Consider the following 57,671-nt stretch of genomic DNA (forward strand, 5'->3'; position numbering starts at 1 on the left):
GGGGTATGTAGTCAAGGGACAAACCCGCTTCAGCGGCCTCGAGGAGCACGCCGTGGACCGGCTCGGCCTCGAAATCTGCCTGAGCATGCTCCACGCAGCAAGGGACCTCGACCTGGACCTGGGCCGGGACCAGTCGTCATGACCTACGGGGAGAAGTCCCACGAGATGCGGGAGTCGATGGCCTCGCTGCTGCGCTGGCACCGGATCCAACAACGCCTCGGCGGACCCGGCAGCCACACCGTCCCAGTCACCACCACGCCCGCGGAGCGCGAACGGATGGGACAGATCATCCAGCGCTACCGACTCGCGGCACTGACCTGGTGCAGCCAAGCGGTCACCGCGGTCACCCCCCGGGCCGAGTGGTCACGCACCACCGGCCCCGCCCGGACGCCGGCCGAGGAGCTCCGCACTCACCTCGACACCGCCATCACGGCGCTCGGGCACGGTGAACGTCTCAGCGACCTGCTCGCGGTCCATCACGACAACCACCTGCTCGACTCCTGGCAATGGGTTGCCCGAGCCGCGGCCCTCGGGGAACACGACTTCGCCTCCGGAGTGAACCGGGACTCGCTGACCCCCGAACAGGCCCGCACGGTCCTCAAGGACGCCGCCGACCTCACCCAGGGTCTGGTGATCCTCGACAGCCGCTACAAGAACGTCCCGGCCTGGCAGCATCTCAACCAGCCCGTGCGCCTGGGCCGCGCCGCCGAAGCCGTCTCCCTCACGGCCGACCAGAACGGCTACGACACCACCGTCGACACCCGAGGCTGGCGACCTCCCGCCGGCCTGATCAACGGCCCCGCCCTGCCCGGACTCGCCGGCGCCGTACAGGCCCAGCACAACACCCTCGTCCACCTCAGCGCACTCCCCAACGCGCTCAACCTCCGCCGCATCCTGCACTCCCAGGCCCGCGTCACCCAGGAAGCGGCGAAGCACGCGGCGACCGCGACCCCCGACCTGTTCCAAGAGTTCTCACACCGAGCGGTGCTCTACCGCAACATGGTGACCGCCAGCCGCGACCTCCGCGGTCTCATCGGAGCCGGAGGCCACGCCGTGGTCGAAAGCCAGAACGCCGCCACACGACTTCAACGAGTACACCCGATGCTTGGAGCTGGTCGGAAACCGCTGGAGGACCTTCACCGGCTCTTCAAACGGACCGACGCACGGATCGCTGCCACGGTCGAGCGCGGCATCCACGAGAAGCTCTACCTGGCCTCAGCCAGTCACGATCAGCTGGCGGAGGATCCCATCAGGGGGATCCACCCCGCGCGGCGTGAGTGGAAGCCAGTCACCTCACCAGTACAGACGCCTCTGCTCCGACTGGTCCGCGAGCGGCTCCGACCCATCGCCGTCCCCCAGAGCGAGCCTGATACCTCGGACGCGGGGCGGATGGACTTTGCGTCCGCTCTGGCGCACCACCCCCAGCCTGGTAGAGGACGGGCACCGTAGCCCAGAATGGACGCTCAGTTCCGTCTGGTGCGGTTCGAAACGGCTCCGGGAAGGGCGGGCGCCATGCGAGATGTGCTCTGGCCCCTCGCCCGGTTGACGTGACGCTCGTCGGGTGCGCGGGCTCGTCGTCGTAGTTGGTGTCGATGTAGTCGGCCAGTGATGGCTGGGCTCATAACGCAGAGGTCGCAGGTTCAAATCCTGCCCCCGCTACAACACATAAGCGCAGGTCAGAGGCCGTTTCCGGTAGGGGCTCGGAGGCCGTCTCGTCCTGCTCCCGAGGGTGCTTGTAGGCAAATGTGGGCAGGCGAGCTTCCGTGACGGCAGCGCTGCGCTCGACGTCAGTGGATACGCAGGGATCGCAATATGGCCACTGATGGACTCGCCGGACTGAGCACCGGTCCTTTGCCGGCTGCGCGTCTGCGTTGACCCAGAGGTCACGTCCATGACCGCCGGGCCACTCAACTTCGAGTACCCCCCACCCCCAGCTCCCTGCAGTGGGCCGTCTTCGCCATCACCGTCATCGGCTGCGCACTGATCTTCTGGCGCGGCTGGTCGATTCTACGGACCCTGGGAGTCTGCGAAATCGCAGGCATCGTCGTCGGGCTCACGGCCGCCGCGATGTGACCGCGGAGAGCGATGAGGGGTGCCTGAGCAAGCGCGCCCGCTCCACCCACCGACGGGTGCGGTGGTGTAGGGAATGCACTCTTCATCGAGGCCCTGGGCGCTGTGGGCAGGTCCAATTGCGATGCGCCACGGTCCGTTAAGGCTTCCGCGCAGGTGACGAACGAACTGCCACGACAACTCGCTGACGATCGAGTGTTTGCATGAGGCCGGCTAAGCGTGCCGCCACACCTTGAACGCGGAGACGAGCAGTAGCGCTACCAACAGCGGTACCAACACCAGCTCCGGGACGACCCCGAGGAGCAGCCCGCCGGCAACGGACCCTGTGACGGAGCCGGCGGCCATGGCGGTGACGAATCGCCGGTTCGACGACAGGACTGCGAATGCCTGGTCGCGGCTGTAGCGGAAGAATGCGACCAGCATGGTGGGGAGCGAGACCAGCAGGGATAGCGACCCGGCCAGCTTGACGTCTACGGCGAACAGCAACACCAGGGTCGGGATGAGGAGCTCCCCGCCGGCTACGCCCATCAGGGCCGCGACGACACCGATTCCGAACCCGGCAGCCACTCCGGCGACCAATTGAACTGGTTGGGCTAGATCGGGGGAGGGCAGGGTGCCGATGTGTTCGGCGGTGAAGACGATGGCAATGAACACCAGCAGCACTGCGAGCACGCGGTACAACGTTGCGGTCGCCACCCGGGTGGCCCATGACGCGCCGAGCCATGCCCCGACCAGGCTCCCGGCCAACAGGTTGAGCACCGCGGGCCACTGGCCGACTACATCTGTCAGTGGCACCGCCGCAAGCCGGGCCGGAATCGCCGCGAGAACGACGACCAGGCTCATCGCCTTGTTCACGATGACCGCTGCCAGAGCCGCAAACCCGAATACGCCCAGCAGCAGCGGGAGGCGGAACTCGGCGCCCCCGAGCCCAACCAGCCCCCCGAGCAGACCGACCGCAGCGCCACCGGCGAATCCCGCCGGTGCGGTGAGCCAGCGCCCGGCTCCCACATCTCGGCCGGCGGGAGAGTTGCCGGTCGCGGTCACAAGGGCCACGGTATCCGCGGCCAGCGCGCCTGCGGTTTCAGGAGCGGACAGATCGAGAGGCAACGCGTCCGTGGGCTGATTGTGTGAGACAACGGGACTCCGGGGTGGTCATCAGAATCAGTCACCCTCGAATGGTTGGTCGCCCGCCTCGCCGCGCTGGTCGAGTAGTGGGGCGGCTCGCATGTTGTCCCAGGGCTTGACCCACGACCGCATCGGTTGTGCCCGACGTCTGTCGACGTCAGGTCTCCTCGGGATCGCCTTTGGTCGAGGCCAGACCTGCAGCGGCTGCGGCGATTAGGAGTGCTCCGCCGAGGTAGTAGACGGCCTCGATGCCGTAGCGGTCCGCGAGGATGCCTCCGACCGCGAGGGAGAGGAGCCGGCCGGTTTGCCAGAGCACATCCATCAATGCGAACACGCGACCGCGCACATGTTCGGGTGTCTCGCCTTGCAGCATGGAGTTGAACGTGACGGCACCCGTGGAGGTGCCGATCCCGTATAGGGCGAGCGCGCCCGCTGCGAACGGGACGGATGCGACTGAGGCGATGGCGAGGTCGACGACGCCTCGGAGTCCGTAAGGGCCGAACACGAACAAGGGACGAGCCGGGTTGCGGATGAGCCGGAGCAGCACGAGCGGACCGAGCGCGGCCCCCACCCCGATCGCTCCGATCAGGAGCCCGTACCCACGGCCGGTGACACCGAGGTGTTCTGTGGCCAGGATTACCAGCAGGGCACTAGTGGCGCCCGCCGAGAGCGCGGCGAGAAACTGCCCGATCGCCAGGGCCCGAAGCAGTCGACGGTGAAGGAGAACCGCGACCCCTTCACGGGCTTCGGCAAGTAGATGGCGTCGCTGGACCCTCTCCGGACTCCCGGGCACCCGCAGCCCGCGTAACAGCATGGCGCTGATCGCATACGAGACAGCATTGAGCGCGAAGGCCGGACCGTATCCGAGCGTGACGACCAGGAGCCCCGCGAGTGGAGCCAACGCGATCTGAGAGAGGACGGCGGCAGTCCAGATGCCGCTGTTCGCGGCGACCAACGCGTCCTTCTTCACCAGTGCCGGGAGGATGGAGGAGGCGGCGGGGTTGAAAAAGACCGCGCCGACCGACATGCCGAACGCCACCGCATAGACCCCGACCGGTGCGTTGTGCCACACCGCCAGGACGACCGCGAGGACCATGCGGAACAGGTCCGAGCCGACCATCACCCGTACCCGGGGCCACCGGTCCACCAACGGCCCAGCGAACGGCGCGAGCAGGAGCACCGGCAGGATCTCGGCGACCACGACGCCGCTGACCCCGAGTCCGGAACCGGTCAGGTCATAGATCAGCAGTGCGAGCGCCACGAAGTTGAACGTGTCGCCCCACTGCGACAAGGTCCGAGCCGACCACAACCGCCGGTACCCGGGATCCGCGAACACGTCGCCAAGCCCTGGTCGCAGCGTGGTCTGGTTGGCGCTCAAGTCAGCGTCTCCGTTTTCTTGATGGGGCGCCCGTCTTAGGTATAACCATGGCACTGCGTTCGATGCCCACCAACGCGCATCGGCCAGTCCCGCAGCGCGGTGGTTCGTGTGGCGGGCTCAGGCGGAGCCGAGCGACTCCGGCTCCACCAAGTGACGACGGCGCGGCACGCCGGCGCGAGGATGGCGGGGCCCGCCGGCCGGGCGCGGGGCGATCGGTCCTCGACCATGAGGCGGCGCTGACGAAGCCGAGTGGTCAAGCCTCTGACCAGAGCGGACCCGGAGCATCGCGAAGCCGGGTTGATTGCCAGACGGCAAGCAAAGCTCATTGAGGCCCGCCGCCGTCGGACATGGCGCGAGGTCGCGGCGTACGGGGAGTCCGGGTGCGCGACGCAAGAAACGTGGTGGCGGCGGTGCCGGCGAGGATGACGCCGGCTGCGAGAACAACGGCGAGCTGGTGGTCGCTCATCCACGAGGAGACGTGCGCGGATAGCGCGGAGACGCCCCTGTCGGGGGGTCGTGCGGCGCCGAGCAGCTGCGGGAGCCAGTAGTAGAGGAGGTAGAGGCCGCTGGATGCGAGCAGCGCACCTGCGATGCGGGAGGCGTAGGGGGCGATGGCGCGCAGGCTGCGTGCCAATGCGCTTGCGGTCCCGGCGGCGAGTAGGGCGAGGCTGACCAGCAGCAGGGCGGATCCGGCGGCGTAGGCGGTGAACACGGCGATGACGCCGATCCAGGTGGTCGCCGCTGCCTGGGTGACCACGGCGAGCAGGACCGCCAGGGTGCAGGAGGCCGACGCGACGGCGTATCCGGAGCCGAAGGTCACCAGCCCCCGGGTGCCGGTGACCTTGATGGGGTCGGGGTGGCGCCCGGGGAGCAGGAATGTCGGGTGCCAGCCGGCGAGCATCGCGAGGCCGATGAGGGCGAGGACGGCGCCGAGGGCGGCGGCGACCCACGGGGCGAGGGTGATCACCGCGCGGACACCGATCGTGAGGAGCAGCCCGATGCCGGTGAAGGTCGCGGTGAACCCCACTGCCTGGGCGAGCCCGGCGCGCAGCCCGGCCGCGAGGCGAGCCACGAGGCCTGCGGTCTCACCGCTGTCGCCGCGTGCGACTGTTCTGGTGGTCCCGGAGGTCGCGGTCAGGACGGCTGGGAGCAGTCCGAAGCCGCAGGGGTTGACGGGGGCGAGCAGGCCGGCGCCAAACGCGAGCGCGAGAAGGCCGCTCACTCGACGCCGGCCTTGGTCAGCGCGGTGCGGATCTGGGTGGGGGTGGGGTCCACGCCGCGGTAGACCTCGGTGCCGGATGCGTCGAGCACGACCGCGGTGGAGAGCTGGTGAATGCGGTCGGCGCCGTGCTGGAGCCAGCGGCCGAGGACACCGCACCGGGAGCGGGGCTCGGCTGGCTGAGCGCGGTGTAGGTGACCGCCAGCACCAGCAGGGTGACGACTGCGGCACCCACGATGGCCAGCCAGCGCCGCCGGAACCCGCCGGCGGGCCCCGGACCGGAGGCCGATGGGGGCGTGGACGTTGAAGTGGTGGTCATGTTGCTTCTCCTGCATCAAGGTCGAGTGAGGTTTCACAAGTGGTTGGTGCGCTCAACAGCACCGGTCGCGCGACGGTGGAGCGGTCGTCGAGCTATCGGCGGTGCGGGTGCGGGAGCGGCGCCGCATCCCCCAGATGCCGAGGACGGCGGCACCGGTCAGCAGCAGGACACCCCCAGTCACGCCACCGAGTACGGCGCCGCTGCCGGCGGCCACGCCGCCGACGACGAGCAGGGGCAGAGCGCAGCAGGCGATGGGCAGCAGGGCCAGCAGCCCGAACCACCAGCCGGAGAAGCCCCGTGACGCGTTTGGTTCCACCGGAGTGTTGGTGACATGGCTCGGGTGCTCCGTGGGGTGCTGTTGGTCGGTGGGCGACGAGCTGTGCTGTGTCATGGCAGTTCCTCCAAGTGGGACGTTCGCTGGGTTGGGTGGCGGCGTCATGTCAGCGCCAAGACGGTCCCGCTGGTGGCCGTGACCGCGGGGCCGAACACGAGGCGCGCGAGGAGCGGGTGTGCTGCGATGACGAGGGCCGCTGTGGCATCGGTCACGGGCGTCTCCGGGGGTCTTCACCCTCGGGCGTCAGGTCGGGCCGACTGGCTCCTCAGGAGATCGCCAAAGACGAGTGCTCCGGCTTCCACCGCATCCGACAGCGCGAGCACGACACCGTCTAGGGCGTGCGCGCTCTGGTAGGCGAGGGCATGGTCACTGCTGGTGAAGAAGTTGATCACCGGACAGCACGTTTCAGTGAGCCGTCCCGGACCCGCGGAACCGACGAACACGACTGCCTCCAGCGGTTGCCAGGCCCAGCGCCCGGCGCGGCTGCTCGCGGTGATCTGCTCACCGGTCAGCGGGTCAAGGGACTCCACATCGATATCTCGGTCGAGCATGGCCGCGATACCCAGGGCGTCGACCGCACAGTTCGCGGACACCGTCGGGCCGTCGACGACGCGGACCTGGTGCGCTGTTGGTCCGGGCGCAAACGGGACGCCTCCGGTGATCTCGCGCCCGGCGGGGTCCAGGAACACCAGTTCCGACTCAGCCATGTCACGCAGAGCTGCGTCGAGGTCGAGATAGAGTTCGGTTGCCCAGGTCTCGAGCTGATCGCGTGTCGGTGGCTTCCCGCTCTGACCCAGGGCGAGCAGCGTGCGTCGGTGCAGAAGTTGAAGCGGCTCGGGAAGCGAGTTGCGCCGGGTCAACAGCTTGTTCGCCGGCAGCCCCGTGGCTTCCAGGAGGGCACTCACTGCAGAACTCATGCTGTCGCTCCAATCGTCGTGTCGCGGCCGGTCTGTCGACCGAGCCCTGTTGCGCGGCTAGGAAGGGGTCAGAGCATGGAGCCGAGGTCTGAACCGACCGTGGGGTAGGCGGCGGTCATGGACTTCAGTTGACGGGTGGTCAGGTCGAGCTTCATCGCGAGGGCGAGGAAGTTGATCAGTTCCCCGTACTCGGGGCCCAGCAGGTGCGCGCCGACGATCCGGTCGCTGGCTCGGTCGATGAGGATCTTGGCGGCCGCGGTCGTCTCGCCGATGCGGTAGTTGGAGTACCAGCCACTGGTGTCGCTGTAGCGGACATCGACTTCGATGCCCTGGTCCTTGGCTTCTTGTTCGAGCATCCCGACCCGAGCGAGCTCGGGGATTGTGAACACCGCGGTCGGGACACCGGCGTAGGCAGGGACGGTCGTGGTGGCTTTGAGCATGTTGGACGCGGCGACCTTGCCCTCGAAAACCGCCACAGGGGTCAGCGGCATCCCGGGGCTGTTGGCTGAGTCCCCGGCGGCGTAGACCGCCGGGTTCGTGGTGCTCTGCAGGTGAGGGGCGACGTGCACGCCGCGCTCGTCCCACTCGACCCCGGCAGCGTCGAGGCCGAGGCCGGCGAGCTCGGGTGTCCGGCCGGCGCCGTGGACGACGAGGTCGAACTCCAGAGTCTCGATCTGGCCCGATCGTTCGACGCTGACCTGGTAGCCGCTCTCGGACTTCTCGATCCCGGTGATTGTGGTCGAGCGCTGCAGCTCGATCCCAGCCTCGGTGCCGCGCGTAATGAGGAGCTCGACGAGGTCGGGGTCGAACCCCTTGAGGGGACGCGCCCCGCGGTCGAGAATGGTCGGGGCACTGCCGGCACGGGCCGAGATGTGCGCGAACTCAAAGGAGATGAACCCACCACCGACGAACAGGATCCGCGACGGGAGCACCTCCAGGTCCAGGAAGTCGGTGCTGTCGACCAGGTGCTGGTGACCGGGGAAGTCCAGCGGGCGTGGGCGTGCACCTGTGGCGATCATGAAATGCGTCGCCTCATAGCGGGTGCCGCTGATCTCGATGCTGTTCTTGTCTGTGAATCGGGCGACGCCGTGGAGGGTGTCGATGCCGTTGCCGGTGAGGCTGTCCTCCGTGTTCTGGGGGACCGGGTCGGTGAAGCCGTGCTTGTGTTTCATCAGGTCGGCCCAGTTGATCGACAGGCCGCCCTCATCGACGCCCTTGCCGCGCATCAGCCGGGCGCTGTCGATGATCTCCGCACCGCGGCGCAGGATCTTCTTGGGGTCGCACCCGCGCAGCGCACAGGTGCCGCCGTAGGGCAGCGCGTCGACGATGGCGACGTTCCAGCCCTTGGAGGCGCACTTGTTGGCAGCTGAGACACCGGCCATGCCGGCGCCGATGACGATCAAGTCGTAGCTTTCTGTCATCGCATGGCCCGGTCGCTCACCGCGAGCGCTGCTCGCAGCTGTTCCTCCGTGGGCGCGCCTGCTGGGCCGTCGGGGGTGCGGTAGACCCGGCACGACAAGCCGACCCCGTCATCCGGTTCGGCGAAGACGTCGATGCCATCTACCAGGATGCTCGGCGAGCCGTAGAAGCCGACCCGCTCCGCTTCCTCGATCGTGTCGACGAGGTGACGCGAGACCGTCAGGTCAGGGCGTTCTGCGGCGATGGCGGCAAGACGCTCGTCGGCGATCTTCCAGTTCGGGCAGTCGTCGAAGTACAGCAAGGCGATGTCCATGCCAACGACCGTAAACCTTGATCCATGGTGCAAGGTCAAGCGCTAGGATGGATCCATGCTGATCGGAGAGCTCGCCAACGCCGTCGGGCTACCCAGCCAGACCATCAGGTTCTACGAACGCAAGGGCCTGCTACCCGCACCCGAACGCGGCGCCAACGGCTACCGGACCTATGACGAATCCACGCTCGCCCGATTGCGTTTCGTCCAGACCGCCCAGGCAGCGGGCCTCACGCTCGCCGAGATCGGCACCATCCTCGACCTCCGCGACGACGGCAACGTCCCCTGCGCTCATGTGGCGACCCTGATCAACAGCAAGCTCCACGCCGTGCGTGCCCGCATCCGGGACCTCGCCCTGCTCGAGATAGAACTCGACGCCCTCATCGAACGCAGCCACCGCCTCGATCCCGACGACTGCATCGACGCCGATATCTGCCACATCATCGCCGCACCGCAGTAGTAGGCGTCGCTGCCGGAACTGGCTCGGGCGATCACCTGAGGCGTTGGCCCAGCCGCCCATCGGCACGATCCGACACCAGGGGAGTGGGTCGCCTGCCGGATGGGCTGCGCCTCGTGGACCTCGAGTACGACGCTCCAGGGACTGTCCAGGCGCGTGGCTATTCGCGAACTCCGCCGCAACGAGGCGGTTGGCCACGATGATGCCCTGGCCGGGCCAAGGCGTTCGCGCGCCCATGACCGCTTCCCTGCTCGAGACGGGGGTCTGAGGAGTACCTTCTGCAAGATGCGACGGAACATTCTCATTGCGGTCACGCTCTACCTCAGCGCGGCTCTGGGGACTCGCGCCGCGGAGGCCGCTGGTCTGCAACGTTGCGGCTGCTCCTTCTCATGCTGGTGTCGCAGACCGATCCTCAGAGCCTTCCGCTGGGTGGCGCCGTTGGGCCACCGATAGACGGATATCGGGCCGCGACACTGCATCTTGGAGCGAGCGACTTGTTTCACCGACGCGAGAGGGCGTCCAGGTACGTGAAGTGGGTGCACCTGGAACTGACAGGTGGCTCGAGGACTTCTCCTTGCCAGCGAAAGGACGAAGGGTGGGTAGGCACGTGTTGAGTCGATTGATGACAACCGAGGAGGCCGCGGATCTGTTGAATGTCTCCTACTCGTGGTTGAAGAAGGCTGCGCAGCGCGGTGAGGTTCCGTGCACTCACATCGGGCGAGCGGTTCGATTTTCGCAGGTGCATGTGCAAGCGATCGTTGAGTCGGGTGAACAGGGCCGCCGCTCGGGGGTTCGGCAGCGCGGTTCAGCGCGCAGCCTCCTTTAGGTCAACTGTTTCGGCGCCGGGTGCCGTCTGGCGCCGCGGGCCTGATCGGGCGGTTGTCGACGTCGTGCGGCGTCGGGCGAGGAACAACGGCCGACGCGATGGTGAGCATTTCGCGTGACATCGCCTCGGCCATCACCGGGTCGTGAAGGTTGATGAGACCGCCGTAGACGTCGTAGGTGATTTGCAGGCTGGCGTGACCGAGCTGTTCAGAGACGACTTCGATCCGGACCCCGGCGGCCAGTGACCACACGACGGTTGTGTGACGGAGCATGTGGGGTGTGGCGTGTTTGGTCATTCCGCGTCGGACGGCTTCGTTGCGCGCGGGCACCCACCGGTCGGAGTGGAAGTCTGGGTACCGCCAGGGGTTGCCTTGCGCTGTTCTGAAGACGTAGGTGTCGGGGTCGTGCGATGACACGGCGCGGCGCAGGCGTGCGGCGTCTTGACCGCGAACTACGACGTACCGTGAGCGCCGCGATTTCGGGGGGCCGAGCTTCCAGGTGCGGTTCTGGCCGGCCGTGAGGTCGATCGGGTCTTCGTCGGGGGCCCGTTTCGACCACGCCCGGACTACATGGATCCGGGCGGTCTGGTTGTCTGGGAACGAGAGGTCGCCGCGCCGTAGGGCGGCGAGCTCACCCCAGCGCATGCCGGTGGCGAGGGCGACGTCGACGAGCAGGTGCACGTCGCTGCGCAGACACGAGCGCAGCAGTGCCCACTCCTCGCGCTGGAAGAACCGGACCTGACGGCCGAGCTCACTGTCCTTGCTCGGCAGCCTTGTCAGCTCTGCTGGGTTGTCAGGTCGCAGCCCAAGCCTCTTCTGGCCGTGCATGAGGATGGAGAACAGCAGTCCATGCCGGTTGCGGATGCTCTTGCCGGTCGACGGTAGGTCTCGTTGCTCGACCATCCAGTCTTCGATGTCGAGTGGCTGGATCTCGGTGAGCACCATGGGCCCGAAGGTGGTCAACAGGTGGAGCTCGTAGGCGCGCCGGTAGCGATGCAGCGTGTAGGGCTTGAGATGACCGAGCTTCATCATGCGCGCCTGGTATCGGAAGTAGCTGATCGCTACGTCGTGGAAGGTCTCGGGAAGGCTCTCCGTCTCTTCGACGGGTAAGACGTAGCCGTGGCCTTTGCTCCAGCGGATGCCATCAGGGTTGGTGGGCCACTGCTGCCCTGCCTCCTCCACCTCCGCGGCGAAGGCGAGGGCCCGCGACCGACTCACGAAGGTCTCCGCTACTTCAGTCCGCCCTGGGCCGGCAGCTCCGCCGCCCAGGACCCATCGGACCTGGTAACTCATGCCGCCGTCGGCCCGTCGACGCCTTCTCATTCGTGCCATGTGTTGTGCTCCCGAACTGAGATGCCCTCTCCTGGTCAGGCCATGAGTGGGACATGACGCGGACAGCCTCGCTTTAGCGAGTGGGCCACCAGTGGGACATGAGTGGGACATGTGCGCCGCCAGCGCCAGAAACGTGTCCGTTAAATGACGATAGGCCCCGGTTTCCGGGGCCCATCAACTGTGTCCGAGGGGGGACTTGAACCCCCACGCCCTTTTGGGGCACTAGCACCTCAAGCTAGCGCGTCTGCCTATTCCGCCACCCGGACGAGGTGTCGTCGAGGCCCTCGTGGAGAGGGTCGATCGCGGCCGTAACTGTAGCAAAGGAGAGGCCTGTCCCCTGCATCGGGGATCCGCCCCGGGCGCCCGCGCGCGTGCCACCATGGGCCGGGTGAGCGCACCGGAGAGCGAGACCCCCCAGGATCGGTCCTACGACCCCGCCGCGGAGGTCGTGGACATCTGTCGCGACCTGATCCGCATCGACACCACCAACACCGGCGACGGTGACGGACCGGGGGAGCGCAAGGCCGCCGAGCACGTCGCGTCGCTGCTGTCCGACGTCGGTATCGAGGTCACGCTCAGCGAGTCCCGGCCCGGCCGCACCAGCCTGCTCGCCCGCTGGGGCGGGTCGCCCGGCTCGGACAAGCCGCCGCTGCTGGTCCACGGCCACCTCGACGTCGTCCCCGCCGACGCCGACGACTGGCAGCTGCACCCGCTGTCCGGCGAGATCAAGGACGGCGCGATCTGGGGCCGCGGCGCGGTCGACATGAAGGACTTCGATGCGATCATCCTCAGCGTCGTCCGGGCCCGTCAGCGCGCCGGGAAGGCGCCCGACCGCGAGATCGTTCTCGCCTTCACCGCCGACGAGGAGGCAGGCGGGCACCAGGGCGCCGAGCACCTCATCACCGAGCACCGCGACCTGCTCGCCGACTGCTCCGAGGCCGTGGGCGAGGTCGGCGGCTTCAGCGCCACCGTCCGCGGGCAGCGCATCTACCTCATCGAGGCCGCCGAGAAGGGCATGGCCTGGATGCGCCTCACCGCGCGCGGCACCGCCGGCCACGGCTCGATGCGCAACCCCGACAACCCCGTCTCCCGTCTGACGGCCGCGGTCGCGCGCATCGGCGCCCACGAGTGGCCGGTGCAGCTCACCCCGCAGATGGAGGTGCTGCTCGCGGCGGTCGCCGACCTCGCCGGCACCGAGGCCACCCCCGAGAACGCCCCGGCGCTCATCGAGGAGTTCGGCTCCGCCGCTCGGCTGCTGAGCAACACCATCCGCCACAGCGTCAACCCCACCCGCCTCGACGCCGGCTACAAGGTCAACGTCGTGCCCGCCACCGCCACCGCCGAGCTGGACGGCCGCTTCCTGCCCGGGTTCGAGGACGACTTCTTCGGCACCCTCAAGGAGCTCATCGGCGAGGGCATCGACCTCGACTTCATCAGCAACCAGCACGCCCTCGAGACCGCCTACGAGGGCGACATCGTCACCGCCATGAACAGGTCCCTGCTGGCCGAGGACCCCGGCGCGCTCGTGGCGCCGTACCTCATGCCCGCCGGCACCGACGGCAAGCACTGGGCCAAGCTGGGCATCCGCTGCTTCGGGTTCTCCCCGCTCAAGCTGCCCGCCGACCTCGACTTCACCGCGCTCTTCCACGGCGTCGACGAGCGCGTGCCGGTCGACGCCCTCGAGTTCGGCGCCCGCGTCTTCGACCGCTTCCTCGACGACGCCTGACCCGCGGGGCGACGAAATGGCCGACGACCTGACGGTGACCCGCGCGCTGGTGATCCCCGGCGGCGAGCTGCGGGAGCGCTTCTCCCGGTCGTCGGGCCCCGGGGGACAGGGGGTCAACACCACCGACAGCCGGGTCGAGCTGTCCTTCGACGTCGCCGGCTCGCCGTCGGTGCCCGAGCCGCTGCGCGAGCGCATGCTCGACCGTCTGGCCGGGCGCCTCGTCGACGGCGTCGTCACGATCGCCGCCAGCGAGCACCGCGCGCAGCTGGCCAACCGTCAAGCCGCCCGCGAGCGGCTGGCCCAGCTGCTGCGCGAGGCCGCGGCGCCGCCTCCCCGCAAGCGTCGGGCCACCCGGCCCACGCGCGGGTCCAAGGAGCGCCGGCTCACGGCGAAGAAGCGGCGCGGCGAGACCAAGAGGCTCCGGCGGGGCGGGTTCGAGTGAGCGCCCCGGTGACGATCCCTCACACCGCGCTCCGACGACGCGCCCTGCTCACCGGCACCCTCGGGCTCGCCGCGGGCGTGGCCCTGACCGCATGCACAGGAGGAGACGTGGTCTCGACAGGCTCGACCACCGGGGACGGCTCGACCACCGGGGACGGCTCGACCACCGGGGACGGCTCGACCACCGGGGACGGCTCGACCGACGAGGACGACTCGCCGGAGCGGTTCACCTACGGCGAGGACCCCTCGCAGTGGGCCGACCTCTACCGCCCGCAGGACCCCGACGCGTCACCGGGCGTCGTGGTGGTCGTCCACGGCGGGTTCTGGAAGTCGGCGTACGGCGCCTCGCTCGGCGCCCCGCTGGCGGCCGACCTGGCGGCGCGGGGCTGGACCGCCTGGAACCTGGAGTACCGCCGGGTGGGCAACGGCGGCGGCGCCCCGGAGACCTTCGACGACGTCGCGGCGGGCATCGACCTCCTCGCCGAGGTGCCGGACCTCGACCTCGGCACCGTCCTCACCCTGGGTCACTCCGCCGGTGGGCACCTCGCCGCCTGGGCCGCAGCCCGCGGTCGCACGCAGCGGTGGGCCGACCCGCGGGTCGGGGTCACCGGCGTGGTGTCCCAGGCCGGTGTCCTCGACCTCACCGAGGCGGCCGCCGACGGTCTCGGCGCCGGCGCCGTCGAGGCCTTCATCGGTCGGGCGCCGGGCCCGTCGTACGACGACCTCGACCCGCAGCGGCAGATCCCCCTCGACGTGCCGGTGCGGTGCGTTCACGGACGCAGCGACAGCAACGTGCCGCTGTCGCAGTCCGCCGACTACGTGCGCGCCGCGCAGGAGGCCGGTGCCGACGCGGACCTGCTCGAGGTCGACGGCGACCACTTCGTGCTCATCGACCCCGGCTCGGACGTGTGGCGCTCCACCGTCGACCTGCTGACGGAGCTCGCCGGGCCGGCCGGACCCGCCTGAGCGTCCGCGACACCGCCACCCCGCGGAAGGTGCCGGGAGCGCCTGGCGCGCCGTGGCAGCATGTCGCCATGCCGTCCGGGTCCGCGCTGCCGCTGCACACCTCGTCGCGCCGGGACACCGCGTTCGGCCGCCCGCGCCGCACCGCGGAGCTCGAGTTCGAGCGGCTCACGATCCCGCGTGACTTCTCCCGCTCCTTCGTGACCCGCATGCTCGTCGACCGGGCCGAGCACGGCGGCTGGGAGCTCGACCGGGTGCGCATCCTCGCCGACGGCACGCGCAAGGTCGTGCTGCGTCGCAAGATCATCCGCCAGCGCAGCCTCGAGCAGACCGCCTGAGCCCCCCGGGAGCCTGGCGGGTCAGGGGCCGTCGGTCGTGCCCGCCCGGCCCGACACGTCGTCGAGGGCGGTGCGGATCTCGTCCGGCAGCACGCACTGCTCGGCGGTGAGCGAGCCGCGCAGCTGGGCCGCCGTGCGGGCGCCGACCAGCGCGGAGGCGACGCCGGGCCGGTCGCGCACCCAGGCCAGGGCGACCTCGAGCGGCGACCACTGGAGGCCGTCCGCGGCGCGGGCCACCGCCTCGACCACGGTGCGGCTCTGCGGGTCGAGGTAGGCGCCGACGTAGTTGCCGAAGTGCGGGGAGGCCGCGCGCGAGTCGGCCGGGGTGCCGGTGCGGTACTTGCCGGTCAGCACGCCGCGCCCGAGCGGCGCCCAGGCCAGCAGGCCGACGTCCAGCGAGAGCCCGGCCGGCACCAGCTCGTGCTCGCAGGCGCGGTTGAGCAGGGAGTACTCCACCTGGTTCGAGGCCAGCGGCACCCGCCCGGGGACCGCCCGCTGCCAGGTCGCCGCCTGCGCCATCTGCCAGCCCGCGTAGTTCGAGACCCCGACGTACGACGCCCGCCCCGTCGACACGGCGTGGTCGAGGGCGCTCAGCGTCTCCTCGAGCGGCGCGTCGTCGGACCACACGTGCACCTGCCACAGGTCGACGTGGTCCACCCCGAGGCGCTTGAGCGAGCCGTCGAGGGTGCGCAGCAGCGAGCCGCGCGAGACGTTGACCTCACGGGCGCCGCGGGACCGGGAGACCCCCGCCTTGGTCGCGAGCACGACGTCGTCGCGGGCTACCACGTCGCCCAGCAGGGCGCCGATCAGCTCCTCCGACGCGCCGTCGCCGTAGCCCGCCGCGGTGTCGAGCAGCGTGCCGCCGGCCTCCACGAACCCCTTGAGCTGGTCGCGGGCCTCGTGCTCGTCGGTGTCGCGGCCCCAGGTGAGCGTGCCGAGACCCAGGCGCGAGACCTTCAGTCCCGTCCCACCGAGCCGCCGCTGCTCCATGCGGTCCAAAGTAGACCAGCACCGCCCCACCCCGCCCGTCGGCTCGCCGAGGGTCCTGCGCCGGGGCGAGCCCGGGACGCCGTACGCTGGCGGCCGTCCCGGCGGGCGAGGCGGCCCGACCCTTCGAGCAAGAGGCACCGCGTTGGTCGACTTCATCCGAGCCGTCGTCCTCGGCGTGCTGCAGGGGCTCACCGAGTTCCTGCCCATCTCCAGCAGCGCCCACCTGCGGATCTTCCCCGAGCTGCTCGGCTGGGGCGACCCGGGCGCGGCGTTCACCGCCGTGGTCCAGATCGGCACCGAGCTGGCGGTGCTGCTCTACTTCCGCCACGACATCTGGCGCATCGCCAACGCCTGGCTGCGCTCGCTGTTCCAGCCGGCGTGGCGCGGCCACCAGGACTCCCGCATGGGCTGGTACATCATCGTCGGCTCGCTGCCGATCGTGGTCCTGGGCATCGCGCTGAAGGACGTCATCGAGCGCGACTTCCGCAGCCTGTGGATCATCGGCACCACGCTCATCGTCCTCGGCGTCGTGCTCGGCGTGGCCGACCGCATCGGCGCGATGCGGCGCTCCATCTCCGACATGACCCTCCAGCACGCCCTGATGCTGGGCGGCGCCCAGGCGCTCGCGCTGGTCCCCGGCGTCTCCCGCTCCGGCGCGACGATCAGTGCCGCCCGCCTGCTCGGCTACGACCGCGAGGCCGCGACCCGCTTCGCCTTCCTGCTCGCGATCCCGGCCGTCATCGGCGCCGGGGTCTTCCAGCTGCCGGAGATCCCCGGCGGCGAGAACGCCTACGGCACCGTGCCGACGCTGGTCGCCACGGTCGTGTCGTTCCTCGTCGGGTACGCCGCCATCGCGTGGCTGCTGCGCTACGTCACGACCCGGTCCTACCTGCCGTTCGTGATCTACCGCATCGCGCTCGGCACGCTCACGCTCGGCCTGGTCGGCACCGGGGTGCTGGCCGCCGGAGGCTGAGCTTCCCAGCCTCCGACGGCCCACCCGTGCGGGCTGCTAGCAGGGCTCGACGGCGTCCACCGTCAGGCCCTGGTCGACCACGGCCGCGTCCGTGACCAGCTGCACCGACCCCACCGAGGTGAGGATGCAGGGCGTGGTCACGCCCCCGGGCAGCGGGTGGGTGCCGTCGTAGGTGGCGATGACGTTGCCGTCGGCGTCCTTGACGTAGACGTAGTCGTAGCCGGCCTCGGTCTCCAGGAGGCTGAAGTGGAAGGCGAAGCCCGGCGAGCCGTTGTCGTAGGTCCAGGTGCAGTCACCGTTGTTGCCGTAGGGGTGCGGCGACTCGAACGGCAGCTGGGCGGTGCTGTCACCCACGCACGGCGGCGGCGGCGGGACGGCGGGCGTGCAGCCCTTGTGCACGCCGACCGCGTCCCAGGCCAGGCCGACGCTGCGACGGTCGGCACCCTTGGCCACGGCCACGGTGGCGCTGCGGGCGTCGCACATGTTGGCGTACTCCGTCAGGCTCGTGAAGGCCCGGTAGAAGATCGTCTTGGTGCGGTCCAGGCCGAGGGCCGGGACGGTCACGTCGCAGTCCTCGGTGTGGGTGTGACCGCTGGAGCCCACCGCGGAGCAGCCGGCGTTCCGGCCGCCGTTGACGGCCAGGAAGTAGGCGTGGTTCGGGATGCCGCTGTTGGTGTGCACGCCGCCGTTGTCGGCGGTGCCGGTCTCCCGCTCCGAGTAGTGGTCAGGGTTGCCGTCGTTCTGCGGGGCGCTCATGTCGCGGAACCCGGCCTCCGCACCGCCGTAGACCGGACCGGCGGGGATGACGTCCTCGCCGATGAGCCAGTCCGGCTCCGCCGCGGGGTCGAGGCCGCGCTCGTCGGCGTAGAACTCGGTGGTGTTGCCCATCATGTCGCTGAACGACTCGTTGAGCGCGCCCGACTCGTTCTCGTAGATGAGGCCCGAGGTGAACTCCGTGACCCCGTGCGTCAGCTCGTGGCCGACCACGTCGAGACCGCCGGAGAGCGGCTTGCACTGCGAGCCGTCACCGTCGCCGTAGGTCATCTGCTCGCCGTTCCAGAAGGCGTTGCAGTAGCCGACGTCGTAGTGGACGGTCGAGATGATCTTCATGCCCTCGCCGTCGATGCTGTCGCGGCCGAAGGTGTCGCCGTAGAAGTTGTCGACGAGCTCGGCGTAGTAGTGCGCGTCCACGCCGGCCGACTGTCCCGGGCTCAGCGTCGCCGGCTGGGTGAGGTCCCAGACGTCGTCGGGGTCGGTCATGAGCACGCCGGGGTGGTCCTTGCGGTTCTGGGCGTCGTAGGTCTCCTGGCGCCCGTCCGAGGAGATCATCCGGTAGGCCCCGGCCGGACCGCTGGTGTCGATGGTCTTGGTGTCGCCCTTGAGGCCGACGCCCTCGCCCTCCTCGGCCAGCGCGTCGAAGCGGTTGGTCACCTGGCCGGACTGCGCGTCGACGTACAGCGTGGGCCGGGAGGCGAAGCGCTGGGTCTCCACCTCGTAGTAGAGCGCGCCGTCGCGCGGGTCGAGCTTCAGCGTGGTGGTGCGCTCACCACGCAGACCGAGCAGGTCGGTCGCGACGCGCAGCGACTCCGCGGGGGAGAGCCGGAGCACGTTGGTCGGCTCGAGCGAGGCGAAGTGCGCGCCGATCACGGTCGTCGTCGTCCCGGAGGCGTCGCTCAGCAGGGTGACCTGGCCGCCGAGGACCTCGGCCCCGTCGACGACCTGCTGGTAGCGGGTCTGGGTGGTCCCGTCGGCGTAGGTGGTGCTCCAGACACGCTCGACGTCGTCCGGCAGCTCGTACGCCGCGGCGGCGGCACCGTCCAGCGTGAACGACCCGTCCGGCGGCAGCGCCGACGCGCTCGTGGCGGCGTCGGGGTCGGGCGTCGCGGTGGCGGGGGACAGGCCGGTGGCCGCGACCGCCAGGGGCGTCAGCAGGGTCAGGGTCAGCGCGGTCGCGCTCAGAGGTCGGCGCACTCTCATGCAGCTCTCCTTCAGGTGGGAGCCGGTCCGGCGCCTGGCGCCGCCCGGTTTGGGACCGCCCCGAGAGGGGCATGAGGGTCCAACGACGCACCTGTGAGCCGCGTTACGCCCGGCCGGTCCCCGGTGGGTGCCGCCGGGCGCTCACAGCCAGCCCGACTTCTTGAAGATCCGGTAGAGCACGATCCCGGGCACGACCATCAGCGAGAGCGCCCACGCGTAGCCGAAGCGCCAGCCCAGCTCGGGCATGTCGACGAAGTTCATGCCGTAGATGCCGGCCACGAGCGTGCCGACGGCCGCGATCGCGACCCAGGCCGAGATCCGGCGCATGTCCTCGTTCTGCTCGACGGTGATGAGGGCCAGGTGGGCCTCGAACGCCGTCGAGAGCAGCTGGTCGAGCGTCTCGACCGCCTCGGCCACCCGGACGACGTGGTCGGCGATGTCGCGGAAGAACGTGCCCGAGTCCTCGTGGAGGTAGGGGTAGGAGGTGGCCGCGAAGCGCTGCATGGGGGTGCGCAGCGGCAGCACCGCCCGGCGGAACTCCGCGATCTCGCGCTTGAGGACGTAGATCCGGCGGCTGTCCTGGGTGCGGCCGGGGGAGAACACCGACTCCTCGACCTCGTCGACGTCGGTCTCGAGCTCGGCGGCCACCTCCTCGTAGCCGTCGACGATGCGGTCGCACACCGAGTAGACGACCGCCGAGGGGCCGTGCCCGTGGAGGTGGGTCTTGCGCTCGAGGTCGTGACGGACGCCGGCCAGCTCGACGCCCTCGCCCTGGCGCACGGTGACGACGAAGTCGGGACCGATGAACATCGAGACCTGCCCGGTCTCGACCTCGTCGCGCGCGTCGACGTACCAGAGGGTCTTGACGACCATGAACAGCATGTCGTCGTAGGGCTCGACCTTGGGACGCTGGTGCCGCGACAGCGAGTCCTCCACGGCCAGCGGGTGGAGCCCGAAGATCTCCTCGAGGTCGGCCATCTCGGCGTGGTCGGGCTCGTGCAGCCCCACCCACACGAAGCCGGTCGGCTCCTCGTCGTCCGCGCAGGCCGCGCGCGCCTCCTCGCGGACCCGGCGCAGCGCCTGCGGCGTGAAGTCCAGCGGGTGCCGCACCCCGTCGCGATACCACGCGCTGTCGACGATCATGGCGCCACTGTAAGGACACCGGGATGCCGGTGCGGGAGGACGACCTACTCTGGGCGGCATGGCGACGGTCATCTTGGTCAGGCACGGCCGGACGACGGCCAACACGGCCGGCGTCCTCGCCGGGCGCTCCCCGGGCGTGCGGCTCGACGACCGCGGCCGCGAGCAGGTGGCCCGCCTGGGCGAGCGGCTCTCGGGCGTGCCCCTGCGGGGCATCGTCTCGAGCCCCATGGTGCGGTGCCGCGAGACCGCCGCCGCCGTCGCCGAGCGCCAGCAGCCGGGGCCCGCGACGGTCGAGCGGGAGAGCGCCCTGGCCGAGGTCGACTACGGCGAGTGGACCGGCGGCACGCTGGCGACGCTGGCCAAGGAGCCGCTGTGGCGCACCGTGCAGGCCCACCCCTCCGCGGTCACGTTCCCCGGCGGGGAGTCGATGTCGGGCATGGCCGCACGCGCCGTCGCCGCCGTACGTCGGTGGGACGCGCGGGTGGCCGCCGAGCACGGCGACGACGCGCCCTGGGTGGCGGTCAGCCACGGCGACGTCATCAAGGCCGTCCTGGCCGACGCGCTGGGCATCCACCTCGACCAGTTCCAGCGGATCGTGGTCGACCCGGCGTCGGTCTCGGTCGTCCGCTACACCCCGGACCGCCCCTTCGTGCTGATGTCCAACAGCCACGACGGCGACCTGTCCTTCCTCGCCCCGCCCGCGAAGAAGCGCGGAGCCGCCCGGAAGCGGCGGGCGCCGGCCTCCGGGGACGCCGCGGTCGGCGGCGGCGCCGGACCGGACCGGGGATAGGGTCGAGAGCATGCCGATCGTTCACCGCTACGACCCGCCGGAGCGCTTCGTGGCCGGCACCGTCGGGGCCCCCGGGCAGCGCACCTTCTTCCTCCAGGCACGCTCCGGCGTGCGCATCACCAGCGTGGCGCTGGAGAAGCAGCAGGTCCTCGTGCTCGCCGAGCGCCTGGAGTCCCTGCTCGACGACCTCATGCAGGCCCAGGGCGAGGTGCTCATCCCCGCCGTCACCCCTGCCGGCTCGCAGGACAGCGAGCCCCTCGAGCAGCCCATCGACGAGGAGTTCCGCGCCGGGACGATGACGCTGGCCTGGGACGACGACGCGGGGCGCGTGATCATCGAGGTCTTCCCGGTCGAGGACTCGATCGAGGTCACCGAGGTCGACCCGGCCGAGGGCGACGCTCCCGGCGTGAGCGAGGTCGTCGAGCTGGAGGTCGAGGAGATCGAGCCAGACGAGCTGCTCGTCGTCAGCCTGCCGCCGGCCCTGGCCCGCGCCTTCTGCGAGCGTGCGCAGGCCGTCGTGGCCGCCGGCCGACCGCCGTGCCAGTTCTGCGGCAACCCCCTGGACCCGGCCGGACACCTGTGCCCGCGGGCGAACGGGTTCCGGCGCCGGTGAGGCCGGTCGCGTGACCGAGGACCTCCGCGCGCTCCGCGACGACCTCACCGTCGGCACCCTCGAGATCCGGGGCCGCATCATGCCGGCCTCCAACGCCACCTTCCTGGCCGAGGTCGCCACGCCCGCCGGCCCGGTGCCCTGCGTGTGGAAGCCGGTCGCCGGCGAGCGCCCGCTGTGGGACTTCCCCCTGGGCACGCTGGCCGAGCGCGAGGTGGCGGCCTACGCCGTCTCCGTCGCCACCGGCTGGGACGTCGTCCCGCTCACCCTGCTGCGCGAGGGCCCCCACGGCGTCGGCATGCTCCAGGTCTGGCAGGAGCCCGTCGACGACCCCGAGGGCAGGGACGCCGTCGACCTGTGCCCACCCGGAGAGGTGCCGCCCGGCTACCGCAGCGTGCTGGAGGCCGAGGACGGCGCCGGCAACGACGTCGTGCTGGTCCACGACGAGAGCCCGGCGCTGCGCCGGATGTCGGTGTTCGACGTGGTCGTGAACAACGCCGACCGCAAGGGCGGCCACGTGCTGGCCATGGCCGACGGCCACCGCTACGGCGTCGACCACGGCATCTGCTTCCACAGCGACTACAAGCTGCGCACGGTCCTGTGGGGCTGGGCCGACGAGCCGCTCACCGGTGAGGAGACCGACGTGCTGGCGCGGCTCTCCGAGGAGCTGCTGCCCGGCGGCCCGCTCGCCGAGGAGCTCTCCGACCTGGTGGCCGACGTCGAGCTGGACGCCCTGCGCGCCCGCTGCCGGCGGCTGCTGCGGGAGGGTCGGCTGCCCTCGCCGGCCGGCCACTGGCCGGCCGTCCCCTGGCCGGCGTTCTGACCTCGGGCGCTGGGTAGGCTTCGCGGCATGCGCGCCTGGCCCACCGTCCCCGTCCCCTCCCTGGCGCGACTCGGCGACGCCGCGGTGCCGCAGGTCCACGACACCGCGCGCGGCGGACCGGTGCCGAGCGTGGCGCCGGGGTCGCCGCAGGGATCGGCCCGCCTCTACGTCTGCGGCATCACGCCGTACGACGCCACGCACCTGGGCCACGCCGCGACGTACCTCGCCTTCGACCTGCTCAACCGGGCCTGGCGCGACGCCGGCCTGACGGTGACCTACGTGCAGAACGTCACCGACGTCGACGACCCGCTGCTCGAGCGGGCCGACCGGGACGGCGAGGACTGGCGCGACCTGGCCGAGCGGGAGATCGAGCGCTTCCGCGGCGACATGACCGCGCTGCGCGTGCTGCCGCCCGACCACTACGTCGGCGCCGTGGAGTCGATCCCGCTCGTGGTGGAGGCGGTGCAGCGCCTGGCCGAGGCGGGCACGGCGTACGACGTGGACGGCGACTGGTACTTCTCGGTGCACGCCGACCCGGCCTTCGGAGCGGTCTCGGGGATGGACGAGGACACCATGCCCGCGGTGTTCGCCGAGCGCGGCGGCGACCCCGACCGCGCCGGCAAGAAGCACCCGCTCGACTGCCTGCTCTGGCGCGCCGAGCGCCCGGGGGAGCCGTCGTGGCCCTCCCCGTGGGGTCCGGGACGTCCCGGCTGGCACATCGAGTGCAGTGCGATCGCCGCCCACCACCTCGGCACCGCCTTCGACGTGCAGGGCGGCGGCAGCGACCTCGTCTTCCCGCACCACGAGATGAGCGCCTCCGAGGCCCACGTCATGCAGCCGTCGGGGCCGTTCGCGCACGCCTACGTGCACGCGGGCATGGTCGGCTACGACGGCGAGAAGATGTCGAAGTCGCGCGGCAACCTGGTGTTCGTGTCCCGGCTGCGCGAGCAGGGCCTCGACCCCCGCCACCTCCGGCTGGCGCTGCTGGCCCACCACTACCGGGCCGACTGGGAGTGGTTCGACAGCGAGCTCGACGTGGCCGCCTCCCGTCTCGCCCGGTGGCAGGCGGCCCTGCCGGGCACCGACCTCGTCACCGCCGAGCGGCTGGTCGCCGAGGTCCGGGCCGCCCTCGCCGACGACCTCGACGCCCCCCGGGCGCTGGCCGCGCTCGACGCGTGGGCGGCGGAGCCCGGCACGGGTGACGGCTCGGGCAAGACGCTCGTGCGCGACCTCGTCGACGCCCGCCTCGGCGTCGACCTCTGACGCGGGGGAGCGGAGTCCCTCAGTCCTCCGGGTGGTCGCGGCGCTTGAGGTAGCGCTCGAACTCCCGGGCGATCGCCTCGCCGCTGGCCTCGGGCAGCTCGGCGGTGTCGCGGGTCTCCTCGAGGGCCCGGACGTAGTCGCCGATCTCCTCGTCCTCCTCGGAGAGCTCGTCGACCCCGCGCTCCCACGCCCGCGACTCCTCGGGCAGGTCGCCGAGGGGGATGCTGATCTCCAGCAGGTCCTCGAGCTGCCCCAGCAGGGCCAGGGTCGCCTTCGGGCACGGCGGCTGCGCGACGTAGTGGGGGACGGCCGCCCAGAAGGAGACCGACGGCATGTCGGTGCGGATGCAGGCGTCCTGGAAGACCCCCACGATGCCGGTCGGCCCCTCGTAGGTCGACTGCTCGAGCTTGAGGCGGTCGGCCAGCTCGGGCTCGGTGGTGGTGCCGGAGACCGGGATGGGTCGGGTGTGCGGGGTGTCGGCGAGGAGCGCGCCCAGCGTCACCACCATCTCGGTGCCGAGCTCGTCGGCGCCGGCGAGCAGCTCGGCGCAGAACTGGCGCCAGCGCATGTTGGGCTCGATGCCGCGCAGCAGGATCACGTCGCGCAGCGCCCCCGGCGGTGAGGCGACCGACAGCTGCGTGGAGGGCCAGGTGATGCGGCGCATGCCGCTCTCGTCGGTGCCGACGACCGGGCGGTTGACCTGGAAGTCGTAGAAGTCCTCGGGGTCGATGACGGCGACCATCCGGGTGTCCCACACCTTGAGCAGGTGGTCGACCACGCCGGACGCGGCGTCGGCGGCGTCGTTCCAGCCCTCGAAGGCGGCGATGAGGACGGGCGACCGCAGGGCGGGGAACTCCTCGATCTCGATCACGTCCCCACCCTATGCCGCGACCGTCCCGCTGGGTGGCAGGCGGCGCCCACCCTCGTCCGCCTCTCCTACCCTGGTGAGGTGACCCATCCCCAGCACGACGACCAGCGCGAGCCCTCGCTCGTCCGCCCCGACCTCACGGCGGAGCTGAGCGAGCTCATGCGCGCGCGGGTGCTGGTCCTCGACGGGGCGATGGGCACCGCCATCCAGCGCGACCGTCCCGACGAGGCCGGCTACCGGGGCGAGCGCTTCGCCGACTGGCCGAGCGACCTCCAGGGCAACAACGACCTCCTGACGCTGACCCAGCCCGACCTCGTGCGCGCCATCCACGAGGAGTACCTCGCCGCCGGTGCCGACGTCATCGAGACCAACACCTTCAACGCCACGTCGGTCTCGCTGCGCGACTACGGCATGGAGGAGCTCTCCTACGAGATCAACCTCGAGTCCGCCCGGCTGGCGCGGGCGGCCGCCGACACGGTCACCGCCCAGGACCCCGACCGGCCGCGGTACGTCGCGGGCGCGCTCGGGCCCACGACCCGCACGGCCTCGATCTCGCCCGACGTCAACGACCCGGGCATGCGTAACGTCGGCTTCGTCGACCTGCACGAGGCCTACTTGGTCGCGGCCCGCGGCCTCGTCGACGGCGGCGCGGACCTGCTGCTCATCGAGACCGTGTTCGACACCCTCAACGCCAAGGCGGCCATCAGCGCCGTCGAGGCGCTCTTCGTCGAGCGCGGGCGTCGCTGGCCGGTCGGGATCTCCGGCACCATCACCGACGCGTCGGGCCGCACGCTGTCGGGCCAGACCACCGAGGCCTTCTGGCACTCGGTGCGCCACGCCCGCCCGCTGTTCGTCGGCCTCAACTGCGCCCTGGGCGCTGCGGAGATGCGTCCCTACCTCGCCGAGATCGCGCGCGTGGCCGACACGTTCGTCTCCTGCTACCCCAACGCCGGGCTGCCCAACGCGTTCGGCGAGTACGACGAGGCCGCCGAGGAGACCGCGGCCATCGTGGGGGAGTTCGCCGACTCCGGGCTGCTCAACATCGTCGGCGGCTGCTGCGGCACCACCCCGGCCCACGTCGCGGCCATCGCCGACCGGGTCTCCGGGCTCGCGCCGCGCGACGTCCCCGAGGTGCCCGCCGCCCTGCGCCTCTCGGGCCTGGAGCCGGTGACGATCACCGAGGAGACGCTCTTCGTCAACGTGGGGGAGCGCACGAACATCACCGGCTCCGCCCGCTTCCGCAACCTCATCAAGTCCGGCGACTACGACACCGCGCTGAGCGTGGCCCGCCAGCAGGTCGAGGCCGGCGCCCAGGTCATCGACGTCAACATGGACGAGGGCATGATCGACGGCGTCGCGGCCATGGACCGCTTCACCAAGCTCATCGCCTCCGAGCCCGACATCAGCCGCGTGCCGCTGATGATCGACTCGTCGAAGTGGGAGGTCATCGAGACCGGCCTGCGCAACACCCAGGGCAAGCCGATCGTGAACTCGATCTCCATGAAGGAGGGCGAGGAGGCCTTCCTGCGCCAGGCGCGGGCCTGCAAGGCGTACGGCGCCGCCGTCGTGGTCATGGCCTTCGACGAGGACGGCCAGGCCGACACCCTCGAGCGCCGCAAGGAGGTCTGCGGCCGGGCCTACCGGCTGCTCGTCGACGAGGTCGGCCTCGACCCCCACGACATCGTGTTCGACCCCAACGTCTTCGCGATCGCCACCGGGATCGAGGAGCACGCGGCGTACGGCCAGGACTTCATCGAGGCGGTCCGCTGGATCAAGCAGAACCTGCCCGGCGCGCTCGTCTCGGGCGGCATCTCCAACGTGTCGTTCTCCTTCCGCGGCAACAACGCGGTGCGTGAGGCGATCCACGCCGTCTTCCTGTTCCACGCGATCGAGGCGGGCCTCGACATGGGGATCGTCAACGCAGGGGCGCTGGCCGTCTACGACGAGATCGACGCCGAGCTGCGCGACCGCATCGAGGACGTCGTGCTCAACCGGCGCCCGGACGCCACCGAGCGGATGCTCGAGATCGCCGAGCGGTTCCGCGGCGACGGCGCGGTGGCGCAGACCGCCGACGACTCCTGGCGCGAGCTCGGCGTCGAGGAGCGGATCACCCACGCGCTGGTCAAGGGCATCGACGCCCACGTCGAGGAGGACACCGAGGAGCTGCGCCTGGTCATCGCCGAGCGCGGGGGCCGGCCCCTCGAGGTGATCGAGGGCCCGCTCATGGACGGCATGAACGTCGTCGGCGACCTCTTCGGCGCCGGCAAGATGTTCCTGCCCCAGGTGGTGAAGTCCGCCCGCGTCATGAAGAAGGCGGTGGCACACCTCATCCCCTTCATCGAGGCGGAGAAGGAGGCCGACCCGACGCTGGCCAAGCACACCAAGGGCACGATCGTGATGGCCACGGTCAAGGGCGACGTGCACGACATCGGCAAGAACATCGTCGGGGTCGTGCTGCAGTGCAACAACTACGAGGTCATCGACCTCGGGGTCATGGTCCCGGGCCAGAAGATCATCGACGCGGTCAAGGAGCACGGCGCCGACATCGTCGGTCTCTCCGGGCTCATCACGCCCTCGCTCGACGAGATGGTCGGCTTCGCCTCCGAGCTCGAGCGCCAGGGCCTGGAGATCCCGCTGCTCATCGGCGGGGCCACCACCAGCCGGGCGCACACCGCCGTGAAGGTGGACCCGAAGTACCACGGCCCCGTGGTCTGGGTGAAGGACGCCTCGCGCTCCGTGCCGGTCGCCGCCGCGCTGCTCTCGGACCGGCAGCGGCCCGACTTCCTGGCCGGGGTCGAGGCCGACTTCGACTCGGTGCGCGAGCGGCACGCCAGCCGTCAGAAGGCGCGGCCCATGACGTCGCTGGAGAAGGCGCGCAGCAACGCCACCCCGATCGACTGGGACGGCTACACCCCGCCGGCCCCGCTGCTCGAGGGAGCCGCCGACGGGGCCGTCCGCGTGCTCGACGACGTCGACCTCGCCGAGCTGCGCGACTACATCGACTGGCAGCCGTTCTTCAACGCCTGGGAGATGAAGGGCGCCTTCCCCGACATCCTCAACAACCCCAGCAGCGGCGAGGCCGCGCGACGTCTCTGGGACGACGCCCAGGCCATGCTGGACACCGTCATCGCGGAGGACTGGATCAGCGCCCGCGGCGTGGTCGGCCTCTTCCCGGCCAACCAGGTCGGTCACGACGACCTCGAGGTCTACACCGACGCCGGCCGCACCGACGTGCGCGAGAAGCTGCACCACCTGCGTCAGCAGGGCGAGCACCGTCACGGCCTGCCGCACCGGTCGCTGGCCGACTTCGTGGCGCCGAAGGCGACCGGGCTGCCCGACCACGTCGGCGCCTTCGCCGTGACGGCCGGGATCGGCGTCGCGGAGCGGGTCAAGGCCTTCCAGGCCGAGCACGACGACTACTCCGCGATCATGCTGGAGTCGCTGGCCGACCGGCTGGCGGAGGCGTTCGCCGAGCGGCTCCACGAGCGGGTGCGCACCGAGCTGTGGGGCTACTCGCCCGACGAGAAGCTCGACAACCGCGAGCTCATCAAGGAGAAGTACGACGGGATCCGGCCGGCGCCGGGCTACCCGGCGTGCCCGGACCACACCGAGAAGCAGACGCTGTGGCGCCTGCTCGACGTCGAGGCGAACATCGGCCTGCAGCTGACCGAGAGCATGGCGATGTGGCCCGGCGCCGCGGTCAGCGGCTTCTACTTCTCGCACCCGCAGTCGCAGTACTTCGTGGTGGGGCGCCTGGGACAGGACCAGGTCGCCGACTACGCGAACCGCAAGGGCTGGACGCTGCCCGAGGGGGAGCGCTGGCTGGCGCCGAACCTCGGCTACGAGCCGGAGGACTGATGCCCGAGCCCTCCGCGGCGCCGGGGTCGCACGACCTCGCCGGCGTCCTGCTGGACATGGACGGCACCCTGGTCGACACCGAGCCGTTCTGGTTCGAGGCCGAGAAGGCGGTGGTCGCCGAGCACGGTGGCACCTGGAGCGACGAGCAGGCGCTGAGCATGGTGGGCAGCGACCTGCTGACCTGCGCCCGCCGGCTGCGCGACGAGGGCGGGGTGACGGCCGACCCGCACGCGGTCGTGGACCGTCTGGTGTCCCACGTCATCGAGCGCACGCGCCGGGAGGTGCCCTGGCGTCCCGGTGCCCGCGAGCTGCTGGCCGACCTCCGTCACCACGCGGTGCCGACCGCGCTGGTCACCATGTCGTGGCGCCCGCTGGCCGACGCCCTCGTGGCGGACCTCCCGGCCGGCACGTTCGACGCGGTGGTGACCGGCGACGCCGTCACCCACGGCAAGCCCCACCCGGAGCCCTACCTCACCGCTGCCGCGCTGCTGGGGGTGGACCCGACCCGCTGCGTCGCGATCGAGGACTCCGTCACCGGCGCGGCCTCGGCCGACGCGGCCGGCTGCCTGGTGCTCGTCGTGCCGCACCACGTCCCGGTCGACGACGGCCCGAGCCGTGTCGTGGTGCCCGGGCTCGAGGGCGTGGGCACCGCCGACCTCCGCCAGTGGATCAGCGACCGGGCCGACCGGGCTGGGGCAGGTCGCCGATGACGGCGTTCAGGTCGAGGATGAGCTCGCGGAGGTCGGTCGCGGCCTGGTCGAGCTGGAAGGCGATCGTGCTGGCGGCGTGAGCCTCCACGTCGTCGAGCTTGCGGCGCAGGATCTGCAGCCGCAGACCGGCGGCGAAGATGCGCTGGAGCACGTTGTCGTTGGCGTCGCGGACCGCGAGGGCGTGGCGGCGGCGCAGGTCGACCTGGCGGGCGTACTCCTCGTTGGCCTGCTCGAGGTCGCGCCGGCTGCGGCCCAACGAGTGGCGTGAGCTGACGTCGGTGGCGACGCCGTCCACGTGCAGGGCGCCGTCGACGGTCCGCGGGACCGTGCGCCACGAGACCCACCGCTCCGTGCCGTCCCCGGCGAGGAGACGGATCTCGACCTCGAGGGGCTGCCCCGTCCGCGCGGCCTGCTCGAGCTCGCGCACGGCGGGCAGGTCGTCGGGGTGAGCGTGACGCTCGACCAGCGGCACCAGCGCCTCCTCGGAGGAGACCGGCGCGCCGAAGACCGTGGCGGAGTTCGGTCCGAAGTAGCGCCACTCGAGCTCGTCGTCGACGACCTGGACCGTGAAGGCGAAGACGTCGACGAGGGCCATCGTGCGCTCGACGGACGAGCCGTCGGGGGTGCCCGCGGTCACAGGCGCGTCCGTCGTCGGGGTCGGCGGCGGTGCGCCCTCCTCCTGGACGCGGCGGCCGACCATCCGGGCCACGGTCTCCAGGAGCGCCAGCTCGGCGCCGGCGGGCTCGCGCAGGTCGGGTCCGGCGAAGGTGAGCGCCCCGGTCGCCCCGGTCTCGCCCCGGACCGGGACCGTCAGCGTGGGGACGTCGCCGTCACGCCACAGGACCCGCCGGGACCCCCACGTGTCCGGCTCGAGGTCCTCGGGCTGGGGGAGGGGGCTCCGAGCCGCATCGTCCTCACCCGGCCGGCCGCCCTCGGCGTACCAGCGTCGCGCGACGGCGTCCGCGACGGCGTACGTCGCCGTCTGCCACCCGACCAGGGCTCCGAGACCGCGGACCAGGGCGTCGAGATCGTCGTCGGGGTGGGGCCGCCCCGTGGTGCCCTGCCCGTGCGGATCCGCGCTCATGCGGTGCTTGCCCTCCAGGTCCCGACCCCCGTCAACTGCTCACACGGTAGGGGGAGAAGGCCCCGAACGCGGCGAAGCGGACGGACCTGAACGCGTGTCGTGGGGCCGGCCCGGTCGACGACCGGCGCGCCCTCGGGACCAACGTCCCACCGAACGGACAGGCGCTACCGCCCAGTTGGCGACCTCGAGGTCGACAAACGGATCGATTTGGGGACCAAAGTCCCGATTCAGCCGGTAGTTTGGTGGTGATAAACCAGACATTGAATATGAAACCCCGCTTCTCGCCATACTCGTCGATTCTCGGGGGCCTGTCTTTGGGAGGGGACGAGCAATGAGCAACAAGGTGTTCAGAGCGATCAGCAGCCACCGAGGAGCGGTCGTGGCCGTCACGGCACTGGCCCTGACGGGGGTCGCCTGCCCGGCCCTCGCCGAGGAGGTGGACGCGACCACGGCCACCGACGTGCCGACGGTCGCCGAGGCCGCGAGCTCGGAGGGCGACGCGATCGTCTCCACCGAGTGGGGCGACGTCACCGCCCGCCAGGAGGACGCCTCCACCAACGCCGCCGGCACCTGGTCGGCCTCGCGTGACGTCTCGTCGATGTGGTCGCTCACCCGCAGCCTCGGCATCCAGGACGCCTGGTCGCAGGGGATCACCGGTGACGACGTCACGGTCGCCGTCATCGACACCGGCATCGCGCCGGTCCGCGGCCTGACCACCGCCCCCGACCAGGTCGTCGACGGGCCGGACCTGTCCTTCGACAACCACCTCGAGGGCTCGCGGTACTACGACGAGTTCGGTCACGGCACCCACATGGCGGGCATCGTCGCCGGGCGCGACGCCGACTGGTCCGCGACCAGCCCCGCACCCGGACAGTTCGCCGGCGTCGCCCCCGAGGCGCAGCTGCTGAACATGAAGGTCGGTGCCGGCGACGGCGGCGTCGACGTCTCGCAGGTCATCGCCGCCCTGGACTGGGTCGTCGAGCACCGCGACGCCGGCGGGATGGACGTCCGCGTGGTGTCCCTGGCCTACGGCACGGTCTCGCTGCAGCCCTCGCAGGTCGACCCGCTGGCGCGCGCGGTCGAGAACGCCTGGCGCGCCGGCATCGTCGTGGTCGCCTCGGCCGGCAACGACGGCCTCGAGACCGACCACCTCCTGATGCCGGCCCTCAGCCCGCACATCCTCGCCGTGGGCGCCGTGGACCCCCGCAGCACCGACGACCGGGCCGACGACGTCGTCGCCGACTTCACCAACGGCGGCAACGACGAGCGCCGACCCGACGTCGTCGCCCCCGGCCGCTCGGTCGTCTCGCTCCGGGTGCCCGGCTCCTACGCCGACGTCACCAGCCCGGAGGGCCGCGTCGAGGGCGACCTGAGCGAGCGCTACTTCCGCGGCAGCGGCACCTCGCAGGCCACCGCCTTCGTCGCCGGCCAGGTCGCGCTGCTGCTGCAGCAGCGCCCCGACCTCACCCCCGACCAGGTCAAGACGCTGCTCATGTCGACCGCCCGTCCGCTCGCCGGGAACGAGCCGGCGATGGGCGCCGGGGTCCCCGACGTGCTCGCTGCGGTGGCAGCCCCCGCCCCGGGCGACGCCCCGACGACGGACGCCCCCTTCTCCAGCGGCCTCGGCAGCCTGGACGCCGCGCGCGGCGACGCCCGCGTCGTCGACCCCGACAGCGGCACCGTGCTGGAGGGCGAGCAGGACGCCCAGGGCCAGCCCTGGGACGCCGCGGCCTGGGTCGCCGCGACGGCGTCCGGCGGAGCCTGGGACGGCGGCACCTGGAACGGACGCACCTGGACCGGCGACGAGCTCGTCGCCGGGGCCTGGGAGTACGCCCCCTGGACCGGCACCTCCTGGTCCGGCGCCACGTGGGAGGACCGGCACACGGCCGAGTCCACCTGGGAGGCGCGCAGCTGGCGCAACGACGGGTGGGAGGCGCGCAGCTGGCGTGAGGACTCGTGGGAGGCCCGCAGCTGGCGCGAGGACTCGTGGGAGGCCCGCAGCTGGCGGCAGGACTCGTGGGAGGCCCGCAGCTGGCGGTGATTCTCTGAGACGATGGACGGCGTGCCCGCCGACGTGAGCCCTCACCCCGACACCGGGGCCGCCACGTCCGCCGGCACGCCGTCCTCGTCCGCGGCCCCACCGGGGGCCGCCCCGCACCCCCCGTCGGCCGCGGGCGACACCGCGCCGACCGAGACGGGCGGGCCGAGGTCGGCCACCTCCCGGTCCCACCTCGTCTGGCTCCTGGTGCTGGCCCTCACCGGTGCCGCCGCCGCGGTGATCCTGCCCGGCATGCTGTCGGACCCCGCCGCGGTCGGGCCGACCGCGGCCGGGCTTGCCCTGGTGCCGCTCTTCGCGCTGACCGAGGTGGTCGTCATCCACCTGCCCACGCAGCGCAACGCCTACGGCCACACGCTGCGCGAGGTGCCGGCGGTCGTCGGGCTGACGTTCCTGGCACCGCAGGAGTACGTGCTGGTCTACGTCGTCGGCACCGTCTCCGCGCTCTTCCTCGTCACCCGGATGCGTGGCGTGAAGCTCGCGTTCAACTCCGCGCTCTTCGCCTTCGAGGCCGGTCTCGGTGCCGCGGTCTACCACCTGGTGCTCGCCGGGGGCGACCCGATCTCTCCCACCGGGTGGCTCGCGGCGCTCGCCGCCGTGGTCGCCACCGACCTGATCTCCGCCGCCGCGATCACCACGGCCATCAGCGTGACCGAGGGCGTGTTCGACGGGGACGTGCTGCGCGAGGCGCTGCGCTCGGGTCTCGCCGCCGCCTGCATCAACACCTGCGTCGCGCTGCTGGTGGCGACGCTGCTCATCGTGCGACCGACCTCGCTGCCGCTGCTGGCCGTCGTGGTGGTGCTGCTGGTGCTCGGCTACCGCGTCTACATCACGCTCGCGCGCGGGCACGCCCGCACCCAGCTGCTCTACCGGTTCGTCGACCGCACCGCCACGGCCCAGGCGCTCGACGACGTGATCCGCGTCGTGCTCACCGAGGCGGCCGACCTCATGCACGCCGAGAGCGCCCACCTCCTGGAGACGACCGACGACCCCGGCAGGGTGCGGTGCCACAGCATCGCGGCCGGCGGGACCGAGCCCATCACCACGCTGCTCACGCTCCCGGGCCACGACGACGGTGGCGGCGGTGACGGCGGCGTCGGCATCGGCGGCGGCACGCCCTGGTGGCACCCGGCGCTGGAGGGGCGACCCCTGCTGCTGGCGGCGGGGCGACAGGGCGGTGGTGACGCCGACCAGGAGCCCGACGAGGGACGCGACGACGGACGTCACGACGCACCGGACGACGTACCGGCGCCGACGTCGGCCGTGCTGCCCGCGCACCCGCGTGACGCCGTCGCGGCGCCGCTGCGAGCGGCCCGCGGGGTCCGGGCCGCCCTGGTGGTGTGCGACCGGTCGTTCGACCAGGAGACCTTCGGGCGCGACGACGTCCAGGTCTTCGCCACCCTGGCCTCGCACGCCGCGGTGGCCATCGAGCGGGCCGACACCGTCCACCGGCTCGAGCAGATGGTGGAGCAGCGCGCCCACGACGCGCTGCACGACCCGCTGTCGGGGCTGCCCAACCGTCGCGCCTTCAACGAGGCCGTCGCGCGCGCGATGGCCGACGTCGGTCGCGTCCGGGCGCAGGACAGTGGCGCCCCGGCCCGCGGGGTCGTGCTGCTGCTGGACCTCGACGACTTCAAGGACGTCAACGACACGCTCGGGCACAGCGCCGGGGACCGGCTCATCACCGAGAGCGGCGAGCGGCTGCGGCACGAGGCAGCCGGCATGGTGGCGCGGCTCGGCGGCGACGAATTCGCCGTCCTGCTGCCCGGCATGACCCTGGCCGAGGGACTGCGCCACGCGCAGCACCTGCACGCAGCGCTCTCGGCACCGGTGCCGCTCGACGACGTCGACCTCATCGTCTCCTCGAGCATCGGGGTGGCCGAGTTCAGCTCGGCCGCGAGCACGGCCGAGGAGCTGCTGGCCCAGGCCGACGTGGCGATGTACACCGCCAAGGCCGCGCGCTCCGGGGTCGCGGTCTACCGCCCCGAGGAGGGCGACTCGACGGCCCGACGGCTCGCGCTGGCCGCCGACCTGCCCCAGGCGCTCGCCGTGGGCGACATCCGGCTGTGGTACCAGCCGCAGGCGGACCCCCGGACCGGGACGATCGCCGGCTTCGAGGCCCTCATGCGCTGGCACCACCCCGTCTTCGGCATGGTGCCGCCGCCCGAGATCGTGGCCGTCGCCCACCGGACCGGCCGGGTGCGCAGCCTCACCGACGACCTCATCCGTCAGGCGCTGTCGGCGCGGCACGCGTGGGCGGAGGCCGGACACCCGCTCGCGGTGTCGGTCAACGTCACCCCGGCCGACATCGCCGACCCGATGCTGGTCTCGCGCGTCCGCCTGGAGCTGGCCCGCTCGGCGACCCCCGCCGAGGCGCTCGTGCTGGAGGTGACCGAGAGCGACGCCATGAAGGACCCCGAGCGCAGCCTGGAGGTCCTCACCGCGCTCAGCGCGCTCGGCGTCACGCTGTCGGTCGACGACTTCGGGACCGGCTACTCGTCCCTGGCCTACCTCGACCGGCTGCCGGTGAAGGAGGTCAAGGTCGACCAGTCGTTCATCATCCGGATGCAGGAGGGGACCACGGACCCGACGGTGCTGCGGGCGACCATCGGGCTGGCGCACGACCTGGGGCTGCGCGTGGTCGCCGAGGGTGTGGAGAGCGAGTCGGCACGGGTCCTCGTGCGGGACCTGGGCGTCGACCTCTACCAGGGGTTCGGGCTGGCGCGGCCGATGACGGCCCCCGACGTGCTGGGCTGGCTCGAGCGGTACTGAGCCCGTCGCAGGCGCGTGGGACCGCAAATCGTTGCCATTTCGCGACCTCGCGGGCCGTCCCCGTCCGTAGATATCGGTGTGTCGGAGGACATAGGTTCGGCCCGTCCGCGGCACGTCGCCGGGACCAGACGGATCGTGAGGAGCCAGTTGTGAAGGCCTTGAACACACGTCGGTGGCGCGCAGGCGCTGTCGGACTCATGGCGGGTGCGCTCACGCTGACCGCGTGCGCGGACAGCGAGCGCGACAGCGGCAGCGAGAGCGGCGGGAGCGGCGGCGAGGCCGCCAGCGGCGGATCGATGGTGTTCGCGGGAGCGGCCGAGCCGGTCACCCTCGACCCCTTCTTCGCCTCGGACGGCGAGAGCTTCCGCGTCGCCCGCCAGATCTTCGAGGGCCTGGTCGGCACCGAGCCCGGCACCGCCGACCCCGCGCCGCTGCTGGCCAAGGAGTGGACGGTCAGCGAGGACGGCCTGACCTACGAGTTCACCCTCGAGGACGGCGTCACCTTCCACGACGGCACCGACTTCAACGGCGAGGCCGTCTGCGCCAACTTCGACCGCTGGTACAACGCCCCCAAGTCGGCGCAGTCGCCCGACCTGACGTACTACTACGGCGCCCTCATGCGCGGCTTCGCCACCGGCCCGACCGCCGGCGACGCCCTCTACAAGTCCTGCACCCCGGGCGAGGGCACCGCGACCATCGAGCTGAACGAGCCCTTCGCGGGCTTCGTGTCCGCCCTGTCGCTGCCGGCGTTCTCGATGCAGAGCCCGACGGCCCTCGAGAAGTTCCAGGACGACGCGGCGGACAACCCCACCACCACCGAGTACTCCACCGCCGAGCCCACCGGCACCGGCCCGTTCGTCATCGACACCTGGGACCGCGGCAACCAGGTCACGCTGACGAAGAACGAGGAGTACTGGGGCGACACCCCGGCCTCGCTCGACGAGCTGATCTTCGTGGCCATCGACGACCCGAAGGCCCGCGCCGACGCGCTCACCAACGGCGAGATCCAGGGCTTCGACCTCGTCGGCCCCGCCGACATCGCTCCGCTGGAGGAGGAGGGCTTCACGATCGTGAACCGTGACGCCTTCAACGTCCTCTACCTCGGCATGAACCAGAAGCAGGAGCCGCTCGACGACATCCAGGTGCGTCAGGCCATCGCACACGCCATCGACAAGGACGCCGTCATCAACGCGTCCATGCCCGAGGGCACGCCGGCCGCGCTGGAGTTCATGCCCGACCTCGTCCAGGGCTGGACCGAGGAGGTCCCGCAGTACGAGTACGACCCGGAGAAGGCCAAGGAGCTGCTCGCCGAGGCCGGCGCCGAGGGCGCGACGATCGAGTTCAACTACCCCAGCGACGTCAGCCGCCCCTACATGCCGCAGCCGGAGGACACGTTCAACGTCATCCGCTCGCAGCTCGAGGCCGTGGGTCTCAAGGTGAAGCCGACCAGCGACCGCTGGGACCCGGACTACCTGAACAAGATCCAGGGCACCCCCGACCACGGCATCCACCTGCTCGGCTGGACCGGCGACTACAACGACCCGGACAACTTCCTGGGTGTGTTCTTCGGCAAGGAGAGCCCCGAGTGGGGCTTCGACAACCCGGAGCTGTTCGACGCCCTGCGCGAGGCCCGTGGCCTGCCGACCGTCGAGGAGCAGACCCCGGTCTACGAGGACATCAACGCCCAGGTGATGGAGTTCCTGCCCGGTGTCCCGCTGGCGCACCCCGTCCCGTCGCTCGCGTTCGCGCCCGGCGTGGAGGGCTTCCAGCAGAGCCCGGTGAACGACGAGGTCTTCAACACCGTCACCATCTCGGAGTGACCCCCCGAGCCCCGGTGCCCGTCCCGTCGCGGACGGGCACCGGGGCTCGTCCTCCTGTCCTCACCGTCCCGAGAAGGACCGACGCGTGCTGAGATTCATCGTGAGGCGGCTGGCGCTGCTCGTGCCGGTGCTCCTCGGTCTGTCCGTGCTGCTGTTCCTGTGGGTGCGGGCGCTGCCCGGCGACCCGGCGCGCGCGCTCCTCGGCGAGCGTGCCTCGCCCGAGCGGATCGCGGCCGTCAACGACCGCTACGGCTTCGACGAGCCGATCCTGCAGCAGTACCTCACCTACCTGAAGGCGCTGCTCAGCGGCGACTTCGGCTCCTCGATCAAGACCGGGCAGGACGTCGCGGCCAGCTTCCTCGAGAAGTTCCCCGCCACCGTCGAGCTCGCCGTGTGCGCGCTGCTGCTCGCGGTCGTCGTGGGCATCCCGCTGGGCTACCTCGCCGCCCGCCACCAGGGACGGGCGCTGGACACCCTCGTCATGTCGGGCAGCCTGCTCGGGGTCGTGACGCCGGTGTTCTTCCTGGCCATCCTGCTCAAGCTCGTCTTCGCCGACTGGCTGGGGTGGCTGCCGACCGCGCTGCGCCAGGACCCGCGCATCGACGCCACCCACATCACGAACTTCTACGTCCTCGACGGCCTCATGACCCAGGAGTGGGACGCCGCGTGGGACGCGGTCCTGCACCTGATCCTGCCGGCGGTGGCGCTCGGCACCATCCCGCTGGCGATCATCGTCCGGATCACCCGGGCCTCCGTCGCCGAGGTGCTCAACGAGGACTACGTGCGGACTGCCGAGTCGAAGGGCCTCTCCACCCGGGTCGTCAGCCGGCGGCACGTCCTGCGCAACGCCCTGCTGCCGGTGGTGACGACCATCGGCCTCCAGGCCGGCCTGCTGCTCGCCGGCGCGGTGCTGACCGAGACGGTGTTCTCGTTCAACGGGATCGGCGAGTACCTCTTCGAGGCCATCGGGCAGCGCGACTACCCGGTCCTGCAGGGCTACATCATCATCATCGCGGTCATCTACGCGGTCATCAACCTGGCGGTCGACGTCGCCTACGGCGTCATCGACCCGAGAGTGAGGGTCTCGTGAGCATCCCGCTCCCTCCCGCGAGCGCGGGCGCGCCCGACGCCGGCACCGGCCTGCCCGGAGCCGTCGACGGGGGCGCCACCGGCGGCGGCCTGTGGCGCGGCGCCTGGCGACGGCTGCGCCGCAACCCGACCGCCATCGCCGGCGCGCTGATCATCCTGGCCTTCGTGCTCGTGGCGATCTTCGCGCCGCTGCTGAGCCCCTACGAGCCCGGATCGGCCCAGTGGTCGGGCGAGGTCACGCCGTCGTCGGTGCCCGGCCCCAGCGACGACCACGTCCTCGGGCTCGACCGGTTCGGCTCGGACCTGCTGACGCAGCTGCTCTTCGGGGCCCGCCAGTCCCTCGTGTACGGCGTGGTCTCCACCGCGATCGGTCTGAGCGTCGGCTCGCTGCTCGGCATCCTCGCCGGCGGCATCGGCGGCTGGGTGGACAGCGCGGTGATGCGCTTCGTCGACGTCATGCTCTCGGTGCCGAGCCTGCTGCTGGCCGTCAGCATCGCCGCCGTGCTCGGCCAGAACGGCTACGCCATCATGATCGCGATCGGCGCCGCCCAGGTGCCGATCTTCGCCCGGTTGCTGCGTGGCTCCATGCTGGCCCAGGGGCGCAGCGACTACGTCCTCGCGGCGCAGGCGCTCGGCATCCGCCGCCGGCGCATCGTCCTGGGCCACCAGCTCCCCAACGCCCTGGGCCCCACGATCGTCCAGGCGACGCTCAACCTCGCCACGGCGATCATCGAGGTCGCGGCCCTGTCGTTCCTCGGCCTCGGTGACTCCGACCCGGCCATCGCCGAGTGGGGCCGCATGCTCGTCGCCGCCCAGGACCGCTTCGACGCGGCGCCGCAGCTGGCCCTGTGGCCCGGGTTCTGCATCGCCGTGACCGCGCTCGGCTTCACCCTCTTCGGTGAGGCCCTGCGTGAGGCCCTCGACCCCAAGACCCGGAGGTGACGGCCGTGCCCACGACGCCGACCGCACGCAGCAGCGAGCCGCTGCTCGACGTACGCAACCTCGGGGTGACCTTCCAGGTCCGCGGCGGGCAGGCCGTCAAGGCCGTCGACGACGTGTCCTTCCAGATCCGGCCCGGCGAGCACGTCGGCCTGGTGGGGGAGTCCGGCAGCGGCAAGTCGGTCACCTCGCTGGCGATCATGGGGCTGCTGCCCAAGCGCGGCGTGCGCACCTCCGGCGAGGCGGTGTACGGCGGGCGCAACCTGCTGGACCTGTCGCGGCGGCAGCTGTCGGGCCTGCGGGGCAAGGACATCGCCATGGTCTTCCAGGACCCGATGACCTCGCTCAACCCGGTGGTGACCGTCGGGGTGCAGGTCGGGGAGATCATCGAGCGCCACTTCGACCTCAGCAAGAAGGACGCCCGCCGTCGCGCCGGCGACCTGCTGGCCAAGGTCGGCATCCCCGACCCGGGTCGTCGGCTGGGGGAGTACCCCCACCAGCTCTCCGGCGGCATGCGGCAGCGGGTGCTCATCGCGATGGCCCTGGCCTGCGAGCCCCGCCTGCTCATCGCCGACGAGCCCACCACGGCCCTCGACGTCACGATCCAGGCGCAGGTGCTCGAGGTGCTCAAGTCGCTGGTCGCCGACACCGACGCCGCGCTGCTCATGATCACCCACGACCTCGGGGTGGTCGCCGGGCTGTGCGACACGGTGAACGTCATGTACTCCGGCCGCATCGTGGAGTCCGCCGAGCGCGGCGACCTCTTCGCCCAGCCGCGCCACCCCTACACCGGGGGGCTGCTCGCCAGCATCCCGCGGCTGGACTCGCCGCGCGGCACGCGTCTCACGCCGATCCCGGGCTCGCCCACGCAGGTCCTGCCCTGGGAGCGCGGCTGTGCCTTCGCGCCCCGGTGCGGGAACCGGCAGGACGACTGCGAGAGCGGACCGCCGCCGCTGCACGAGGGCGACGGACGGCGGCTGCGCTGCCTGCACCCGCTCGAGCCGACGCCCGCCGACGCCACCACGACGGGAGCCACCCGATGACGACGCTGGTCCAGGTCGAGGGCCTCAAGGTCCACTTCCCCATCACGCGGGGCATCCTGCTCAACCGGACCGTCGGCCACGTCAAAGCGGTCGACGGCGTGGACCTGGCCATCGAGCAGGGACGCACGCTGGGGCTGGTGGGCGAGTCCGGCTGCGGCAAGTCCACGCTCGGTCGGGCGATGCTCCGGCTCGCGCCGATCACGGCCGGGAAGATGGTCTTCGACGGCGTCGACGTCGCGGGGCTGGAGGGCGAGAAGCTGCGGGCCGCTCGGCAGGACATGCAGATGGTCTTCCAGGACCCGCTCGCCAGCCTCAACCCGCGACAGAGCGTCGAGACCCTGCTCACCGAGCCGCTGCGGGCCCACGGCATCGCCTACGACAAGCGGACCCGGGTCGGCGAGCTGCTGGAGCAGGTGGGGCTGCCGTCCTCGGCGGCCCAGAAGTACCCCCACGAATTCTCCGGCGGGCAGCGCCAGCGGCTCGGCATCGCCCGCGCGCTCGCCCTCGAGCCGCGCTTCATCATCGCCGACGAGCCGGTCTCGGCCCTCGACGTCTCCATCCAGGCCCAGGTGCTCAACCTGCTCGAGGAGCTGCAGACCCAGCTCGGCCTGACCTACCTCGTCATCGCGCACGACCTCGCCGTGGTGCGCCACGTCTCCGACGACGTCGCCGTGATGTACCTCGGCTCGATCGTCGAGCAGGCCCCGGCCGACCTGCTGTACGACGAGCCGCTGCACCCCTACACGAAGGCGCTGATGTCGGCCGTCCCGGTGCCGGACCCCGTCGTGGAGGCCCGCCGGGAGCGGATCCTGCTGCAGGGCGACCTGCCGTCGCCGGCGAACCCGCCGACGGGCTGCCGCTTCCACACCCGCTGCCCCTTCAAGCAGGAGACGCGGTGCGACACGGAGGTGCCCGCGCTCGACGACCTCGGCGGGGGACACCGGGTCGCCTGCCACTGGATCGCCGAGATCCGCGACGGGCGCATCCAGCCCCACCGCGTCGACCCGGACGCGACCGAGCTGTTCACCGACGCCTGAGCCGGCTCAGTCGACGTCCTCGGGGGCCAGGCCCGGGTCGACGACCTGCTGCGGGGCGACCTCCGGCAGCGGCGGGGGAGTCCCGCCGAACTCCGGGCACAGCGCCTGGAAGGAGCACCAGGCGCACAGGGGTCCCTTGCTGGGGCGCCAGTCGCCGCTCTCGGCGGCCCGGTTGACCGCACCCCACACGGCCTCGACCTTGCGCTCGGTGGCGCGCAGGTCGGCCTCGTCGGGCGAGTAGCGCAGCACCTCGCCGTTGCCGAGGTAGATCAGCTGCAGCACCGTCGGCATGGTGCCGGTCGAGCGCCACAGCACCAGGGCGTAGAACTTCATCTGGAACAGGGCCTTGGCCTCGAAGAACTCGCTGGGGGAGCGGCCGGTCTTGTAGTCCACGACCCGCACCTCGCCGGTCGGGGCCACGTCGAGCCGGTCGACGAACCCGCGCAGCAGCAGCTTGCTGTCCAGCACGGTCTCGACGTACAGCTCCCGCTGGGCGGGCTCCAGCCGGCGCGGGTCCTCGAGGGTGAAGTAGCGCTCGAGCGCCTCCGAGCACGACGCCATCCACGCGCCGATCTCGGGCCCCTCGCCACCGAACATCTCGGCCAGCTCCGGCTCCTGCGCGAGCATCGCCTCCCAGGAGGGGGCCAGCAGGTCGGCCGCCCGCTCGGGCGTCCGCTCGGGCGCCGGCAGGTCGAAGAGGTCCTCGAGCACCTTGTGGACCACGGTGCCGCGCACGGCCTCGGGCGAGGACTGCTCGGGCAGCCGGTCGACGGTGCGGAAGCGGTAGAGCAGCGGGCAGGTCATGAAGTCACCGGCCCGGCTGGGCGACAACGAGCCCAGCACGTCGACGCCGTCGACCGGGGTGCCCTGGCGGCGCGAGCGCGGCTCGGTGCCCGGAGCGTCGACCTGCGGTCGCGCCGGTCGGTCGGGGAGCGCGGGGGTCGCGGGGGTCGCGGGGGTCGCGGCGAGCGTCGTGTCCGGTGCCATGGCGGTCACCCTAGGCTCCGGCACCGACAGAACCCCGTCGGCTAGGTTGGCGAGGTGTCCGACAGCAGATCCGGGGGGCTGGGTTCCCCCGCCAGCCGCAACCAGCCGGGGACGCTGCGGATCGGCACCCTGGCGGGCGTCGACGTCTTCGTCCGCACCTCGTGGCTGCTCATCGCGGTCCTCATCGCCTACCTGATGGCTCCGGCCGTGGAGCGGGTCGAGCCGGGGCTCGGGGCACTGAAGTACGTCGCCGGGGTCGCCTTCGCGATCCTGCTGACGCTCTCGCTGCTGCTGCACGAGATCTCGCACGCCCTGATGGCCCGCCGCTTCGGTATCCCCGCGCACTCGATCACGCTGCACTTCATCGGCGGCGTCACGGCGATCGAGGGCGAGCCGCAGACCCCGAAGCAGGAGGCCGCGATCTCCGGGATCGGACCGGTCACCTCGCTGGCCATCGGGCTGACCGCCCTGCTGGTGCTGGAGGTCACCCCCGACGGCCTGCTCTCGCTCGTCGTCGGAGGTCTGGCGTGGGCCAACATCGTCGTCGGGGTGCTGAACCTCGTGCCGGGGCTCCCGCTGGACGGCGGGCACGTGCTGCGCTCGGTGCTGTGGAAGGCCACCGGCAACCCGCACCGGGCCACCACGATCGCCGGCTGGGCCGGCCGCGGGGTCGCCGTCCTCGCGCTGGCCTCGCCCCTGCTGCTCGACGCCTTCGGGCTCCGGGCCACCGTCGTCGACTTCCTCGTCGCCGCCGTGCTGGGCTGGTTCCTCTGGTCCTCGGCGAGCGCCGCCATCGTCTCCGGCAAGCTGCGCGCGCGGCTCCCCGCGCTGCGCGCCCGGACCCTCGCCCGGCGCGCCCTCAGCGTGCCGCCCGAGCTCCCGCTCGCGGAGGCGCTGCGCCGCGCCCAGCAGGAGCAGGCCGGGGCGCTGGTCACGGTCGACGGCGCCGGGCGCCCCGTCGGGCTCGTCAACGAGTCCGCCGTGGCCGCGACGCCCGCCGAGCGCCGCCCGTGGGTGCCCACCTCGGTCGTCGCCCGCAGCCTCACCACCGGGCCCGGTCTCGTGCTGGCCGCCGACCTCGAGGGCGAGTCGCTGCTGCGCCAGATGCGCTCGACCCCGTCGTCGGAGTACCTCCTGGTCGAGCCCGACGGCACGTTGTACGGCGTGCTGGTCACCTCCGACGTCGACGCCGCCTTCAGCCGCTCGGCCTGACCCGCGGCGCCGGGGCCGGCTCACCACGCCCCTAGACTGCGCCGCATGCCGGACGCCCCCGAGATCCCCGACACCCCCGACGCGCCCGCCGCGCCCGAGCCCCCCGACACCACCAGCATCGAGACCCCCCGCACCTGGTCCGGGGTGTCGCGCGGCCCCCTGCAGGCCGGCGAGTGGGTCCGGCTGACCGACGCCAAGGGGCGCAAGCACAACATCGAGCTCACGCCGGCCAAGCGCTTCTTCGCCAACCGGGGCCACGTCGAGCACGACGAGCTGATCGGCCGCGAGGAGGGCTTCACCGTCACCTCCTCCGGCGGCGCGCAGTACCTCGTCTTCCGCCCGCTGCTCAACGAGTACGTCGTCTCCATGCCGCGGGGCGCGGCCGTGGTCTACCCCAAGGACGCGGCCCAGATCGTGGCCATGGCCGACATCTACCCCGGCGCCCACGTGGTCGAGGCCGGCGTCGGGTCCGGCGCCCTGACGTGCTCGCTGCTGCGGGCCGTCGGACCGACCGGACGCGTGTCGTCGTACGAACGGCGCGAGGACTTCGCCGACGTGGCCCGGCGCAACGTCGAGCAGTTCTTCGCCGGGCCCCACCCGGCGTGGCGCCTGGAGGTGGGCGACCTCGCCGAGGCGCTGCCCGCCTCGACCACGGACACCCGCGTCGACCGCGTCGTGCTCGACATGCTGGCGCCCTGGGACTGCATCGACGCCGTCGCCGACGCCCTGGCCCCGGGCGGGCTGGTGTGCGCCTACGTCGCCACCACGACCCAGCTCAGCAAGACCGTCGAGACGATCCGCGTGCACGGCGGGTTCACCGACCCGCACCCGTGGGAGACGCTGGTGCGCGACTGGCACGTCGAGGGGCTCGCCGTCCGACCGGGCCACTCGATGAACGGTCACACCGGGTTCCTGGTGACCGCACGTCGCATGGCCCCGGGCGAGACGCCGCCGCTGAAGCGACGTCGTCCCGCCCCCGGCGCCTACGGCGACGACTACGAGGGCCCACGACGACACGCGGGCTGAACGACGCCGAAAGCGTCGACCTGGCTTTCTCCGCGCGAGTAGGTTGAAGGACACAGTGCGCCCCACGGCGCACCCCAGGAGGTGAGCGACATGTCGCAGGCTGACAACGAGGAATCGGGCCGGACCCCTGCCGACTGGCGAGCCCAGGTCTCCTACCTCGAGAACGAGGTCGACGACCTGCGCCGGCGGCTCGTGGAGTCGCCCGGGTCGTCCCGGGTCGTGGAGCAGCGGCTCGACGACACCCAGCGCTCGCTGGCCGCGGTGACCGCGCAGAACGAGCGGCTGGCCCAGACGCTGCGCGAGGCGCGCGACCAGATCATCTCGCTCAAGGAGGAGGTCGACCGCCTGGCGCAGCCGCCGGCCGGCTTCGGCGTGTTCCTGCAGCGCAACGAGGACGACTCCGTCGACGTGTTCACCGGCGGGCGCAAGCTGCGGGTCAACGTCAGCCCGTCGGTCGACCTCGACACGGTCCGCAAGGGCCAGGAGGTCATGCTCAACGAGGCCCTCAACGTCGTCGCGGCGCTGGAGTTCGAAGAGGTCGGCGAGGTGGTGACCCTCAAGGAGGTGCTCGCCGACGGCGACCGCGCCCTGTGCATCGCCAACGCCGACGAGGAGCGCGTCGTGCGCCTGGCCTCGCCGCTCAAGGACGAGCCGCTGCGCGCCGGCGACGGCCTGCTGTACGACGGCCGCTCGGGCTACGTCTACGAGCGCATCCCGAAGTCGGAGGTCGAGGAGCTGGTCCTCGAGGAGGTCCCCGACATCGACTACAACGACATCGGCGGGCTGTTCACCCAGATCGAGACCATCCGCGACGCCGTCGAGCTGCCCTACCTGCACCCCGACCTGTTCGTGGAGCACGAGCTCAAGCCCCCGAAGGGCGTGCTGCTCTACGGCCCGCCCGGCTGCGGCAAGACGCTGATCGCCAAGGCGGTCGCGAACTCGCTGGCCAAGAAGGTGGCGGCGAAGACGGGCCAAGAGGGCAAGAGCTACTTCCTCAACATCAAGGGCCCCGAGCTGCTCAACAAGTACGTCGGCGAGACCGAGCGCCACATCCGGCTGGTGTTCCAGCGCGCCCGGGAGAAGGCCAGCGAGGGCACGCCCGTCATCGTGTTCTTCGACGAGATGGACTCGCTGTTCCGCACCCGCGGCTCCGGCGTCTCCTCCGACGTGGAGAACACGATCGTCCCGCAGCTGCTCAGCGAGATCGACGGCGTCGAGACCCTGGAGAACGTGCTGGTGATCGGCGCCTCGAACCGCGAGGACATGATCGACCCGGCGATCCTGCGCCCCGGCCGCCTCGACGTGAAGATCAAGATCGAGCGCCCCGACGCGGAGAGCGCGCGCGACATCTTCAGCAAGTACCTCACCGCCCACCTGCCGCTGCACGCCGACGACCTGCGCGAGTTCAGCGACGACCGGGCGGCGTGCGTCGCCGGCATGATCCAGGCCACCGTCGAGCGGATGTACACCGAGACCGAGGAGAACCGCTTCCTCGAGGTGACCTACGCCAACGGCGACAAGGAGGTCCTGTACTTCAAGGACTTCAACTCCGGCGCCATGATCCAGAACATCGTCGACCGCGCGAAGAAGATGGCCATCAAGGACTTCCTCGACGAGAACCAGAAGGGCATCCGGGTGCAGCACCTGCTCCAGGCGTGCGTGGACGAGTTCAAGGAGAACGAGGACCTGCCCAACACGACGAACCCCGACGACTGGGCCCGGATCTCCGGCAAGAAGGGGGAGCGGATCGTCTTCATCCGCACCCTCATCACCGGCAAGCAGGGCACCGAGCCGGGACGGTCCATCGACACGGTCGCCAACACCGGTCAGTACCTCTGACGGACCGGGACTCTGCGAGACGGATGGGGTTGGAGTGACCCCGCTCCGGGTAGGTGTGGGGCAACACACCTTCTGGGAGGAAACCCGCTATGAAGTGGTTGCTCATCATCGTCGTGCTCGTCGTGCTGTTCTTCGTGTTCCAGAAGGTGATGGCCGGCCGCCGCCGGCACTGATCCTGCGCCGTCCGCGACGGCGCCCCCCGGACACGCCACGTGCCGATGACCGGCTCCACCCCCAGGTGACACGAGTCGGTCATCGGCACGTGTGCTTGTGGAACGACGCGGGAGCCGAAACGTGACGCGGTCCGGTGCGACGATTTCTGCCCGGGTCGCCACGTAGGCTCGGGGCATGAGCGTGCGCCGGGTCATGGGGACCGAGACCGAGTTCGGCATCTCCGTCCAGGGGCAGCCCGGCGCGAACCCGATGGTGGCCTCGTCGCAGGTCGTCAACGCCTACGCCGGGTCCACCCTGCGGGCCCGACGCGCCCGGTGGGACTTCGAGGAGGAGTCGCCGCTGCGTGACGCCCGCGGCTTCGACATGGCGCGCGAGGTCGCCGACGCCTCGCAGCTGACCGACGAGGACCTCGGCCTGGCCAACGTCATCCTCACCAACGGCGCGCGCTGGTACGTCGACCACGCCCACCCGGAGTACAGCACCCCCGAGTGCACGAACCCGCGCGACGTCGTGCTGTGGGACAAGGCCGGCGAGGTCGTCGCCCAGGACGCCTGCCGATTCGCCGCGGCCGCGCCGGGGGCGGTGCCGATCGTGCTCTACAAGAACAACACCGACAACAAGGGGGCCTCCTACGGCGCCCACGAGAACTACCTGATGCGCCGCTCGACCCCGTTCGCGGCCATCGTCCGGCACCTGACGCCGTTCTTCGTCAGCCGCCAGGTCGTCACCGGCGCCGGTCGCGTGGGGCTCGGCCAGGACGGCCGCGACGCCGACTTCCAGGTCTCCCAGCGCGCCGACTTCTTCGAGGTCGAGGTCGGGCTCGAGACGACGCTCAAGCGCCCGATCATCAACACCCGCGACGAGCCGCACGCGGACCCGGAGAAGTACCGCCGGCTCCACGTGATCATCGGCGACGCCAACCTCGCCGAGGTGTCGACGTACCTCAAGGTCGGCACGACCTCCCTGGTGCTCGCCATGATCGAGGACGGCTTCGTCGACCGCGACCTGAGCGTCGAGCAGCCGGTGCGGGCGCTGCGGGCGGTCTCCCACGACCCGACGCTGAAGCACCTGGTGACCCTGGCCGACGGGCGCACCCTGACGGCCGTGCAGCTGCAGATGGAGTACCTCGACCTGGCCCGCAAGTACGTCGAGGACCGCTACGGCTCCGACGCCGACACGCAGACCGTCGACGTGCTGGCCCGCTGGGAGTCGGTGCTCACCCGGCTGGAGACCGACCCGATGCTCTGCGCCCGCGAGCTCGACTGGGTCGCCAAGCTGAAGCTGCTGGAGCGCTACCGGGCCCGGGACGGCCTCGACTGGTCGGACGCCAAGCTGCAGCTCGTCGACCTGCAGTACTCCGACATCCGCCCCGGCAAGGGCCTCTACAACAAGCTCGTCGCCCTCGGCGAGGTCGACCGCCTGGTCACCGACGACGAGGTCGCCGAGGCCGTCCACACCCCGCCGCACGACACCCGCGCCTACTTCCGCGGCCGCTGCCTCGAGAAGTACGCCGAGCGCATCGCGGCGGCGTCGTGGGACTCCGTCATCTTCGACCTGCCCGGCCGGGAGTCGCTCCAGCGCGTGCCGACCATCGACCCGTTGCGCGGCAGCCGCGCCCACGTCGGTGACCTGCTCGACCGCTGCGACACCGCCGAGGAGCTCTTCGCCGCCCTGACCCGCTGACCCGGTGGTCGAGCAGCCAGGCGACCCGGTGGTCGAGCAGCGAGCGCAGCGAGCGTCGTCGAGACCCGGCGACGTGCCCACCGACGTGCCCACCGACGTGCCCACCGTGGTCGCCGCCCTGCGTGCCGCCGGCGTGGTCTTCGCCGAGGACGAGGCGGCCCTCCTGCTCGAGGCGGCGACGAGCCCGGCCGACCTTGCGGCCCGGGTGGCCCGACGGTGCGCCGGCGAGCCGCTCGAGGTCGTCGTCGGCTGGGCGGAGTTCGACGGCCGGCGGGTCCCGGTCGTCCCGGGAGTCTTCGTGCCGCGCCGGCGCAGCGAGGCCCTGGTGGAGGCCGCCGACCGGCTCGTCGCGACCCGGGCGGCGGACGGGGTGCGGGCAGGGGAGCCGGTCGTCGTCCTCGACGTCTGCTGCGGCACCGGCGCCCTGGGGGTGTCGCTCGTCGCGCGGCTGCGCGCCCGCGGCGTCGCGACCGACCTGGTGCTCAGCGACCTGGACCCGGCGGCCACCCGCGCGGCGCGGGCCACGGTGCACGCGCTCGGCGTCACCGGCCGGGTCGTCACCGGCGACCTGTTCGACGCCGTTCCCGGCGAGCTGCGCGGTCGCGTCGACGTGCTGCTGGCGAACGTGCCCTACGTGCCCAGCGACGCGGTGGCGCTGCTGCCCCGCGAGGCACGCGAGCACGAGCCGCGGGCGAGCCTCGACGGCGGGGGCGACGGGCTGGACGTGCTGCGACGGGTCGCGACCTCGGCCGTCGACTGGCTGGCACCGGGGGGCCACCTGCTCACCGAGGCCACCGAGGACCAGGCCCCGGTGGCGGCTGCGGTGCTCGCGCACGTGGGCACGGCGGTCTCGGTGCACCACGACGACGACCACGCCGTGTCGGTGGTGGTGGCGGCCGTGCGCGACACCTGAGGCGCTAGGTTGGCAGCACGGTCCAGCAGACCAGCGGGACGAGCAGCGGAGGACGAGATGGCTCAGGAGCAGAAGCAGCCCAAGAAGGGCACCGAGCAGGACGCCGAGGTCACCGAGGCGACCGAGAGCGACGTCGCCGAGCGCAAGGAACAGCTCGACGAGGACATCGACGCGATCCTCGACGAGATCGACGAGGTGCTGGAGTCCAACGCCGAGGACTTCGTCAAGTCCTTCATCCAGAAGGGCGGCCAGTGAGCGAGTCCCCCAGCAGCGGCCAGCACACCCGCCTGCCGGCGGCGTACCTCACCCCCGGCTCGTCGTCCTTCACCGACTTCCTCGCCGTCCAGGCGCCCGACCTGCTGCCGTCGCGCCGTCCCGCGCCGGCCACGCCCGCGGCCCACGACCTGGCCCCGCACGGCACCACGATCGTCGCCGCCACCTTCACCGGCGGGGTGGTGATGGCCGGTGACCGTCGCGCCACGATGGGCAACGTCATCGCCCAGCGCGACATCGAGAAGGTCTTCCCCGCCGACGAGTACAGCTGCGTCGGCATCGCCGGCACCGCCGGTCTCGCGGTCGAGATGGTGCGGCTGTTCCAGACCGAGCTCGAGCACTACGAGAAGATCGAGGGCAGCCCGCTGTCCATGGACGGCAAGGCCAACCGGCTCGCGACCCTGATCCGATCCAACCTCGGCATGGCCATGCAGGGCCTCGCCGTGGTGCCGCTGTTCGCCGGCTTCGACCTCGCCCGCGAGCACGGGCGGATCTTCTCCTACGACGTCACCGGCGGCCGCTACGAGGAGACCGCGTTCCACTCGGTCGGCTCCGGCTCCATGTTCGCCCGCGGCGCGCTCAAGAAGCTCTACCGCGACGACCTCGACGAGGACGGCTGCGTGACCGCGCTGGTCCAGGCGCTGTACGACGCCGCCGACGACGACTCGGCCACCGGCGGGCCCGACATGACGCGGCGCATCTTCCCGGTCGTGGGGGTCATCACGGCCTCCGGCTACCGACGGCTGCCCGACGACGACGTCGCCGCGATCGCCGACCGCGTGATCGGGGCCCGCATGCAGCGCCCCGACGGCCCCGCCGCCCCGCTGACGTGACCCGACCGACCTCCCAGGAGCCGCCCGCATGAGCATGCCGTTCTACGTCTCGCCCGAGCAGCTGATGAAGGACCGGGCCGACTTCGCGCGCAAGGGCATCGCCCGCGGCCGCAGCGTCGTCGTGCTGCAGTACGCCGACGGCATCCTCTTCGTCTCCGAGAACCCCTCGGCGGCGCTGCACAAGATCAGCGAGATCTACGACCGGATCGCGTTCGCCGCGGTGGGTCGCTACAACGAGTTCGAGAACCTGCGCATCGCCGGCGTGCGGCTGGCCGACATGCGCGGCTACTCCTACGACCGCCAGGACGTGACCGGCCGCGCGCTGGCCAACGCCTACGCCCAGACGCTCGGGGCGATCTTCTCCCACGGCAGCGAGAAGCCCTACGAGGTGGAGATCTTCGTCGGCGAGGTGGGCGACGCGGTCGCCGACGACCAGATCTACCGGCTGACCTACGACGGCCAGGTGGCCGACGAGCAGGGGTTCGCCGCCATGGGTGGCTCCGCGGAGGCGGTGACCACGCACCTGCGGGAGGCCTACCGGCCCGGGCTGACCCTGGCCGAGGCCCTCGAGCTGACCGTGACGGCCCTCGGCAGCAGCGACTCCGGCACGTCGCGCGACCTCGCCGTCGAGTCGCTCGAGGCGGCCGTGCTGGACCGCTCCCGCGCGCAGCAGCGGAAGTTCAAGCGTCTCAGCGAGGACGACCTGCGGCGGCTGCTCCCCGCAGCCGGGGCACCCGGGACGGCCGGGACGGACGCGCAGCCCGCGGCGCCGGCGGCTCCCGCCGACGACGCCCCGCTGGCCCCGCCCGAGAGCTGACGGCCGCACCTGCGGCGCCGCGCCGTCGACCTGCCTCCCGCACGCGGACCCTGCGCATAGGGTGGGGTCGTGGACCGACGGATCTTCGGGATCGAGAACGAGTACGGCGTCACGTGCACGTTCCGGGGACAGCGACGCCTGTCGCCCGACGAGGTGGCGCGCTACCTCTTCCGCAAGGTCGTGTCCTGGGGCCGGTCCTCCAACGTCTTCCTGCGCAACGGCGCCCGGCTCTACCTCGACGTCGGCAGCCACCCTGAGTACGCCACCCCCGAGTGCGACGACATCGCCGACCTCGTGGCGCACGACAAGGCGGGGGAGCGGGTCCTCGAGGGGCTGCTGGTCGACGCCGAGCGGCGGCTGCGCGACGAGGGCATCGAGGGCGACGTCTACCTGTTCAAGAACAACACGGACTCGGCGGGCAACTCCTACGGCTGCCACGAGAACTACCTCGTCGGCCGGCACGGCGAGTTCTCCAAGCTCGCCGACGTGCTCATCCCGTTCCTGGTCACCCGGCAGATCGTCTGCGGCGCCGGCAAGGTCATCCAGACCCCCCGGGGTGCGATGTACTCGGTCTCCCAGCGTGCCGAGCACATCTGGGAGGGCGTCTCCAGCGCCACGACGCGCAGCCGACCGATCATCAACACCCGCGACGAGCCGCACGCCGACGCCGAGCGCTACCGCCGGCTGCACGTGATCGTCGGCGACTCGAACATGTCGGAGACCACGACCATGCTCAAGGTCGCCTCCTGCGACCTGGTGCTGCGCATGATCGAGGAGGGCGTGGTCATGCGCGACCTCACCCTGGAGAACCCGATCCGCGCGATCCGTGAGATCTCCCACGACATGACCGGGCGCCGCAAGGTCCGCCTGGCCAACGGCCGCGAGGCCAGCGCCCTGGACATCCAGCACGAGTACTTCTCCCGGGCCCGCGACTTCGTCGACCGCCGTGAGCTCCGCACCCCGGTCATCGACCGGTCCCTCGACCTGTGGGAGCGCGGCCTGAAGGCGGTCGAGTCCGACGACCTCGGCCTGGTCGAGCGGGAGCTGGACTGGGTCATCAAGTGGCGGCTCATCGAGCGCTACCGCGCCCAGAACGGCCTGCCCCTGAGCCACGCCCGGGTGGCCCAGCTCGACCTCGCCTACCACGACATCCACCGCAACCGCGGGCTGTTCTACCTGCTGCAGAACCGCGGCGCGGTCGCGCGCGTCACCGACGACCTCACCGTCTTCGAGGCCAAGACCCGCCCCCCGCAGACCACCCGGGCCCGGCTGCGTGGCGAGTTCATCAAGCGGGCGCAGGAGCGTCGCCGCGACTTCACCGTCGACTGGGTGCACCTCAAGCTCAACGACCAGGCCCAGCGCACCGTGCTCTGCAAGGACCCGTTCCGGTCCCACGACGAGCGTGTGCACAAGCTGATCGAGGGCATGTAGGCCCGTCCGGACGACGGACGGGCCGGGTCCTCCACCGCTCAGGACGCGGCAAGGGATCTCTTGGTTTCGCGGGTTAGGGTGACCAGTCGACCCACCCCCGACCCCACCTGAGGTGTCCTGCATGCATCGCCGTACCGTCGCCGTCCCGGCGGCCCTCCTGCTCATCTCCGGGCTCGCCGCCTGCGGCTCGGACGACAGCACGGCCGAGGAGAGCGCCGGGAGCGGCACCGGCCCGATCAGCGGCCTGGAGGTCACCGGCGACTTCGGCAAGGAGGCGACGGTGACCGTCGACGGGCTCGACGTCAAGGAGGCCGAGACCGACGTCGTCATCGAGGGCGACGGCGCCGAGGTGGCCGAGGACACCGCGCTGAAGTACCGCTTCGCGGTCGCCAAGGGCGCCGACGGCGCCGAGGTGCTGAGCAACTTCACCCAGCCCGAGCCCGAGTCGCTGACCGTCTCGGAGCAGCCGCCCGCCATCAAGGACGCCATCGAGGGCACCACGATCGGCAGCCGCGTCGTGCTGGCCGCCCCGGTCGCCGACGTGCTCGGCGAGCAGGGCGCGCCGCAGGCCGGCCTGGCCCCCGAGGACGACGTCGTCTTCGTCTTCGACCTCATCGAGGAGGCGGCCCAGCCGCTGTCCGGCCCCGAGGGCGAGGCCGTCGACCCGCCCGCCGACGCGCCGACGATCGTCGAGGAGGACGGCGCCGTCACCGGCCTGGACTTCTCCGACGCACCCGAGGACGACCCCACCGAGCTCCAGGTCATCCCGCTCGTGGAGGGCGAGGGCGAGAAGATCGCCGAGGGCGACACCATCACCGTGAACTACCTCGGCAGCAAGTGGGGCGAGGGCAACGAGCCTTTCGACAACTCCTACGAGCGTGGCGAGCCGACCGAGTTCCCGCTGTCTCCCGGCGGCCTCATCGACGGCTGGGTCGAGGGTCTCGAGGGCGTCGCGGTCGGCAGCCGGGTCATGCTGATCATCCCACCGGAGCTCGGGTACGGCGAGCAGGGCAACCCCGACATCGAGGTGACCGGCGACGACACCCTCGTCTTCGTCATCGACGTGCTGGGAGCGAACCTCTGACCCTGACGGCCCGCAAGAGCGAGCGGCTGATGAACCTTCTCATCACGCTGCTCGTCTCCCGCGGCTACGTCACCAAGGCCAAGCTGCGTGAGCTGATCCCGGACTACCGCGCGTCGTCGTCGGTCGAGGCCTTCGACAAGATGTTCGAGCGCGACAAGGACGACCTGCGCGCGCTCGGCGTCCCGATCGAGACCGGGGGCAACGATCCCCGCTTCGACGACGAGCACGGCTACCGGGTGAACCGGGACGCCTTCGAGCTGCCCGAGATCACCCTTGCCCCCGACGAGGCGGCGGTGCTCGGGCTCGCGGCCCGGGTCTGGCAGCAGGCCGGTCTCGCGGCCGCCACCTCCGACGCCCTGCTGAAGCTGCGGGCCGGCGGGGTCGAGATCGACCGGGAGCTGCTCGACGTCGTCCGTCCGCACGCCGCACCGGACGAGCCCGCGTTCGAGCCCTTCTGGCAGGCGGTCTCGACCCGCACGACCGTCCGCTTCGGCTACCGCAAGGCCGCGGACCCCGCCGCCACCACCCGCACCCTGCAGCCCTGGGGGATCGTGTCCTACCGGTCGCGGTGGTACGTCGTGGGACGTGACGTCGAGCGCGACGCTCCCCGCCTGTTCCGGCTGTCCCGGGTCACCACCGCGGTGCAGCTGGTGGGGGAGCCCCGCGCCTTCGAGGTGCCCGAGGGCACCGACCTCAGGTCCCTGACGACCGCGCTGGCCCCGGTGCCCGAGACCCGCGACCGCACGGCGGTCGTCCGGGTCCGACCGGGACGCGCGGTGGCGCTGCGTCACGACCGCGACGCCGAGGTCGTCGGTCCCACGGTCGACGGGTGGGACACCGTGCGGCTGCGCTTCGGTCACGTCGGCGGCACGGCCGAGACGATGGCGGCGTACGGCCCCGACGTCGTCGTCGACGCCCCCGAGGACCTCCGCGCCGCCGTGCGCGAGCTGCTGGCGGCCGTCGTGAGGTCGGCGTGAGCGCGCCAGCGACGGGCGCGTCCGCCCAGGTCACCCGGCTCCTGGCGCTCGTGCCCTACCTCCAGGGGCGCGGTGAGATCTCCGTGTCGGCCGCGGCGGAGGAGTTCGGCGTCAGCACCGCGACCATCCGCCGCGACATCGGGGTGCTGATGTTCTGCGGCCTGCCCGGGCTGGGCATGGGTGACCTCATCGAGGTGGACTTCGACGCCCTCGAGGGCGACGACGTGATCCGGCTGAGCAACGCCGACTACCTCGCGCGCCCGCTGCGCCTCGACAGCACCGAGGCCGCCGCCCTGGTGGTGGGGCTGCGGACGCTGCTCGACACCACCAGCGAGACCGAGCGGGAGGTCGTGGCCCGGACCCTGGCCAAGGTCGAGGACGCGGCCGGTGAGGCCGCCCGGGTCGCCCACCAGGTCCAGCTCCACCCCAGCCGGCCGTCCGAGGACCCGGCGGTCGCCGACGCCGTGCAGCGCGCGCTCGCCGTGCGTCACCGCCTGCGGCTCACCCACGCCTCGGTGGTGCGCGACGAGCTCACCACCCGAGACGTCGACCCGATCGCGCTGTCCACGGCAGGCGGGCACACCTACCTCGACGCGTGGTGCCACCTCGCGCAGGACCAGCGTCTCTTCCGCCTCGACCGGGTCGTCACGGCCGAGGTGCTCGACACGCCCGTCGGCGAAGGCGCTCGGCGGCGCCCCCGCGACCTGTCCGACGGGCTGTTCCGCCCGGCCCCCGAGGCGCGGACGGCGATGCTGCGGCTGACCCCGGCCGCGCGCTGGGTGGCGGAGTACTACCCGGTCGAGAGCGCCGAGGAGGTCGGCGACGGCACCCTGCTGGTCGCGCTGCGGTTCGACGACCCCGCGTGGCTGCTGCGGCTGGTGCTGCGGCTGGGAGGCGCGGCCACCGTGCTGGAGCCCTCCGAGCTGGCCCAGCAGGTCACCGCGACCGCACAGAGGGCGCTCAGCAATTACCGATGAGTGGTGCGTACGATGAGGAGGACGGACGACCTGTCCGTCACGACCAGCCGGGTGCGCCCGGACTGAACGGGAGTGGAGTTCCATGGGTCTAGGACCGACCGAGATCATCCTCGTCATCCTCGTCATCGTGCTGCTGTTCGGCGCCAAGAAGCTCCCGGAGCTCGCGCGCGGCAGCGGCCGTGCGCTGCGCATCTTCAAGGCCGAGACCAAGGGCCTGCTCGACGATGACGACGAGTCGACGAAGACCGAGGAGCAGAAGCAGATCGACGCCCAGCGCGCCGAGACGATCCGCTACGAGCAGCCCTCCCACCAGCCGGGGCAGCCGGGTCAGACCGGTCCCACCGCCGGCCCCTCGGGTGCCCCCGGCCCCGAGCCGCGCTGACCGTCGCCGACGGTGAGAGCAGTCCGACTCCTCCGCATCTTCAGCGTCGCCCCTGCCAGTCCCGTCGGCTCCGACGGGAAGATGGCGCTCGCTGACCACCTCCGCGAGGTCCGGGGGCGGCTCCTGCGCGTCCTGGTCGTGCTGGCCGCCGCCATGGTGGTCGGGCTCTTCCTCTACGACGAGCTCCTGGAGATCGTCCGCGGGCCCTACACGCAGGCGCAGGAGGCGCTGGGCGACGAGGTCCAGACCGACCCCGTCTTCATCGGCATCGGCGCGCCGCTGCTGTTCCAGCTCAAGCTGGCCGCCATGGCAGCCATCGTGGTCACGAGTCCCTACTGGCTCTACCAGATCTGGGCCTTCGTGCTGCCCGGGCTGCACGCCCACGAGCGGAAGTGGACCCGGGTCTTCGCCGCGGTCGCGGGCCCGTTGTTCATCGCCGGGGTCGCGGTCGGCTACTACGTGCTGCCCAAGGGCCTCGAGGTGCTCATCGGGTTCACCCCGGGCACCGTGCAGAACCTCGTCAACTTCGGCGACTACTTCGGGTTCTTCACGCGGATGCTGCTGGTCTTCGGCGTCTCCTTCGAGATCCCGCTGTTCGTCATCATGCTCAACCTCGCCGGCGTGGTCTCCGGCCGGGCGCTGGGGGAGTACCGCGCCTGGATCGTCGTCGGCGTCTTCGTCTTCGCCGCCGCTGCGACGCCGTCGACCGACCCGTTCTCCATGCTCATGCTGGCGCTGCCGATGACCGGGCTGTTCCTCGTCTCCGAGGTCATCGCCCGCGTCGTGGACCGCCGTCGCCGCCGTGACGCCTCCCTCGGCGGCGTGGACCCCGACCTGGACGACGACGCCGCCTCGACGCTGGACTACCAGCCCGTCGACGTCCGCCGCTCCGACCTCGACGAGGACGACTGATGCCGGCAGCCGGCTCCCCGACCTCGGTCGCGCCGGTCGACGCCTTCGAGCTCCCCGCCTGGATCGGTGAGGAGACGGTGACCTGGGTGGCCGAGGACAGCCTCGGCGCCGGGCACCTGGTCCACGGCACCCTGCACGGGCCCACGGAGACGACGGTGTGCGACGTCCTCGCCGGCGACCACGCCTACCCGAGCGCCGCCCTCGACGACGTGCTGCGGCGCGACATGCACCAGACCTGGTCGTTGGGCCAGGTGCTGCTCCTCGCGTACGACGAGCGGCTCACCCTCGCCGCCCCCGGTCGCGTCGTCGACGCCGACCTGGCCCTGGAGTCGGTGCGCCGTTTCGCCAAGGCCGTCGGGGCGCCCCCACGCCGCTTCAGCGTGACGCTCCGGCTCTGACCGGGTCCCGCCGCGGCACCGCGTCGGGTCGGCGACCCGGCGTCGGCCGCGCGTCCCGGCCCGTCCGCGCCCGGTGGCTAGGGTGGGGAGGTGGCCAGGGACATCGCACTGCTGACCAATCCCACCTCCGGGAAGGGCCTCGGCGCCCGCACAGCCGCGATCGCCCTCCCACGGCTCCGCGAGGCCGGTTTCCGCGTCCGTGAGCTGCAGGGCGCCGACGCCGGCGAGGCCCAGGACCTGGCCCGCCGGGCCGTGGCCGACGGCGTGGAGAGCCTCGTCGTGGTCGGGGGCGACGGCATGGTCCACCTGGCCGCGCAGGTGCTGGCCCACACCGGCACCGCCCTGGGGATCATCCCCTCGGGCACCGGCAACGACGCCGCCCGCGCGCTCGGCATCCCCCGCCGGGACCCCCAGGCCGCGGCCGACGTGGTGGTCGCCGGCCGCACCCGCACCATCGACCTGGCCAAGGCGGGGCCGACGTACGTCGTCAACGTGGTGTCCGCCGGCTTCGACGCCGTGGTCAACGAGCGCGCCAACGACATGCGCTGGCCGCGCGGGCAGATGCGCTACAACCTCGCCACGGTCGCCGAGCTGCGCACCTTCGAGCCGATCGACTACGTCCTCGACCTCGACGGCACGACGAAGCGGGTGCGCGCCATGCTGGTGGCGGTCGGGAACGGCCCCTCCTTCGGCGGCGGGCTGCGCATCACCGAGGGCGCACTCCTCGACGACGGCC

Annotated in this window: 50 protein-coding genes and 1 tRNA gene (1 of these 51 running past the window's edge); 36 read left to right on the forward strand and 15 right to left on the reverse strand. The window is 71.6% G+C overall.

Going from position 1 to position 57,671, the window contains the following annotated elements; translation table 11 throughout:
• Nucleotides 1-177: 177 nt before the first annotated feature.
• Nucleotides 178-1,449, forward strand: a complete 1,272-nt coding sequence (locus tag G7072_RS08585) for a hypothetical protein (protein ID WP_166085447.1) — start codon at nucleotides 178-180, stop codon at nucleotides 1,447-1,449.
• 834 nt (nucleotides 1,450-2,283) lie between these two features.
• On the opposite strand, the gene G7072_RS08590 is transcribed toward G7072_RS08585, so the two are convergent.
• The 7 genes from G7072_RS08590 to G7072_RS08620 all read right to left on the reverse strand — a co-directional run bounded on the left by G7072_RS08590 (nucleotide 2,284) and on the right by G7072_RS08620 (nucleotide 9,094).
• Nucleotides 2,284-3,114 (reverse strand): sulfite exporter TauE/SafE family protein, encoded by an 831-nt coding sequence (locus tag G7072_RS08590; RefSeq protein ID WP_240917212.1) that lies wholly within the window; start codon nucleotides 3,112-3,114, stop codon nucleotides 2,284-2,286.
• Nucleotides 3,115-3,352: 238 nt separating this feature from the next.
• Complete coding sequence (locus tag G7072_RS08595; protein WP_240917213.1) at nucleotides 3,353-4,573, reverse strand: MFS transporter; 1,221 nt, start codon at nucleotides 4,571-4,573, stop codon at nucleotides 3,353-3,355.
• A gap of 322 nt (nucleotides 4,574-4,895) precedes the next feature.
• Entirely contained in the window at nucleotides 4,896-5,795 is a 900-nt protein-coding gene (locus tag G7072_RS08600) for a cytochrome c biogenesis protein CcdA (protein ID WP_166085451.1), read from the reverse strand.
• Nucleotides 5,796-6,163: 368 nt separating this feature from the next.
• Nucleotides 6,164-6,502: a phage holin family protein gene (locus tag G7072_RS08605; protein WP_166085453.1), complete on the reverse strand. Its 339-nt coding sequence runs from the start codon at nucleotides 6,500-6,502 to the stop codon at nucleotides 6,164-6,166.
• Between the two features lie 173 nt (nucleotides 6,503-6,675).
• A complete protein-coding gene (locus tag G7072_RS08610) occupies nucleotides 6,676-7,350 on the reverse strand; it encodes an alkylmercury lyase family protein (protein ID WP_166085456.1) in 675 nt (224 codons plus the stop codon).
• Between the two features lie 80 nt (nucleotides 7,351-7,430).
• Nucleotides 7,431-8,765 carry an NAD(P)/FAD-dependent oxidoreductase gene (locus G7072_RS08615; RefSeq protein ID WP_240917214.1) on the reverse strand — a complete coding sequence of 445 codons (1,335 nt, stop codon included), beginning with the start codon at nucleotides 8,763-8,765 and terminating at the stop codon, nucleotides 7,431-7,433.
• A 14-nt stretch (nucleotides 8,766-8,779) separates the two neighbouring features.
• Complete coding sequence (locus G7072_RS08620; protein WP_166085460.1) at nucleotides 8,780-9,094, reverse strand: thioredoxin family protein; 315 nt, start codon at nucleotides 9,092-9,094, stop codon at nucleotides 8,780-8,782.
• A 55-nt stretch (nucleotides 9,095-9,149) separates the two neighbouring features.
• Between G7072_RS08620 and G7072_RS08625 the strand changes: the two genes are divergently transcribed.
• Nucleotides 9,150-9,551 carry a heavy metal-responsive transcriptional regulator gene (locus G7072_RS08625; protein WP_166085462.1) on the forward strand — a complete coding sequence of 134 codons (402 nt, stop codon included), beginning with the start codon at nucleotides 9,150-9,152 and terminating at the stop codon, nucleotides 9,549-9,551.
• Between the two features lie 824 nt (nucleotides 9,552-10,375).
• On the opposite strand, the gene G7072_RS08635 is transcribed toward G7072_RS08625, so the two are convergent.
• Both G7072_RS08635 and G7072_RS08640 read right to left on the reverse strand, forming a co-directional pair.
• Nucleotides 10,376-11,590 carry a tyrosine-type recombinase/integrase gene (locus tag G7072_RS08635; RefSeq protein ID WP_166085466.1) on the reverse strand — a complete coding sequence of 405 codons (1,215 nt, stop codon included), beginning with the start codon at nucleotides 11,588-11,590 and terminating at the stop codon, nucleotides 10,376-10,378.
• A gap of 295 nt (nucleotides 11,591-11,885) precedes the next feature.
• Nucleotides 11,886-11,970: transfer RNA gene (locus tag G7072_RS08640), tRNA-Leu, on the reverse strand.
• 122 nt (nucleotides 11,971-12,092) lie between these two features.
• On the opposite strand from G7072_RS08640, the gene G7072_RS08645 reads away from it, so the two are divergent.
• The 4 genes from G7072_RS08645 (at nucleotide 12,093) to G7072_RS08660 (ending at nucleotide 15,172) form a co-directional block, all read left to right on the forward strand.
• Nucleotides 12,093-13,430, forward strand: coding sequence for a M20/M25/M40 family metallo-hydrolase (locus G7072_RS08645; protein ID WP_240917215.1), 1,338 nt, complete (start codon nucleotides 12,093-12,095; stop codon nucleotides 13,428-13,430).
• Nucleotides 13,431-13,446: 16 nt separating this feature from the next.
• Nucleotides 13,447-13,872: an alternative ribosome rescue aminoacyl-tRNA hydrolase ArfB gene (gene arfB / locus G7072_RS08650; RefSeq protein WP_166085471.1), complete on the forward strand. Its 426-nt coding sequence runs from the start codon at nucleotides 13,447-13,449 to the stop codon at nucleotides 13,870-13,872.
• A gap of 8 nt (nucleotides 13,873-13,880) precedes the next feature.
• Nucleotides 13,881-14,837, forward strand: coding sequence for an alpha/beta hydrolase (locus G7072_RS08655; protein ID WP_206063327.1), 957 nt, complete (start codon nucleotides 13,881-13,883; stop codon nucleotides 14,835-14,837).
• A gap of 68 nt (nucleotides 14,838-14,905) precedes the next feature.
• A complete protein-coding gene (locus G7072_RS08660) occupies nucleotides 14,906-15,172 on the forward strand; it encodes a DUF5703 family protein (protein ID WP_346766224.1) in 267 nt (88 codons plus the stop codon).
• 21 nt (nucleotides 15,173-15,193) lie between these two features.
• Here the strand turns inward: G7072_RS08660 and G7072_RS08665 are convergent, their stop codons facing one another.
• Entirely contained in the window at nucleotides 15,194-16,162 is a 969-nt protein-coding gene (locus G7072_RS08665; RefSeq protein WP_166085473.1) for an aldo/keto reductase, read from the reverse strand.
• 142 nt (nucleotides 16,163-16,304) lie between these two features.
• Here G7072_RS08665 and G7072_RS08670 point away from each other — a divergent pair, with 142 nt between their 5' ends.
• Nucleotides 16,305-17,135, forward strand: a complete 831-nt coding sequence (locus tag G7072_RS08670) for an undecaprenyl-diphosphate phosphatase (protein WP_240917216.1) — start codon at nucleotides 16,305-16,307, stop codon at nucleotides 17,133-17,135.
• Nucleotides 17,136-17,171: 36 nt separating this feature from the next.
• Here the strand turns inward: G7072_RS08670 and G7072_RS08675 are convergent, their stop codons facing one another.
• Nucleotides 17,172-19,112: a M4 family metallopeptidase gene (locus G7072_RS08675; RefSeq protein ID WP_166085478.1), complete on the reverse strand. Its 1,941-nt coding sequence runs from the start codon at nucleotides 19,110-19,112 to the stop codon at nucleotides 17,172-17,174.
• A 141-nt stretch (nucleotides 19,113-19,253) separates the two neighbouring features.
• The gene (corA, locus tag G7072_RS08680; protein ID WP_166085480.1) at nucleotides 19,254-20,255 is read right to left on the reverse strand and encodes a magnesium/cobalt transporter CorA; all 1,002 of its coding nucleotides are present in this window, start codon (nucleotides 20,253-20,255) and stop codon (nucleotides 19,254-19,256) included.
• Nucleotides 20,256-20,313: 58 nt separating this feature from the next.
• On the opposite strand from corA, the gene G7072_RS08685 reads away from it, so the two are divergent.
• From G7072_RS08685 to mshC, 4 genes are read left to right on the forward strand one after another with little or no spacing between them, the layout of a single operon-like run.
• On the forward strand, nucleotides 20,314-21,045 hold the full coding sequence (locus tag G7072_RS08685) for an MSMEG_4193 family putative phosphomutase (protein WP_166085482.1): 732 nt from the start codon (nucleotides 20,314-20,316) through the stop codon (nucleotides 21,043-21,045).
• Between the two features lie 10 nt (nucleotides 21,046-21,055).
• Nucleotides 21,056-21,658 (forward strand): DUF3090 domain-containing protein, encoded by a 603-nt coding sequence (locus G7072_RS08690; protein WP_166085484.1) that lies wholly within the window; start codon nucleotides 21,056-21,058, stop codon nucleotides 21,656-21,658.
• Between the two features lie 10 nt (nucleotides 21,659-21,668).
• Nucleotides 21,669-22,478: an SCO1664 family protein gene (locus G7072_RS08695; RefSeq protein WP_240917217.1), complete on the forward strand. Its 810-nt coding sequence runs from the start codon at nucleotides 21,669-21,671 to the stop codon at nucleotides 22,476-22,478.
• 27 nt (nucleotides 22,479-22,505) lie between these two features.
• The gene (gene mshC, locus G7072_RS08700) at nucleotides 22,506-23,741 is read left to right on the forward strand and encodes a cysteine--1-D-myo-inosityl 2-amino-2-deoxy-alpha-D-glucopyranoside ligase (protein ID WP_166085486.1); all 1,236 of its coding nucleotides are present in this window, start codon (nucleotides 22,506-22,508) and stop codon (nucleotides 23,739-23,741) included.
• A 19-nt stretch (nucleotides 23,742-23,760) separates the two neighbouring features.
• Here the strand turns inward: mshC and G7072_RS08705 are convergent, their stop codons facing one another.
• Nucleotides 23,761-24,612, reverse strand: a complete 852-nt coding sequence (locus G7072_RS08705) for a PAC2 family protein (protein ID WP_166085488.1) — start codon at nucleotides 24,610-24,612, stop codon at nucleotides 23,761-23,763.
• A gap of 144 nt (nucleotides 24,613-24,756) precedes the next feature.
• Here G7072_RS08705 and metH point away from each other — a divergent pair, with 144 nt between their 5' ends.
• Entirely contained in the window at nucleotides 24,757-28,467 is a 3,711-nt protein-coding gene (gene metH / locus G7072_RS08710; RefSeq protein ID WP_346766228.1) for a methionine synthase, read from the forward strand.
• Nucleotides 28,467-29,177: an HAD family phosphatase gene (locus G7072_RS08715; protein WP_240917218.1), complete on the forward strand. Its 711-nt coding sequence runs from the start codon at nucleotides 28,467-28,469 to the stop codon at nucleotides 29,175-29,177. The genes metH and G7072_RS08715 overlap by 1 nt, the downstream gene beginning before the upstream one ends.
• Here G7072_RS08715 and G7072_RS08720 read toward each other — a convergent pair.
• Nucleotides 29,137-30,261 carry a PAS domain-containing protein gene (locus G7072_RS08720; RefSeq protein ID WP_166085492.1) on the reverse strand — a complete coding sequence of 375 codons (1,125 nt, stop codon included), beginning with the start codon at nucleotides 30,259-30,261 and terminating at the stop codon, nucleotides 29,137-29,139. The two genes, G7072_RS08715 and G7072_RS08720, sit on opposite strands and share 41 nt — an antisense overlap.
• A gap of 331 nt (nucleotides 30,262-30,592) precedes the next feature.
• Between G7072_RS08720 and G7072_RS08725 the strand changes: the two genes are divergently transcribed.
• The 7 genes from G7072_RS08725 to G7072_RS08755 all read left to right on the forward strand — a co-directional run bounded on the left by G7072_RS08725 (nucleotide 30,593) and on the right by G7072_RS08755 (nucleotide 41,017).
• Nucleotides 30,593-32,302 carry a S8 family serine peptidase gene (locus tag G7072_RS08725; RefSeq protein WP_166085494.1) on the forward strand — a complete coding sequence of 570 codons (1,710 nt, stop codon included), beginning with the start codon at nucleotides 30,593-30,595 and terminating at the stop codon, nucleotides 32,300-32,302.
• 21 nt (nucleotides 32,303-32,323) lie between these two features.
• Nucleotides 32,324-35,089 carry a bifunctional diguanylate cyclase/phosphodiesterase gene (locus G7072_RS08730; protein ID WP_166085496.1) on the forward strand — a complete coding sequence of 922 codons (2,766 nt, stop codon included), beginning with the start codon at nucleotides 32,324-32,326 and terminating at the stop codon, nucleotides 35,087-35,089.
• Nucleotides 35,090-35,286: 197 nt separating this feature from the next.
• Nucleotides 35,287-36,909: an ABC transporter substrate-binding protein gene (locus tag G7072_RS08735; protein WP_166085499.1), complete on the forward strand. Its 1,623-nt coding sequence runs from the start codon at nucleotides 35,287-35,289 to the stop codon at nucleotides 36,907-36,909.
• 85 nt (nucleotides 36,910-36,994) lie between these two features.
• Complete coding sequence (locus G7072_RS08740) at nucleotides 36,995-37,999, forward strand: ABC transporter permease (protein WP_166085501.1); 1,005 nt, start codon at nucleotides 36,995-36,997, stop codon at nucleotides 37,997-37,999.
• Nucleotides 37,996-38,940 carry an ABC transporter permease gene (locus tag G7072_RS08745; RefSeq protein WP_166085503.1) on the forward strand — a complete coding sequence of 315 codons (945 nt, stop codon included), beginning with the start codon at nucleotides 37,996-37,998 and terminating at the stop codon, nucleotides 38,938-38,940. Before G7072_RS08740 ends, G7072_RS08745 begins: the two co-directional genes overlap by 4 nt.
• A 5-nt stretch (nucleotides 38,941-38,945) precedes the next feature.
• Complete coding sequence (locus G7072_RS08750) at nucleotides 38,946-39,980, forward strand: ABC transporter ATP-binding protein (protein ID WP_240917219.1); 1,035 nt, start codon at nucleotides 38,946-38,948, stop codon at nucleotides 39,978-39,980.
• Nucleotides 39,977-41,017, forward strand: coding sequence for an oligopeptide/dipeptide ABC transporter ATP-binding protein (locus G7072_RS08755; RefSeq protein WP_166085505.1), 1,041 nt, complete (start codon nucleotides 39,977-39,979; stop codon nucleotides 41,015-41,017). The genes G7072_RS08750 and G7072_RS08755 overlap by 4 nt, the downstream gene beginning before the upstream one ends.
• Nucleotides 41,018-41,023: 6 nt before the next feature.
• Here G7072_RS08755 and G7072_RS08760 read toward each other — a convergent pair whose 3' ends face one another.
• Entirely contained in the window at nucleotides 41,024-42,004 is a 981-nt protein-coding gene (locus tag G7072_RS08760; protein ID WP_166085507.1) for a PD-(D/E)XK nuclease family protein, read from the reverse strand.
• Between the two features lie 54 nt (nucleotides 42,005-42,058).
• On the opposite strand from G7072_RS08760, the gene G7072_RS08765 reads away from it, so the two are divergent.
• The 16 genes from G7072_RS08765 to G7072_RS08840 all read left to right on the forward strand — a co-directional run.
• Nucleotides 42,059-43,216: a site-2 protease family protein gene (locus tag G7072_RS08765; RefSeq protein ID WP_240917220.1), complete on the forward strand. Its 1,158-nt coding sequence runs from the start codon at nucleotides 42,059-42,061 to the stop codon at nucleotides 43,214-43,216.
• Nucleotides 43,217-43,261: 45 nt separating this feature from the next.
• Entirely contained in the window at nucleotides 43,262-44,242 is a 981-nt protein-coding gene (locus G7072_RS08770) for a tRNA (adenine-N1)-methyltransferase (RefSeq protein WP_166085509.1), read from the forward strand.
• A 90-nt stretch (nucleotides 44,243-44,332) separates the two neighbouring features.
• A complete protein-coding gene (gene arc / locus G7072_RS08775) occupies nucleotides 44,333-46,081 on the forward strand; it encodes a proteasome ATPase (protein WP_166085511.1) in 1,749 nt (582 codons plus the stop codon).
• A 348-nt stretch (nucleotides 46,082-46,429) separates the two neighbouring features.
• Nucleotides 46,430-47,938, forward strand: coding sequence for a depupylase/deamidase Dop (dop, locus tag G7072_RS08780; protein ID WP_166085513.1), 1,509 nt, complete (start codon nucleotides 46,430-46,432; stop codon nucleotides 47,936-47,938).
• A gap of 4 nt (nucleotides 47,939-47,942) precedes the next feature.
• Nucleotides 47,943-48,851: a putative protein N(5)-glutamine methyltransferase gene (locus G7072_RS08785; protein ID WP_240917221.1), complete on the forward strand. Its 909-nt coding sequence runs from the start codon at nucleotides 47,943-47,945 to the stop codon at nucleotides 48,849-48,851.
• A gap of 57 nt (nucleotides 48,852-48,908) precedes the next feature.
• Nucleotides 48,909-49,106 (forward strand): ubiquitin-like protein Pup, encoded by a 198-nt coding sequence (locus G7072_RS08790; RefSeq protein WP_166085515.1) that lies wholly within the window; start codon nucleotides 48,909-48,911, stop codon nucleotides 49,104-49,106.
• Complete coding sequence (gene prcB, locus G7072_RS08795) at nucleotides 49,103-49,957, forward strand: proteasome subunit beta (protein ID WP_166085517.1); 855 nt, start codon at nucleotides 49,103-49,105, stop codon at nucleotides 49,955-49,957. The genes G7072_RS08790 and prcB overlap by 4 nt, the downstream gene beginning before the upstream one ends.
• 28 nt (nucleotides 49,958-49,985) lie before the next feature.
• Nucleotides 49,986-50,774 (forward strand): proteasome subunit alpha, encoded by a 789-nt coding sequence (gene prcA / locus G7072_RS08800; protein ID WP_166085519.1) that lies wholly within the window; start codon nucleotides 49,986-49,988, stop codon nucleotides 50,772-50,774.
• Nucleotides 50,775-50,843: 69 nt separating this feature from the next.
• The gene (gene pafA, locus G7072_RS08805; protein WP_166085521.1) at nucleotides 50,844-52,205 is read left to right on the forward strand and encodes a Pup--protein ligase; all 1,362 of its coding nucleotides are present in this window, start codon (nucleotides 50,844-50,846) and stop codon (nucleotides 52,203-52,205) included.
• A gap of 121 nt (nucleotides 52,206-52,326) precedes the next feature.
• Nucleotides 52,327-53,289, forward strand: a complete 963-nt coding sequence (locus G7072_RS08810; protein ID WP_166085523.1) for an FKBP-type peptidyl-prolyl cis-trans isomerase — start codon at nucleotides 52,327-52,329, stop codon at nucleotides 53,287-53,289.
• Nucleotides 53,290-53,318: 29 nt separating this feature from the next.
• Nucleotides 53,319-54,266, forward strand: a complete 948-nt coding sequence (locus tag G7072_RS08815) for a WYL domain-containing protein (RefSeq protein WP_240917222.1) — start codon at nucleotides 53,319-53,321, stop codon at nucleotides 54,264-54,266.
• Nucleotides 54,263-55,243, forward strand: coding sequence for a WYL domain-containing protein (locus tag G7072_RS08820; RefSeq protein ID WP_166085525.1), 981 nt, complete (start codon nucleotides 54,263-54,265; stop codon nucleotides 55,241-55,243). Before G7072_RS08815 ends, G7072_RS08820 begins: the two co-directional genes overlap by 4 nt.
• Before the next feature lie 82 nt (nucleotides 55,244-55,325).
• Nucleotides 55,326-55,625: a Sec-independent protein translocase subunit TatA gene (tatA, locus tag G7072_RS08825; protein WP_166085528.1), complete on the forward strand. Its 300-nt coding sequence runs from the start codon at nucleotides 55,326-55,328 to the stop codon at nucleotides 55,623-55,625.
• A 12-nt stretch (nucleotides 55,626-55,637) separates the two neighbouring features.
• The gene (gene tatC, locus G7072_RS08830) at nucleotides 55,638-56,537 is read left to right on the forward strand and encodes a twin-arginine translocase subunit TatC (protein ID WP_240917223.1); all 900 of its coding nucleotides are present in this window, start codon (nucleotides 55,638-55,640) and stop codon (nucleotides 56,535-56,537) included.
• Nucleotides 56,537-56,935, forward strand: coding sequence for a hypothetical protein (locus tag G7072_RS08835; RefSeq protein ID WP_166085530.1), 399 nt, complete (start codon nucleotides 56,537-56,539; stop codon nucleotides 56,933-56,935). The genes tatC and G7072_RS08835 overlap by 1 nt, the downstream gene beginning before the upstream one ends.
• 90 nt (nucleotides 56,936-57,025) lie before the next feature.
• Nucleotides 57,026-57,671, forward strand: partial view of a YegS/Rv2252/BmrU family lipid kinase gene (locus G7072_RS08840; protein ID WP_166085532.1) — the 5' portion only. It continues 251 nt past the right edge of the window; the window shows 646 of its 897 coding nt (coding positions 1-646); its start codon is at nucleotides 57,026-57,028; its stop codon lies beyond the right edge, outside the window.

This window comes from Nocardioides sp. HDW12B, assembly GCF_011299595.1.
In the GTDB taxonomy this organism is placed as follows: Bacteria; Actinomycetota; Actinomycetes; order Propionibacteriales; family Nocardioidaceae; genus Marmoricola_A.

Bases quoted from the DNA above. Each gene is read 5' to 3' on its own strand.
- G7072_RS08585 (WP_166085447.1), top strand. From the start codon at position 178: ATGGCCTCGCTGCTGCGCTGGCACCGGATCCAACAACGCCTCGGCGGA.
- G7072_RS08605 (WP_166085453.1), bottom strand. From the start codon at position 6,502: ATGACACAGCACAGCTCGTCGCCCACCGACCAACAGCACCCCACGGAG.
- G7072_RS08620 (WP_166085460.1), bottom strand. From the start codon at position 9,094: ATGGACATCGCCTTGCTGTACTTCGACGACTGCCCGAACTGGAAGATC.
- G7072_RS08625 (WP_166085462.1), top strand. From the start codon at position 9,150: ATGCTGATCGGAGAGCTCGCCAACGCCGTCGGGCTACCCAGCCAGACC.
- arfB (WP_166085471.1), top strand. From the start codon at position 13,447: ATGGCCGACGACCTGACGGTGACCCGCGCGCTGGTGATCCCCGGCGGC.
- G7072_RS08660 (WP_346766224.1), top strand. From the start codon at position 14,906: ATGCCGTCCGGGTCCGCGCTGCCGCTGCACACCTCGTCGCGCCGGGAC.
- G7072_RS08665 (WP_166085473.1), bottom strand. From the start codon at position 16,162: ATGGAGCAGCGGCGGCTCGGTGGGACGGGACTGAAGGTCTCGCGCCTG.
- G7072_RS08675 (WP_166085478.1), bottom strand. From the start codon at position 19,112: ATGAGAGTGCGCCGACCTCTGAGCGCGACCGCGCTGACCCTGACCCTG.
- corA (WP_166085480.1), bottom strand. From the start codon at position 20,255: ATGATCGTCGACAGCGCGTGGTATCGCGACGGGGTGCGGCACCCGCTG.
- G7072_RS08685 (WP_166085482.1), top strand. From the start codon at position 20,314: ATGGCGACGGTCATCTTGGTCAGGCACGGCCGGACGACGGCCAACACG.
- G7072_RS08690 (WP_166085484.1), top strand. From the start codon at position 21,056: ATGCCGATCGTTCACCGCTACGACCCGCCGGAGCGCTTCGTGGCCGGC.
- mshC (WP_166085486.1), top strand. From the start codon at position 22,506: ATGCGCGCCTGGCCCACCGTCCCCGTCCCCTCCCTGGCGCGACTCGGC.
- G7072_RS08715 (WP_240917218.1), top strand. From the start codon at position 28,467: ATGCCCGAGCCCTCCGCGGCGCCGGGGTCGCACGACCTCGCCGGCGTC.
- G7072_RS08720 (WP_166085492.1), bottom strand. From the start codon at position 30,261: ATGAGCGCGGATCCGCACGGGCAGGGCACCACGGGGCGGCCCCACCCC.
- G7072_RS08725 (WP_166085494.1), top strand. From the start codon at position 30,593: ATGAGCAACAAGGTGTTCAGAGCGATCAGCAGCCACCGAGGAGCGGTC.
- G7072_RS08735 (WP_166085499.1), top strand. From the start codon at position 35,287: ATGGCGGGTGCGCTCACGCTGACCGCGTGCGCGGACAGCGAGCGCGAC.
- G7072_RS08755 (WP_166085505.1), top strand. From the start codon at position 39,977: ATGACGACGCTGGTCCAGGTCGAGGGCCTCAAGGTCCACTTCCCCATC.
- G7072_RS08760 (WP_166085507.1), bottom strand. From the start codon at position 42,004: ATGGCACCGGACACGACGCTCGCCGCGACCCCCGCGACCCCCGCGACC.
- G7072_RS08770 (WP_166085509.1), top strand. From the start codon at position 43,262: ATGCCGGACGCCCCCGAGATCCCCGACACCCCCGACGCGCCCGCCGCG.
- arc (WP_166085511.1), top strand. From the start codon at position 44,333: ATGTCGCAGGCTGACAACGAGGAATCGGGCCGGACCCCTGCCGACTGG.
- dop (WP_166085513.1), top strand. From the start codon at position 46,430: ATGAGCGTGCGCCGGGTCATGGGGACCGAGACCGAGTTCGGCATCTCC.
- G7072_RS08790 (WP_166085515.1), top strand. From the start codon at position 48,909: ATGGCTCAGGAGCAGAAGCAGCCCAAGAAGGGCACCGAGCAGGACGCC.
- prcA (WP_166085519.1), top strand. From the start codon at position 49,986: ATGAGCATGCCGTTCTACGTCTCGCCCGAGCAGCTGATGAAGGACCGG.
- G7072_RS08810 (WP_166085523.1), top strand. From the start codon at position 52,327: ATGCATCGCCGTACCGTCGCCGTCCCGGCGGCCCTCCTGCTCATCTCC.
- G7072_RS08815 (WP_240917222.1), top strand. From the start codon at position 53,319: ATGAACCTTCTCATCACGCTGCTCGTCTCCCGCGGCTACGTCACCAAG.
- tatA (WP_166085528.1), top strand. From the start codon at position 55,326: ATGGGTCTAGGACCGACCGAGATCATCCTCGTCATCCTCGTCATCGTG.
- G7072_RS08835 (WP_166085530.1), top strand. From the start codon at position 56,537: ATGCCGGCAGCCGGCTCCCCGACCTCGGTCGCGCCGGTCGACGCCTTC.